The organism is Ruminococcus hominis (assembly GCF_014287355.1).
Classification (GTDB): Bacteria; Bacillota; Clostridia; order Lachnospirales; family Lachnospiraceae; genus Schaedlerella; species Schaedlerella hominis.
The window spans coordinates 749,729-807,399 of the sequence record NZ_JACOPE010000001.1; the positions used below are offsets into that span (position 1 = coordinate 749,729).

Consider the following 57,671-nt stretch of genomic DNA (forward strand, 5'->3'; position numbering starts at 1 on the left):
AGTTTAATCCCAAGATTTTACGATGTGACAGAAGGCCGGGTGTTTGTCAATGAGAAAGATGTCCGGGAATATAAAGTAGAGAATCTGAGAAGTAAAGTCGGCACGGTTCCGCAGAAAGCAGTTTTGTTCCATGGAACAATTCGAGATAATATGAAGATGGGACGAGAAGATGCCAGCGATGAAGAAATTTTTGAGGCACTTAAGACAGCACAGGCATTAGAAATTGTAGAAAATAAACCTGGTAAATTAGACACAGTGTTAAGTGAGGGCGGAAAGAATCTGTCAGGAGGACAGAGACAGAGACTCACAATCGCAAGAGCATTGGTCCGCAATCCGGAAGTATTGATTTTGGATGATAGTGCATCTGCGTTGGATTTTGCAACAGATGCTAATTTAAGAAAAGCAATCGCGGAAGATACAAATAATATGACTGTATTTATTGTGTCTCAAAGAGCTGCATCGATTATGCATGCAGATAAGATCATTGTATTAGATGACGGACAGATGGTTGGCTATGGAACACATCAGGAATTGTTGAAACAATGTGAGGTATATCAGGAAATCTGCTATTCTCAATTTTCAAAAGAGGAGGTGCAGGACCATGAGTAATCAGTTAGAAAAAAAGAATCAGGATACAATAAAAAAAGTTTTTAAGCTGATACGTCCATATATGCATTATCTGATTTTATCGTTGATTTTTGCAGCAATTTCTGTAGCACTGACTTTGTATGCACCAATCTTATCAGGAAATGCAATTGACTTGATATTGTCAAAAGGACATGTAGATTTTGCCGGTGTATTTCAGATTTTAAAAAAATATGCGGTTGTGATCATTCTGACAGGTGTGGCACAATGGCTTATGAATTTATGTAATAATAAAATTACTTACCGGGTAGTAAAAGATGTTCGAATCCGGGCATTTGCAAAATTACAGGAACTTCCACTAAAATATATTGACTCACATCAGTATGGTGAGACAATCAGCAGAATCATAACAGATGTAGAGCAATTTTCAGATGGACTGCTGATAGGATTTTCACAGTTATTCACAGGAATTGTTACAATTGTGGGGACATTACTCTTTATGTTGACAATTAATGTGAAAATCTCTCTGGTTGTTATCTTAATCACGCCAGTGTCATTGTTTGTTGCGAGCTTTATTGCAAAGAGAACATATACGATGTTCAAAGCACAATCAGAGAAGCGCGCAGAGATGACATCGCTTATTAATGAGATGGTGGGGAACCAAAAAGTAGTACAGGCATTTGGATATGGTTCAAGGGCTTTGGAAAGATTTGATGAGATAAATGCAGATTTGCAAAAAGTTAGTCTGCGTGCGATTTTCTTTTCATCAATTACGAATCCAAGCACTCGTTTTGTAAATGGACTTGTATATGCAGGTGTTGGAATTACAGGTGCGTTAAGTGCAATCCGGGGATATATTTCCGTAGGACAATTATCTTGCTTTTTAAGCTATGCAAATCAGTATACAAAACCGTTTAATGAGATTTCCAGTGTCATTACGGAACTTCAGAATGCTGCGGCATGTGCGAGAAGAGTGTTTGATTTTATAGAAGAAACACCAGAAATCCCTGATTATGAGCAGGCGGTTGATTTACAACAGGCAGACGGAAGTCTGGAATTAAAAGAAGTATCATTTTCTTATAGAAAAGATGTTCCGTTACTTCAACATTTGAATCTGCAGGTAAAGCCGGGACAGAAGATTGCTATCGTAGGCCCGACAGGATGTGGAAAGACAACACTGATTAATTTATTGATGCGTTTTTATGATATTGATGCAGGGCAGATTATTGTCAGTGGTCATGACATTCAGGAAATTAAAAGAGACAGTCTGAGAGAAAATTTTGGTATGGTTTTGCAGGAAACCTGGCTTAAATCAGGGACTGTTGCTGAGAATATTGCATATGGAAGAGAGGGGACTTCAAGAGAAGAGATCATAGCGGCAGCAAAAGCAGCCCATGCCCACAGCTTTATTAAGAGAATGCCGGAAGGGTATGATACGATGATCCAGGAAGAAGGAGGAAATCTTTCGCAAGGACAGAAACAATTGCTTTGTATTGCAAGGGTAATGTTAAATTTACCACCAATGTTGATTTTGGATGAAGCAACATCATCTATTGATACACGTACAGAAATCCGAATTCAGAAAGCTTTTCATCAGATGATGGAAGGAAGAACGAGTTTTATTGTAGCCCATAGATTGTCTACAATCAGGGAAGCAGATGTGATTCTTGTGATGAAGGATGGAAATATTATCGAGCAGGGAACGCATGACGAATTATTGCAGGTCGGTGGATTTTATAAGCATTTGTATGAAAGTCAGTTTGCGAAGTAACATTTGTGAGATGAATAAAAATAAGAGTCACATTTTTACATTAGTGACAATTACATGTATTGCAGGGGGTGTAGGGCTTTGCCCAATTTCGGCAATAGCAAAGTCTGAGAATAAAATAGTTGCAATAAAAAAAGAAAATACGAGTAATTTGAAGCGCGTGGATCTAACAGCGATACTAGAAAGTATAAAACCAATCAGTATGGTTAATTCCAACGAAGATTCAAAAAGTAAAAGCACACAAGAAAAAAGTGAAAAAAAAGAGTTACCAAAGTCGTATATAATTGAGGAATTCCCGATTATAAACCAGATGCCGGAGTTACCGACAGGATGCGAGATTACAGCAATGACAATGGTATTGAATTATTACGGATATCAGGCAGATAAAATAGAGATGGCAACACAATATCTACCTGTATTATATGAAGCAGAAATGTATGTGGGTGAAGACGGGAAGATTTATGGGAGTGATATAAATAAATATTTTATAGGGGATCCTACTACTGTAAATGGAATCATTTGCGGAACAGAGGCAATTGTTACAGCGGTAAATCAATATTTGGATGAGAATGGAAGCACTATGCGCTCAATCGCCAAAAAAGGAGTATCACTGGAAAAATTATATCAATGGGTAAGTGAAGATACACCTGTGGTGGTGTGGTGTACCATAGATATGGCAGATCGTTATGAAACAAGTGGGTGGTATACAGAAAATGGTGATTATGTTGAGTGGAGCCAGAATGACCACGGAGCGGTGCTGATTGGATACGATGAGAATCATGTCACAATTGCAGACCCGATAACCGGTGTGGTTGAATATGAAAAAGAACAATTCGAGTCTGTTTTTGAATCAAGGGGCAACCAGTGTGTAATATTGGTGCAATAGAGTTATTTGGCACTGTGAACAATAACGTAATAGAAGGTGGCATTTATCGATGGTTGTTCCGTGAAATCAATTGTGCTATACTATTCAAGTATTAAATTTCTTGTTTGGTCTGCCATCTCACGGAAGGCTTATTGAGGAATCAAAGGAGATTAAAAAATATGCTTACAGTAATGAAATTTGGCGGAAGTTCAGTCGCTGATCTGGAACACATCCGCAATGTAGCAAAACGCTGTATCGAAAAACAGCAGGCCGGCAGTCAGGTTGTTGTTGTTCTTTCCGCAATGGGAAAAACAACAGATAATTTAATTGCAACAGCTAAGCAGATTACTGAACAGCCGTCCAGAAGGGAACTGGACATGCTGCTTTCAACAGGAGAGCAAGTATCTGTATCGTTGATGGCCATGACGCTGATCCAGATGGGAGTCAGCGCAGTATCGTTAAATGCATGGCAGGTACCGATGCAGACAACGTCAACTTATCAGAATGCACGATTTAAACGAATCGACTCAGAGCGTATCCGAAAAGAGCTGGATGCCAATAAGATTGTAGTTGTAACAGGATTTCAGGGGATTAACAAATATGAAGATATTACAACTCTTGGCCGTGGCGGATCGGATACAACAGCAGTTGCTTTAGCAGCAGAACTCCATGCAGATGTCTGTGAGATTTATACAGATGTAGATGGTGTTTATACTGCAGACCCACGTATCGTACCGGATGCACAAAAGATGGAAGAGATTACTTACGACGAGATGCTGGAAATGGCTTCTCTTGGGGCAAAAGTCCTCCATAGCAGATGTGTGGAAATCGCAAAAAAATATGGTGTGGAACTCTTAGTATGCTCCAGCCTGAACCGAAATTCCGGAACAATTGTAAGGGAGAATACAAAAATGGAAAAAATGTTAATCAGCGGTGTAGCAGCCGATAAAAATGTAGCTAAAATTCGTGTTGCCGGACTCGGAAATGACCCAGACAGCACATTCCGTTTATTGAATTTATTAGACAAGAATAACCTCAATATCGATGTTATGATCCAGTCACTTGGCAAAGACGGAACAAAATCTGTTTCATTTACAGTAGCTAAACCAGACCTTCTTCGTGCGTTAGATTTATTGAACGACAACAAAGATTATCTTGGAATTAAAAAATTAGATTCCGATGAAAAAGTTGCTAAGGTATCTGTCATTGGTGCGGGTATTCGTTCACATTCCGGTGTCGCTGCTAAAATGTTCGGGGCACTGGCTAGTATCGGTGTAAATACAGAGATGGTCACTACTTCAGAAATCCGTATTACAGTTCTGATCGATGAAGAATACACAGATCTTGCAATGCGTAAATTGCATGAAACATTTATTAACTAATTAGGTATAAGAAACATGGGAATTGAATTTCAAATTCTGGATGCTTTACAGAAAATCCATACACCAATATTGGACAAGTGCATGGCAGCAATTACAAGCTTGGGAAATGCAGGCATTATCTGGATTATACTGGCAGCGGTGTTATTGATTTATCCGAAGACTAGAAAGACAGGAATTATTGTAGCGGCTGCTTTAATCGTAGATTTAATATTGTGCAATGTAATCTTAAAGAATCTGATTGCAAGGACAAGACCATATGATATAAATACTGCGGTGCAGATTATTATAGCAAAACCACATGATTATTCATTTCCATCAGGGCATACGGCAGCATCCTTTGCTTCCGTAGCGGCTCTGTATTTGGCAGGTGCAAAAAAAGGATGGAAAATTGCAGGAGTTTTGGCAGTATTGATTGCATTTTCAAGATTATATTTTTATGTACATTTTCCAACAGATGTGTTGGGTGGAATTGTGTTTGGAATCCTGTCAGGTGTGATTGGGTATAAGATAGTGAAGAAGAAAATAGGGTGAGCCAACGGGGACGAGAGCCAACGGGGACGGGAGTGCCAATCGGGGACGGAGTTTAGTGGCTTTTTGCAAGCAAAAAAGCCACTAAACTCTGGTATGATCTGATTCCTGTTAAGTAGACAAGTTAAATAACTAAAATAAAGTGCTGATGAACGATCGTACGAAATGCGCGGTCGTTTTTCTATGCACACCATTTTTCTTTATATTTCTCAATTCGTTTGTTACGTGGAATTAAATATTCAACTGGTTGTCCGGTGGAAAGGGCTTCCGTTCTTATTTCTAGTGGGGGTTTACAATGATACCTATCCTGAGGTCGTTTCTCACTATAAAATTTAATGTAATCTGATATTGCAAATCTTAATGATGTCTCATCTGTTATCTCGTACATTTGATACATTTCCGTTTTTATAATCCCCCAAAACCCTTCCGTTGGACCATTATCTATACAATGCCCAACACGTGACATAGAATGTTCTATTTCATGTTCGTTGAGCTTTTTTTGAAACATTTTACTAGTGTATTGGAATCCTCTATCGCTATGAAAGAGTGGTCTTGCTTCAGGATTGGCAGCCAGTGCTTTATCAAAGGTTTTAAACACAAGCCTACTGTCATTTCGTATGCCAATTACATATGCAACCGGATATCTGTCATATAAATCAAGTATTGCGCTCAAATACAATTTTTTGTTTGTACCTGGAACTTTAAATTCAGTCACATCCGTAGTCCACTTTTTATTAGGAGCATCCGCATAAAAATCTCTGCCTAACTTATTTTCTGAAACAGATTCTGGTGTCGAGGGAGTATAGTTCTTCTTTTTCCTTCTAATTGCAGAATGAATTCCTAACTTTTTCATGATTCTATGTACTCGTTTAGGATTATAGCTTGTATGGTTGAAATGGTTAATCCATGAAGTCATTCTTCTATATCCTAAGATATGATTAAAGCGTTCGTCATACTCCTTTATAAGTTCTGCCAATTTCATATTTTCTGCTTCTTGTTCAGGAATCTCGCGATGCAACCATTTATAGTAGGCAGATCTTGATATTTCAAGTTGCTTACACATCCAATTAATACTCCAGTTCTTTGTTTCATAAAAAAACTTTATTGCCATAAATTTTGAATCATAGCGGAGTTTTCCAAGCCTCACATCCTTTCGAAATCCTGTACTTTTTTTAATAATTCAGCCAACATATCCTTTTCTTGTAATTGTCTTTTTAGGCGAGCATTTTCTCTACGAAGGCGTTCTAATTCATCTACTTCTTCATCTGTTTTATGTTGTCCTCGCCTATCAGTTAATCCTTCTTCACCTTGTGTAATATACTTTCTTACCCAAGAATAGACCTGATTATAAGAAACACCATAAATACTTGCTGTTCCTTTATAATCGTGGTTGTGATTAATACAGTAATCCACGATTTTCTTACGTTCTTCAATGGTTGTTTTTTTTCTTGATTCTGCCATATAAACCTCCCGTTTAGGATTATAATCCCGAAGTTTTCTATTAGCATTATACAATAAAACCCATCGTCTAAGTGTTTCTTTTGAAGGAATTCCGTATCGAGCAGCAATCGTTCTTAAACTACCTTTTCCAGCAATATAATCTTCAACCGCCGAAATCTTATCAGATGATAAATAATTTCTGTTACCACTAGAAGGAAGAAATGCATCAACTCCATCCTGAAGATATCTTGGAATCCAATCAGTGATAATAGAATTGCCATTTTTGAAATGAATGCCATATTTATCACATAATTCCATTTCTGAAAGGTTTCCATATAAGTATTCTTCACATACTTTTATAATTATTTCTTTTGAATATTTAGACATAAAAAACCCCCTTAAGTAGATTTTGGTTATTTACCTTGTCTACTTAAGGGGAATCATACCACTCCGTCCCCGATTGGCACTCCCGTCACCCGTTGGTACTCTTCCTATATTCAGAAGGTGTCATTCCGAATTGTTTTTTGAATGCGGTATGAAAATGGCTCTGACTTGAGAAGCAGAGGAATTCACTGATCGTACTGATGGACTTATCTGTGTATTGCAGAAGTTCTCTTCCTTCTTCCAGTTTACAGCGCAGGATGAATGCGCTGACTGAGAAACCAAGTGTTTTCTTGAAATAAGCAGAGAAGTAAGATTTGCTGAATCCAACATAATCAGCGACATCTCCGACGGTGAGATGCTGGTTTGTATTCTGCTGAATATATCGAATGGCTTTTTGCATGCGCTCGTCTGTTGAGACGGGCGTTTTTGCTTGCGCTACTTTTTCGGCAAAAGTATAACTGATTTTCCCAAGAAGATCAGTTAAACGATCTGCACTTGTCAGACGCTCTGAAGATTGAATGAAATAGTCGGAGAGCTGATAAGCAGTATCGTAATCAAGCCCTCCATCAATCGCGGCACGGGTGCAGAGTGTCGTGGTAATGATAATATTATTCTTTAACTGGCGCAGGGCAGTGGAGCCTGTAACGCCAATGTGAAAATTGCTCTCGCTATAGGCGAATTTTTTAAACCCTTCGCAGTCACCGGTGCGGACAAGCTTTAGAATCTCTTCTTCAAGAATATAAGTCCGGTTGTGCTGCTCATTTTCCTTCTTTTGATAGGTTTCTTCTAAAAGAAGAGAGGTATCTGACATGACATCATTTTCAGACGATACATGTCCGATAGATGTGAGCTGTTCAAGTGAAAGAAGCTCTTCGTGCAGGCAGTAGTTGAGGAAGATGCATTTCTTTAACAGAGAGCTCAGGGACAGACATGGAATCTGACGAAGAAAGGAATTGAAGTCAGAGCGGCTGTCGTTTGATACCATGTAGTCTTTGTATAAACGTTGCAGATCAGAATCAGAATAAGGCACAGTTGTGACCGGACCAAAAATAATGTAACCATTTTTACAGTGATTTAATCTGAGAGAACAAAACATGATCCCATATTCAGTTGTACAGTAAGTGATACGCTCGGAACCTGAAAAAAGTTCTTGAAGATATTGGAATGGAGGATAAGTTAGTTCGTCCTGTTCCGGCATGCAGAAAATACATTTTTCATCCGAAAAAAGATACATGGGGATATTCGAATCTGGGTAATAAGCTTTTATAAAATTAATCAGAGAATAATTCTTTTTCATAAGTTTTCACTTTCTTTTCTTTATATAAAATAGACGTTCGATTTGTATTCTTTCTGTCATCAGCGTAATCGAAAATATTTCCCAAGTCAATAGAAAAAAGCATAATAAAAGTATAAATATATAAATAAAAGTTTAAAAATGAAATAAAATGGCGCGTAATCCAGTTATGATATAGCCATGATGAAAACCCGATAACAATGTAACTAGCATTACATCATAATAAGGAGGAAACGACAGTATGGAAAGAGAGAAGATTCAGAATTTAATCTCTCAGATGACACTGGAAGAGAAAGCAGGAATGTGTTCCGGTGCTGATTTCTGGAATCTCAAGGGTATAGAACGATTAGGAATCCCGAAAGTCATGGTGACAGACGGACCGCATGGGATCAGAAAGCAGGCAGAGGCAGCAGATCATCTCGGAATCAATGAGAGTGAAAAAGCAATTTGCTTTCCGGCCGGATGTGCAACAGCATCTAGTTTCGACCGTGACTTGATCCGCAGACAGGGAGAGTTGCTCGGACAGGAATGTCAGGCAATGAATGTAAGCACAATTCTTGGACCGGCTATGAACATTAAGCGTTCACCTCTTTGTGGAAGAAACTTTGAATACTATTCAGAAGATCCGTATGTATCTACAGAGATAGCAGCGGCACTGATTGAAGGTGTTCAGAGTAAGAATGTAGGAACCAGTGCAAAGCATTTTGTAGCAAACAATCAGGAAAAGCGTCGTATGACAAACTCTTCTGATGCAGATGAAAGAACATTAAGAGAAATTTATCTGGCATCTTTTGAGGGTGCAATTAAGAAAGCAAAACCATGGACAGTAATGAGTTCGTACAATCGTATCAACGGAGAATTTGTCGGAGACAATAAAGAATATCTGACAGATATTTTAAGAAAAGAATGGGGATTTGACGGATATGTTGTTTCTGACTGGGGTGCAGTCAATGACAGGATTTCATCTCTTGCAGCGGGGCTTGACCTGGAGATGCCGCCTGGAGATTATGAAAATGACCGACTGATCGTAAAGGCAGTTCAGGAAGGAAAACTTGATGAGAGCGTAGTCGATCAGGCTTGTGAAAGAATTCTTAATATTATTTTCCGTTACACAGAAAATCGTGATGAGAAAGCTGTATTCGATTATGAAAAAGATCATAAAGCAGCGGCTGAAATCGAAGCGGAGTGTATGGTATTATTAAAGAATGAAAATGAAATTCTTCCATTGACTTCTGATAAGAAGATTGCATTTATCGGAAAATATGCAAAGACACCTAGATATCAGGGCGGTGGAAGTTCTCACATCAACAGCTGGAAAGTGGAATCCGCACTGGAAGCGGCAAAGGAGATTCAGGAGCTTGCAAATGTGACTTTTGCAGAAGGATATCAGGACGAGAAAGACGAAGTTGTAGAAGCACTTCAGAGCGAAGCAGTAAAGGCAGCGGCAGAAGCTGATGTGGCAGTTCTTTTCCTTGGACTTCCGGATAACTTTGAATCTGAAGGATATGACAGAAAGCATATGAATCTTCCGAATTGCCAGAATGAGCTTGTGAGAAAAGTGCTTGAAGTACAGAAACATGTAGTAGTAGTTCTTCATAATGGTTCTGCAGTACTTATGCCTTGGAAGGATCAGGTGGAAGGAATTCTGGAAGCTTATCTTGGAGGAGAGGCTGTAGGAAAAGCGGTTGCGGAAGTGCTTGCAGGAATCAAGAATCCTTGTGGACGTCTGGCAGAGACATTTCCACTTCGTCTGGAAGATACACCATGTTATCTGACTTATGGAAAAGGATTTGACAATGCAGTTTATCAGGAAGGTGTGTTTGTCGGATATCGCTATTACACATCCAGAAAGATGGAAACAGCATTCCCGTTTGGCTACGGATTATCTTATACAACATTTGCATACAGTGATCTTCAGTTGGATAAGAAAGAAATGTCCGACAAAGAACATGTAGAAGTAAGTGTAAAGGTTAAAAATACAGGAAAACGTGCCGGAAAGACGGTTGTTCAGCTTTATGTTGCAGCTCCGGAGGCAGAAGTGGTACGTCCGGTCAGAGAACTGAGAGGATTTGAAAAGATTTTCTTAGAAGCCGGAGAAGAAAAGACCGTTACATTTATACTGGGCGAGAGAGCATTGGCTTACTGGAATACATTGATCCATGACTGGTATGCAGAGGAAGGCACTTATAAAGTCATGATCGGCGAAAATGCAGATCAGATGTGTGTAGGGGAAGAAATCACAGTACATCCTACAAAAGAACTTCCAAAAACATATTCCTTAAATACTTGCCTTGGTGAACTGATGCGTGATCCAAAAGCACAGACTGTAATGGCACCATTTATGCAAGGAATGGCACAGAATGATGCGGCAATGGATATGGCAGAAGCAAATGAAAATGATCAGTCAGGAGTTGTGAATCAGGAAATGATGGCAGCGATGATGGAAGGTATGCCGCTTCGTCAGCTTCTAAGCTTTGTTCCGGGAATTAAGAGAGAGATGCTTGAGCAGATGGTAAATGCGTTGAATCAATTATAGGATGAGATTGTAACAAAGAGTTGTTATTCACAGTAAGACAAGAATATTAGGATAAGGAAAAATTAGAGAGGGATAAAGATGGCTAAAACAAAAAAAGAACTTGGCCTGGACTCAATGGGAGTTCAGAAATCAATGAGAACTACAGACTATCTTGGTGATGGTCTCGGACAGTTACCGCTGAATATTATGGCTGGTCTGGTTGGACAGCTGACTTACTTTTACACAGAGAAAGTTGGACTGGCAGCAGGAATGGTTGCTACAATGCTTCTGATTGCAAAGATTTTTGATGCATTTTCAGATCTTATCATGGGTAAGATTATGGATGAAGGAAAGTCACCAAAGGGAAAATGTCGTCCATGGTTTCTTAGAATGGCAATACCAGCGGCTGTAATGATCGTTCTTCTGTTTACAGTACCGAAGAATGCAGTCAGCGGTCTTCAGTCAGCATATGTATTGATCACTAATATTTTGATCACAGCAGTAGTTTATACAGCAGTTGCAATTCCTTACGGAGCATTGATGGCTATGCGTACAGAGAGCTCTGAAGAGCGTGGTAAGATGGGTGTCTTCCGTGCAGCATTTGGATATATTGCCGGAATGGTAATCGCAATCCTTTTGATTCCAATCACAAATATGCTTGGTGGTACTCAGAGCGCATGGATCAAAGTATCAGTAATTTTCGCATTGATTTCACTTCTTTCATTACTTGTACTTTATAAAGTAACAAAAGAAAATGCACATATTGTTGAGAAGAGTGAAGATGAAGATGTAACTTTTGGAGAAGGAATTAAAATGCTCTTCAAGAATAAATACTGGGTCATCATGCTTGTACTCCAGTTTATGATGAATATTTCATATGGACTGAGTTCTTCAGGTGGTACATATTATGCAAAATATATTCTTGGAAACGATAATATCGTTGCGCTTCTTGGTGCAGTCGGACTGATTCCTACATTCCTTGGATTTATTTTGACAGGACCACTGGCATCTAAATTAGGTATGACAAAAACTTGTATGGTTTCCTGTGCAATGGGAGCAGCAGCCTGCCTGGTGAGAGTATTTACACCGTACAGTCTTATGACATGTATTGTAGGTGGAGCAGTAACAACATTTGCTAACATTCCTCTGATGTGTCTGTTCGGAGCAATGGTAAATAACTGTGTTGAGTACAATGATTACAAGTTCGGAAAACGTATCGTAGGTATGACAAACAGTGCAAACTCTTTTGGAAGTAAGATTGGATCCGGTATTGGAGCATCTTTGATTGGATGGCTTCTGGCAGCGGCTGGATACAATGCAGCGCTTGAAGTGCAACCTGCATCAGTAGATACAGCAATCTTCGCATTTGGTATCTACATTCCACTTGCACTTTTCGTAATCATGTTTATCCTTCTTTTGAAGAATGACCTTGAGAAGAGATATCCTGAGATTGTAGCTGAACTGCAGAAGAGAAAAGAAGCAAAATAGTAATGATAGAATAAAATGAAGGGACGGAACTGCTAATGAGGTTCTGTCCTTTTGTGGATTTATTGAAAATGGAGGAAATAGAATGAGATTATATGATTTTAGAACCGAATACAGAGAAAATCCAATCGGACTTACAGAGAAGGCACCACGATTTTCCTGGAAAATAGAGTCTGATGAGAAAGATACAGTACAGACATCCTATGAGATTAAAGTGACAGATGAGAGTGGAAAACTTGTATGGGATAGTGGAAAAAAGGTGTCTGACCAGTCTGTCTTGATTTCATATGAAGGCGAAGTACTGGCAGATGAGACTTTTTATACAGTAGAAGTAACTGTAGCTGATAATCATGGAAATGTAGAGTCAGTGGAAGGTTCCTTTGAAACAGGAATTTTTGATCAGACAGAATTCAAAGCACAGATGATCACAAGTGATTTTCCGGAAGAAGAGACAGCATGCCCGGTATTTGGAAAAACATTTACAATTGATAAAAAGGTAAAGAAAGCCCGTCTGTATGCAACTGCACATGGTGTATATGAGGTGACATTGAATGGACAGACAGTAGGTGATTACCGTATGGCACCTGGCTGGACAAGCTATCACAACAGACTGCAGTATCAGATCTATGATGTGACAGAGCAGCTTACAGCAGAAAATGAAATTGCAATCACAGTTGGAAACGGCTGGTACAAAGGAATCTTAGGTTTCTATTGTCTGCCAAATCAGTACGGTACACAGGCAGGAGCATTTGCAGAGCTTCATGTTGAATATGAAGATGGGAGCAAAGATGTAATTGCTACAGATGAAACATGGTCTGTAAAAACAGGAGAGATCCGTTACAGTGAAATTTACATGGGTGAGACAATCGATACAGATGCACCGGAAATCACAGAAGGAAATGTTGTTGTTAAAGATTTTGACAAAGCAGTATTAACAGCACAGGAGAATGAACCTGTTCGTATTACAGAGAAAATTGTGGGTAAAGAGTTGATTGTGACACCAAAGGGTGAAAAACTTATTGACTTCGGACAGATTGTTACAGGTGTTGTAGAGGTTCATGTGAAAGGTGAGAAAGGGCAGAAGATTGTGCTCCATCATGCAGAGGTACTGGACAAGGATGGTAACTTCTATCCGGAGACACTTCGCCAGGCAAAATCAATTGATACATTTATCTGTAACGGAGAAGAGCAGATCTTCCGTCCACATTTCACATTCCATGGATTCCGTTATATCAGCGTAGAAGGAATGGAAGAATTTACAGCAGATCAGTTTTTTGCCTGTGTGACACATTCTGATATGGAAAAGACAGGTGATTTCCACTGTTCTAACAAAAAAGTAAATCAGCTGCAAAGTAATATTACATGGAGCCAGAGAGATAACTTCCTTGATATCCCGACAGATTGTCCGCAGAGAGACGAGCGTCTTGGATGGACCGGAGATGCACAGGTATTCTCATGGACAGCCGCATTTAACAGAAATACAGCACTGTTCTACACGAAATGGATGCGTGATGTGGCAGCAGAATCTTCTCTGGAAAAAGGTGTTCCGCATGTTGTGCCGGATATCCTGGGACAGTACAGCTCTTCTGCATGGAGTGATGCAGCAGTTATTGTTCCTTGGGTTGTTTATCAGATGTATGGTGATAAAGGTATCCTGGAAGAAAACTGGAAATGTATGCATGAGTGGGTAGACTACATTAAGAACAACTGTGGAGAGAATGGTCTCTGGCAGAGTGGATTCCAGTACGGAGACTGGCTTGCACTGGACAAAGAAGAGAGTGCGGACAGAACCGGAGCGACAGACAAATATATGATTGCAAATGCTTACTATCTGTATGTAACAGATTTTGTGAAGCAAACAGCAGAGGTGCTGGGAAAAGACGAAGAAGCGAAAAAGTATGCGGATCTTTATGAAACAACTTTGGATGCATTCCGGAGAGAATATTATACAGAGACAGGACGTATTGTAAGTGAAACACAGACAGGTGCTATCATTTCTCTGTATTTCAATCTTGCAAGAGAAAAAGACAGAAAACGTATCTTGAATACGCTGCTTACAAATATTGGAAACCACAAAAATCACCTGACTACAGGATTCGTTGGAACACCTTATATCTGTCATACACTTTCAGAAAATGGCGCTCATGAGATGGCAGCGACACTCTTTATGAAAGAAGATTATCCATCTTGGCTGTATGCAGTAAACATGGGAGCAACAACAATCTGGGAGCGTTGGAATTCAATCAAACCGGACGGAACATTTGACGAGTCAGGAATGAACTCTCTGAACCATTATGCGTATGGTTCTGTAGGTGACTGGATGTACCGCAAAGTTGCCGGATTATCCCAGTTAGAGCCGGGATATAAGAAATTCCAGGTAAAACCGATGTTTGTAAAAGGTATTGAAGATTGGGGCACAGAATTTGAATCTGTTTACGGAAAAATCGTGGCTAATACATCTTGTAAGGATGGAAAAATTCATGTCCATGTAGAAGTTCCGGCCAATACAACAGCTGTGATTGTTCTTCCGGAAAAAGAGAAAGTACACGAAGTTGGTTCCGGTGTATATGATTATGAATATGATACGGAGATAAGTCTTGCGGTAGAGAGATTCAGTATGGACAGCACACTTAGCGAAATCATTGCAGAACCACTTGCTGTAGAAATGTTTAATCAGATGGTACCGGGAATGCTGGAAGGACCTATGATTCAGTTCGCATATGGAATGACACTGGCTGAGCTTCTTGGAGCTGCACCGGAGGCGAAACCGATGTATGAGGCAGTTGTTAATGCATTGAATCAGAAGGAACGAGAAAAAGGGAATGATTAAGAATGTAATCTGACAGTAGTAAGGGAGGCAGCTAGTTATGAATAAAGTGCAATTATGGAATGAATCAGAATACAATTACGCAGCAGCATGTGGATTTATTCCGAATATGAGATTATATTTTCATAAAGACGAAGAAATACGACCATGTATGCTGATCGTTCCAGGTGGGGGATATACTGTGGTTTCTCCATCAGAGGGCGAGATTGTAGCAAAGAAATTTTATGAGATGGGATATCAGACAGCAGTTGTAACTTATACAACCAATCTGTTGCAGATGATTCCATTAAAAATGCAGCCAATGCAGGATCTGATGCGCGCAATCCGTTATATTAGAAAACATGCCGAAGAATTACATGTAGAGAAAGATAAAATCATGCTTTGTGGATTTTCGGCAGGCGCACATGCATGTGGAAGTGTTGCCGTACACTGGCAGGAATTTGAAAACACAGAAACCGGTGAATATGCATCTGTCTCAGCAAAACCAAATGCAGTCATTCTTTCCTATCCGGTAATTACTTCCGGTGAATACGCACATAGAGGTTCTTTTACAGCACTTTTAGGAGCGGATGCTTCTGAGGAAGAACTTGAATATATGTCGTTGGAAAAACAGGTGACAGAAGATATGCCGCCATGCTTCTTATGGCAGACTGTAACGGATGAGCTGGTTCCGGTTCAGAATTCCTTTTTATTTGCACAGGCTCTGCAGGAAAAGAAGATTCCGTATGCAATCCATGCATTTTCAAAAGGAAAGCATGGATTGTCGCTTGCTGATGAAGCATGGGCAAATGAAGAGTTTGGAGAACCGTATACTTTGGAGCAGACTTTCGTATTAGGTCAGGCTGTGAACGATGGGACATTTCCAGTGCCGGATGAAGTGAAACAGGCTTTGGATGAGATGGCGAAAATGTTCACTGGTCAGACTAAGCGTGAGAAAGAACAGGTGAATGAAGAAGTAAAACAGTGGCCGGAGTTGGCGGATGAGTGGATAAGGACTACTCTTTAAAATGAACCAAACAGGGATGTGAGATTCAGAAGGTATTTATCGAAATGTTATTTTCCGGGGGCTTGAGAGTATCATATTGAAGTGGAGGAATAAAGAAAAACTTTAAAAAATTTATATTTTCAAGTTGACTTTTTAGCTTGTATGGCATATTCTGATAATAGCTAATAAAAGAAATTAGATTTCTACAGATCAAACTTCTGCAGGAAAAAGAAAAAGCTCAGAGTCGTGACCTCTGAGCTTTTTCTATTCCGTTATGTAAGGTGGCTTATACCTTTAGGCTGGTGTCGCTAATCGTCTCTTTCCAACCATTTACAAATAAAGTAGTTAAAAAGAATAAAATTACAATACAATATATAAAATTACAATAATTATACATCCTCAAATGTTATAGTCGCTTTAGAAAAACAAGAAACAAACGAATAGCAAGGAGGCGGTGTATAAACTATGAAACCATTTCTAAATATCAAATCCAACATCCCGGATGGTGAAGCTCATGTGATGCCGGATGGAAAAGTCTATATCTATGGAAGTCTTGACACAAAAGAGGATTCCTGGTGTTCCAATCAGTACAAAGTAATTTCGTCCGCAGATCTAGAACAATGGGTAGAGAGTGAAATCAGCTTTTCCATCAAGGATGTCCCATGGGCAGATGAGATTCAGGAACCTGCTTATCTGGATAATGTTAAGTCTTATAATGAACTTCCGGAAGCAATTCTGACTTTTCTCCCAGAAGAGACCAGAGAGATGCCGATAGATCAGTTTTTGCCGATTTTGAGGAATATACTGATAGAACAGCAAAAGAACAAGAGTCTGTTTGCACCGGATTGTATCTATAAAGATGGAAAATACTATCTGTATTTTTGTCTTTCTGACGATACGGAAGGAGTTGCAGTATCAGATTCTCCTACAGGGCCATTTAAAAATGCAGTGAAACTTCCTGTAAAAGGAATTGCCCCGGCAGTTTTTGTTGATGATGATGGACAGGCGTACTATTATTGGGGACAGTTTTCTTCTTGTGGGGCAAAACTGAATCCGGATATGATGAGCATTGATGAAAGTACGAGTGTAGAAGGGCTTGTAACGGAGAAAGAGCATCATTTTCATGAAGGAAGTTCTATGAGAAAGCGTGGAGATACCTATTATTATGTTTTTGCAGATATCTCCAGTGGAAGACCGAGCAGTCTTGGATATGCGACATCAAAGTCTCCGCTCGGACCATTTACATATCAGGGTGTGATTGTTGACAACATATCGCTGAATGAGGAAAGTTGGAACAATCATGGCAGTATTGAGGAAGTGAATGGACAGTGGTATGTGTTTTTCCATGTGAGTACAAATGGACAGTATCTAAGGAGGGCATGTATGGCGCCAATTGAATTCGATGAGAACGGATTGATCAAGAAGGTGGATTTAGAAAATGAATAAAAAAATATTCAAATGGGAAGATCTGTCAGTTTTAGGTGAGAATAAAGAAAAAGGACATGCAATTGCATTTACTTATGATAATAAAGAGGATGCCTGCAAAAAGAAAGAAGCAAAAACAAAATATTCTTTGAACGGAGAATGGAAGTTCTATTACCAGATGGGGACAGAACTTCCGGAAAACTTCGCAGAGAAACAACTCGATGATACAAAATGGAATACAATCACTGTTCCGAGTGTCTGGCAGTTAGAAGGATATGGGAAACCGTATTACTACAGTTCTTCCTATCCACAGGCAATCAATACGAAGAAAAAGCACATTCCGCAGATCAGTCATGAATTACAGGAATATGGAATTTACCGGCGTACATTTACAGTGCCGGAACACTTTAAAGAACAGGAAATCTTTCTTCATTTTGGAGCGGTAAAGGCGGCTCTTGAAGTGTATGTCAATGGAAAATATGTTGGGTACTCACAAGGATCCATGACTCCGCATGAATTTGATATCACAGATTATATAGAAAATGGTGAAAATCAGGTAACAGCAGTTGTCTGGAGATATTCAGATGGGACTTATCTGGAAGATCAGGATATGTGGTTCTTCGGTGGAATTTACAGAGAAGTATATCTGTATGCAGAACCGAAAGTGACGATCCGCGATTTTTATATGCGGGCAGATCTGGATGAAAAATACAGTGATGCACAAACAGTACTTTTCCTGCAGTTAAAATGCTGGGATGAGCCAGAGGATAGAACAGGAATAACAAACCAGGAATCTTATCAGGAAAAAATCCATGTGAAAGCAAGTATTCCTGAAAGAAACGAAGTGCTTGGAGAGAAGGAACTCTCATTTGATACATTAAATCAGAAAGAGGGAAAGACGACAGAAATCCAGTTTCACCATCTCGTAAAAAATCCCTTGAAATGGAACCATGAGCAGCCCAATCTTTATACCATTCTGCTTGAATGGAAGATAAATGGGAAAACGTATTATAAATCTTTCCGTTTTGGATTCCGTAAGGTTGAAGTTGTTGGAAATATATTAAAATTAAATGGAAAAAGGCTTATCATACATGGAGTAAACCGGCATGATTTTGACCCGGATCATGGTTGGGCCGTTCCAAAAGAACGACATTTGCAGGATATAAAGATTTTAAAACAATTAAATATCAATGCAGTTCGCACCAGTCATTATCCGAATGATCCATATTTTTACGAACTGTGTGATGAATATGGAATCCTTCTGATGGATGAGACAGATCTGGAATCTCATGGAGTAAGGAGGATTCTCCCGACAAGTGATGAGCGGTGGACGAAGGCGTGTATTGACCGTGTGGAGCGAATGATCCTGCGTGACCGGAATCATCCGTCGATTCTCTTCTGGAGCCTTGGAAATGAAGCCGGCAAGGGCGAGAATTTTGTGAGAATGCGTCAAAGTGCTGAAAAGCTGGATGATACAAGGATTTTCCATTATGAAGGAATGTACGATAAAAGGTGTACAGATCTTTTGAGCCGAATGTATCCGGATGAGGTAGAATTTGAAAAACTTTGCAAAAAGCAGAAGATTAAAAACTGGACTGCATTTATAGCAAACAGTTTGGCAGCAGATGATAAAGATATCGATTGTCAGATGTATGAAAAGATGCCGGTTATTTTGTGTGAATATGCCCATTGCATGGGAAACAGTCTCGGAAATTTCAAAGAATATACAGATGCATTTGAGCAATATCCGCATATGTGCGGAGGATTTATCTGGGATTTTGTCGATCAGGCAATCCACAAGAGAAAAGATGATACAGATCAGTGGCTGTATGGAAGTGATTTTGATGAAGCGTATAGCCCGTATGGATTCCGAAAGAAAAATGCAAAAGGAAATGATGGAGCATTCTGTGCAAATGGAATTGTGGCGGCAGACCGGACACTCCATCCGGCAGCATATGAAGTGAGAAAATGTTATCAGATGCTTTCAATAGCTGTTGAAAGTATGCAGGAAAAGTCTTTTCGAATCTACAATAAGCAGATGTTTAACGGCTTACAAAATTATGAATTACACTGGGAGGCAAAAGAAGACGGAACACTTCTGTCACAGGGAGAAATCTCCCATGAATTGCTGGATCTGATCAGTCCGAAGACATCAAAAGTGGTGACTATACAAGATAAAATGGAAGGTGCGGATACAATTACATTTTGGTGGAAATTGAAAAACGATACAAAATGGGCCAGAAAAGGAGATGTCGTTGCATATGATCAGATAATTTTGAAAAATGTAATAAAAGAGAAGGTAAGAAAAAAGAGTGAAAATACAGAAAATATTACTCAAAGAAGGAATTTATCTGTAGTAGAAACTGAACAGGAGATTAAAATCAGCGGGAACCATTTCTTGTATAAAATAAAGGATGGACTGATCTGTTCTGCGCAAATCAACGGAGAAGAACTGTTTCTTGCACCGATGCGTCCCAATTTTTCAAGAGCTATGACAGATAATGATATTGATACGGCACATTTTGTTCCGGCGATGTTGAATTCTATGCCTGTAAAGAAGTGGCAGATGGCAGAAGAAAAGCTTCGATATGTAAAACATACAATTGAACAGACAGAAGAAAAGACAAAGATCAGAACCTATTGGAGACATCCACTCTGTAAAGCCCTTGTCATAGAGTATCTGTTTGGTTTGGATGGAGAAGTAGAAATCAGGATGGCAGGCATTTCAAAAAAGATTGATTTTGTCCGGATCGGAATGACAATTACGATGCCAGATAGTTTTGATGAGATCAGTTGGTATGGAAGAGGTCCATGGGAATGTTATCCGGACAGAAAAACAGCTGCATTGTTCGATCATTATTCCATGAGTGTGAAAGAATTAGAGCACAAGTATATGCGTCCGCAGGAAAATGGAACGAGATGTGATGTGAAAAAATTAGAATTAATTTCTAAGGATAGAAAAAGACTTTCAATCATTAATCTTAATCCTGGTGGAATGCTTTTTAGTGCATGGCATTACTCTCAGAGAGCACTGGAAGATGCCACACATAGTCATTTGTTGAAAAAAGAATGGGTGACAACATTAAATGTTGACGGCGCAATGTGTGGTGTAGGAGGGGATCTTCCGGGAATGCTCTCATTACATGAAAAATACCGGCTGCGGACTGGTGAAAAGCAGACAGCACATTTTAAACTCAAATTTGATGAATGAATGTATGATATTACAATAAATGGAATGATTTTACAATAAAAAGAATGTGGAACGTGATATTTTATAAGCACAATAAAAGTAGAAAGAAGGAAGAGAAAATGGCAAAGAAACCGTTGGGGACAGATAAGTTCGGTGTCCAGAAAGTTATGAGGACAAAGGATTATCTTGGAGATTCATTAGGACAATTTTCACTGAATGCAATCTCAACAATTATTGGACAGCTGACTTATTTTTATACAGACAAAGTTGGTCTGGCAGCAGGGGCGATTGCAACTGTATTGTTGATCAGTAAGATTATTGATGCATTTACAGATCTGATCATGGGAAATATTGTAGATCATACGAAACCAGGTAAGGAAAAATACAGACCATGGCTTTTAAAGGCTGGTATACCGGCCGGTATTATGCTTGTATTGATGTTTACTGTACCAAAGACATCCGGAACACTTCAGATTGCTTATGCACTCGTAACCAATATTTTACTATCAGCAGTGCTTTATACAGCAGTAGCTATTCCATATGGCTCTTTGATGGCTGTCCGTACAAACAGTCAGGAAGAACGTGGAATTATGGGTACATGGAGAGCAGGAGCCGGCTATGTGGCAGGATTTATTATGGCAATTCTGATCATTCCAATTACAAATGCATTGGGAGGAACACAGAGTGCATGGATTAAATTTGGCGTGATTATTGGATTATTCATTATTTTAGCTTTTGGTATTGCTTATCTGACAAGTAGAGAAACGGCTACAGAATCAGGTACAGTGGCTGAAAAAGTTGAAGAAGAGGAAGAAGCGATTCCTTTCAGAGAGGCGATTACAAAATTATTTCATAATAAATATTGGGTGATCGTTCTTATTGTAAATCTTCTGGCTTGTATCCTCTACGGAACAACAGCAGCTGCGGGAACTTATTATTGCAAATGGATTTTTGGAAATGATAATCTGGTAGGATTACTTGGAGGAGTTGGATTGATTCCTACATTCCTTGGATTTGCCCTTGTAGGTGTGATGATCAAGAAACTTGGAGTTGTTGGAACATTGAAGTTTAGTTTCGGAATCGGTATTATTTCCAATGTGCTGATGATTTTCTTACATAATAATTTCACTGCATATATGGTTCTTGGATGCTTTACAACGTTTGCAACCATTCCTATGATGTGTCTGGTTGGAGTTATGACGACAATGGCAATTGATTTCAATGAATATAAATATGGTGTGAAAATGGTTGCGTGCTCCAACAGTGCTTCCAGTTTTGGAGGAAAGGTAGGAAGCGGAGTTGGAGGATCGCTGATTGGATGGATGCTTGCAGCAGTAGGATATGATGCTACCCTTTCTGTTGCGCCGGAAGCAACGAAGATGGCAATCTATGGATTTTGCTTCATTATCCCGTTAATTGCATTTGTGGTTATGTTTGTTCTTGTGAGTCAGTTTGATCTTGAGAAAAAGCTGCCTCAGATGAGAGAAGAGGTCGCGAAAAGAAAGCAGGAAACAGTAACGGACTAAGTGATCTGCTGTGTCTGTTTTCTGTATTGGGTAGGAGTAATTCCGTACTTCTTTTTAAATACATTCTGAAAATAAGCCTGAGAGGAGAAGCAGAGGTAACTGCTGATTTCACTCAGGCTTTTTTCTGTAAAGGTAAGCAGACTTTTGGACTCTTCTAACTTGCAGCGCATGATAAAACTGCTGATATCAAAGCCGAGTTCCTTTTTAAATTTTTTCGTAAGATAGGAGCGGCTTTTCCCGATATGTTCCGTGACATCACCAACCTGGATCGGTTCATTTACATGACGGGAGATGAACTGGACACAATCAAAAATTTCTTTGGACATTCCACCTGGAATTTTCCCTTTTGCAACACGCTCTGCAAAATCAATCAGCATGGAATAATTGAGATTTTCAATATAAGTGAGATTCTGTGAATGCTCACAATCCTGGATATAGACATCGGCCAGCTGATAGGCTTCTTCCAGATTCATTCCACCCTGAATGGCTGCACGTGTAGTGAGTGTTGCAATTGTAATGAAAATGTTTTTCTTTTGTCTGAGCGCATTGCCCGCGACAATCCCCTCCACAAGATTCTGCGAGCTGTTGAGAAGTTCTTTCAATCGTTTGATATCTCCGTTCTGGACATATTTCATCATTTCTTTTTCGTAAAAATATGTATTATGATATTTTTGATTTTCTTTGAGCTCCATGATTTTTTCTGTGTAAACACTGGATATCTTATCTGTCTGGCTCAATCTTTCCAATTGGAAATGCTCACTGACAGAGATTACTTCATCATTGATGCAGAAGTGTAAATAAGCAAGAACATTCAAAAAAGAATAGAGTGATTGCGGTGGAATGCTTTGTAAAAAATGTGAGACGCGGGAATGAAAGGAAGCATCAATGGTCCATTCCTTCATAAAATTGTGCGTATCAGATTCTGTTACCGGTGTACTGAAGACAGGTCCGACAATAAGACAATAATCGCGTCCGGATGATTCGACGTAACCATAATAAGTAAAAGAATCAGAAACAAAGTAGTCCGGATTCTTTTTGAAATTTAAAAAATCTGGAGAAGGATTATTTACAATAATATCAAACCCGGCATCTTCAGGATAAGTATAACTTTGATCCGACGCATAATCATAGCAATTGATTGGGAGAAAGGTGGATTCATAAAATAATCTGCAAAATGACTTAATATCCTTAATCATAAATAACCTCCGAAAAATGAATTTGATGTAAAAGAAATTTAAATACTGAAATATCCAACATATATGATTTTACAATAATTGAACTGATATTACAATAATCAATAGCTGGACGTATGATATTTTATACTCATGGTAAGCTGATATTTATAGTAACCAGAGTAATTTATATGATTTTAGAGAATAAGTGGGAGGAAATTTATGTTTATTCAGAATATAACTTGTGAATTTGTAAAAAATTCGATTTCGATTGATTGTCAACACCCAAGATTTTCATGGGAGATTGTTGCAGAAAAAAACAATGTTTTTCAGAAAGCCTGGCAAATGATTGTCAGAAATGAAGAGAATGTAATTGTATGGGATAGTGGTGTTCAGGAGACCCCTGATACTACAGATATTTCTTATCAGGGAGAAAAGTTAAAATCAACATCCGTATATCATTATCAGATTACTGTGTGGACAAATACAGGGGAAATGCTTCAAAGTGGAGAGAATTATTTTGAAACTGCATTTTTTGATCATTCTGACTGGAAAGCAAAGTGGATGGAGCCGGAGCCATTGCCGCAATTACCACAGAATCCTCTGCTTGAAGCGAAAAAAGAGTGGCAAAAGATTACAGAAGCAATGATGCACGGAGATATGAGTGCAATGAAAACAGAAGAGGATATCTGGGAGGCTTTGCCGATGGAACCTTATGATCCGGCAGTACAGATGCGCCGTGTTTTTCGGGCAGACAAACCAGTGAAACGAGCCCGTCTGTATGTGACCTCACATGGTATTTATGAAGTGAAGATCAATGGAAAGTCAGTGACGGACAGCCGATTAAATCCAGGATTTACAGCATATGACAGAAGGTTGAAGTATCAGGTCTACAATGTGGACGAATTGGTACAAAACGGAGAAAATGCAATTTCTGTGACTGTTGCGGACGGATGGTATAAAGGAAAGATTGCGCTTGGACACGGATGTGAATATGGAGAAGTTCCGGGAGCATTGCTACAGTTGGAGATGATAGATGAAAATGGTAAAAAACAAGTCATCTGTTCCGATGAAAACTGGAAATATTCCTTCGATGGACCGGTACGAAGTGCGGATTTATTCTTAGGTGAAACCTATGATGCAAGAAGATATGACGGGGAGCCATCCGAGATAGAGTATGATGATAAAAAGTGGCTTCAGGTGAGAACACATACAATGGAAAATCCAATACCGGAAGCGCAGATCAGTCCACTGGCAAAGGTATTTGAAGAAGTTCCTGCACAGAGCGTATTTGTTACACCAAATGGCGAAACAGTGGTTGATTTTGGACAGAACCTTGCAGGAACCATCCGGGTAAAGATTCAGGAAGAAATCGGCACAGAAGTGAAATTCGAACATGGAGAAATGCTTGACGGTCAGGGGAACTTCTTCTATGTTTTTGCCGGAACAAGCAGGGCACAAGAGGATATTTATATTTGCGGAGAGAAGCGGGAAGAAATTTTTGAGCCACATTTTACATATCATGGATTCCGCTATGTGCGCGTGACTGGTGGAGCAGATTGGAAGAAAGAAGATTTCACAGCTCTTGCAATCAGTACAGAAAATGAAGTAACAGGAAATTTCCAATGCTCGGATGAGCAGATCAATCAGCTGCAGAGTAATATTTACTGGAGCCAGCGTTCGAATAACATTACGATTCCGACAGATTGTCCGACAAGAGAAAAAGCAGGATGGACAGGAGATGTAGTGGTCTATGGGGCAACAGCATTGTATAATCAGAATATGACAGCCTTTTACGAAGACTGGCTCCGCAGTATTCGCCTGGATCAGCTGGAAAATGGATATGTGCTGGGAACAGTACCACAGATCAGAAATTATGTACAGCAGGGGGATACAGGTTCTCTTGGCTGGGGGGATGTCATACTGACACTGCCACTTCAGTTGTACCAGTTCTACGGAGACAAAGAAGTTCTTCAGGCAAATTACGAGGCGATGGAGGAATGGATGCAGTCCATGGAGCGTGCTGCACATGAACTGCCAAGTGAAGCAGTTCCTTATGGGGGATCACAGACAGAACAGAATTGTGATGAAAGAAGTCTTGAAAACCAGCGTTATCTGATCAATACAGGATTTCATTTTGGAGACTGGATTATTCCAAGTGTTGTGAATGAAGAGGGATTTACCGATGGACCGGCTTCAGCATTTCTTACAATGAATTATGTTGGAAGCAGTCTGCTGGCAGCAGATGCAGATATGTTTTCGGAAATTTCTGAATTAGTTGGAAATATGGAGAATGCAGAGAAATACTGTGCTTATGCAAACAGAGTCCGTCAGGCGTTCGAAGAAGAATATGTATCAGAGGATGGAAAGCTTGGGCAGGAGATGCAGGGAAATTATATTCTGGCATTGAGACATCATATGGTGTCACCGGAGAAAGAACCACTTCTTGCGGAAAGACTGAATGAACTTGTAGTAAAGAACGGATTCAGATTGGATACCGGTTTTATGGCTACCCCACATATTCTTGATATCTTATGTCAGTATGGCTATGCAGATACTGCATGGAAAGTATTGCTTCAGAAGCAGTGCCCGTCCTGGCTCTATGAAGTAGAACAGGGGGCAACAACAGTCTGGGAAAACTGGGATGCAGTAAGAACGGACGGGAAACTGGCAGGTTGTTCCTTCAATCATTATGCGTTTGGCTGTGTCGGAGATTTCCTATACCGGAAAGTTCTTGGTATTCAGAATACAGGAATTGGGTATGATAAGATCCTGATCGCACCGGAGTATGACTGTCCGTTTAAGTGGGCAGAAGGAACCTATCACAGTGTAAATGGAAACATTGAGTTAAGATGGGAAAAGAATAAAAATCAAGTAAAGATTTCCGGACGGATTCCGGCAAATACATCCGCATGCTTAAAGCTGCCAGATGGAACAGAAAAAGAACTTGGAAATGGATGGTTTGAAGTAAAAGCAGGATTAGATTCAGGCATAAAAGAATAAGATGGAGAAAGATCATTTTCATCCGTTTGATACGTCAGTGGGAGACTTTGATTTGTGGCAGGATGAGAATGGAAATGGATACTTGTATTTTGAACACGATCATGCAGGCGTGATTTCAACAGGGCTGACAGAAGATTTTCTGGATGTACAGGGAGAGCATCTGGATATGTTTACAGGTCTGAAACCACCATATACAAGAGAAGGATGTACACACTTTGTGTATAAAGAGAAACATTATCTCTTTACCAGTGGAATGATCGGATATATACCAAATCCAAGCGAGATCGCGGTAAGTGATACTCCGCTTGGTCCCTATGAGGTATTGGGAAATCCGCATAGGGATGATTCGAGTAGTGCGTCGTTCAATAGCCAGATCTCTTATGTGTTCCATGATCCTGAACGAGAAGATCTGTATCTTGTGATGGCAGACCGCTGGGTACCGGAATACGTGGTAACGAAAGCAAAATATGAAAGTCTGGAACGTGTGATTACTTTCCAGTATAATTCAGAAATCCACCCAACAGAAGCAGACTATAAAGTTGCAATGGATGCCCCATTTCTTGGAAATGCGAATACTTCTATTGCAGACTATGTCTGGCTGCCACTGAATCTGGATGGAGAGTATCCGACGATTGAGTGGAAAGAGGAGTGGAGACCATAAAGAAGAAAGGGGAGAGAGAAAAGAAAATGCAAAAGAATAAGAAGAAAATTAACAAGAAGATTATTTTAATTATAATAGCGGTTTTACTGATTTTACAAATTGGCTGGATTGCATTTTCCGGTATGCAGTGGGGATGGGGACCATTTGCAAAACTGCATGATATAAAAATGTCAAAGCTGCCTGGAAATGATGAAAAATATGCACTGAATCAGACAGAAGAAAATGTTCACGATGAACTTCAGGGAAAGAAAATTATTTTTCTTGGTTCATCAGTTACTTATGGAGCATCTGCAAAGGGAGTATCATTTGCAGATTATATAGGAAAACGCAATCAGGCTGAAGTAGTGAAGGAAGCTGTATCAGGAACTACATTAGTAGATAACGGAGCTAATTCTTATATCAGCAGATTGAAGAAAATAAAAGAAGCGCAGGCAGATTTATTTATCTGTCAGCTTTCGACCAATGATGCGAGCCAGAAGAAAGAATTGGGAATGATTGGGGAGTCAAAAGAGTTAGATTCATTTGATACAGAAACAGTATCCGGTGCGATAGAATATATTATATGCTATGCAAAGGAAACATGGGATTGCCCGGTTATGTTCTATACGAATCCCCGATATGACAGTGCAGAATATGAAGAAATGGTCCAATTGTTATTGCAGATTCAGAAAAAATGGGGGATTGGAGTGATTGATCTGTGGAATGATGCAGAGTTTAATGAGCTGACAGATGAAGAATGCTCCCTTTACATGGCAGATAAGATACATCCGACACAGGCGGGATATCTGGAATGGTGGACTCCATATATGGAGGAGAAGATGGAAGAGTATTTGGCTGATCAGAAGAGTAAATAAAAGTGAGAAGGATAACATATAAGCTTGTGTGTAGAGCGGAAGAGCTTGAAGATTCTCCGCTCTTTTCTTATGCCAGGATATGAAGGCGCTCCAGGGAAGCAATTGCAGCAAGGTGGGAGATGAATTGCAGGAGGAACACCACAATATTTACTTCAGATGAGTGATAAGTTAAGTGTGGAAGAAAATATAAAAAATACTTATTTGAATCCAACCTCTTTTTGTATGAGGAGCCGGTAAGTCTTTTAAAGCAAGAAGTAAGAGAACCAGTAATTTATAATGCAATTATTACGGCAATCGCAACAGGAACTTCGAGAATGTCAGAGATAGCTACAAAAGTAGGAGAGAGTACCACTACTTGTACAGCATATATTAAGAATCTGATTAATCTTGGAATTATTAAAAGAGAAACTCCATATGGTGAAAAAATTTGATTCGGACAATCGCAAGATTTGCATAACCAAACAGGGACGGAGTGGTTTAACATGGCATTTATCAGGCACCGGAGAAAGACATACTCTGTGGTATATAAAATCCTGGATGAGAATGGAAAAGAACATATAACATCTGAAACATTTGCTACGCAGAAAGAAGCAGATAAACGGAAAAAAGAAATTGAGTACAAGCAGTCTATCGGAAAATTTGAGGTTCAAAAGTGTGCAACATTGAAAGAACTGATTGAAGAATATGTGCAGATATATGGACATGACAAGTGGGGTGTTTCCACTTACTCTGGTAATGTGGCTCTGATAAATAATTACATTCTTCCAACAATCGGAGATACCAAGCTTGCAGGCATCAATACACATTTTATAGAGAAGTATTATAAGGATCTTCTTAAAATGCCGGCGGTAAAGAGTACAAAGAATCCGGATGGTACAGGAACAATCACGGAAAGTACAGTAAATGAGATACATAAGGTATTAAGGAGCTGTTTCCGTCAGACGGTTAAGTGGGATATGATGAAAAAGAACCCGGCTGTGGATGCAACCGTTCCGAAAGCAAAGAAGCAGGAGCGTGAGATCTGGACAGCAGAGATGCTTATGCAGGCATTGGAAGCCTGTGATAACAAAATGCTCAAAATAGCATTTCAGCTTGCATTTACGGCAACACTTCGTATCGGAGAACTTCTTGGACTGACCTGGGATGATATGGATATTTCGGAAGAGGCAATTGCAGATAACAAAGCCTATGTTATCATCAATAAACAGGTAGAGAGAGTATCAAAGGATGCAATAGAAGCACTCAATTCAAAAGAAATTATCATGACATTTCCAAGCCAGAAGAAAAATAACAGGACGGTCAGAGTGCTGAAAATACCAAAGACAGACAGCAGTGTCAGGAAGGTGTTTATTCCAAAATCAGTAGCACAATGTCTGATTGATCTGAAAGCAGATCAGGATGAGATAAAGGAAGTGCTTGGGAATGAATATCAGGATTATAATCTGGTAATGGCAACAACATTTGGTATTCCTATAGGAGACAGCTATTTAAGGACAAAAATGCAGGAAATCATAGATGAACTGGGGCTGCCAGATGTAGTGTTTCACAGCCTGCGTCATACCAGTGTTACCTACAAGCTGAAATTAAGTGGTGGAGATATTAAAGCAGTCCAGGGAGACTCCGGCCATGCTCAGGCGGATATGGTAACGGAAGTGTATGGCCATATCCTGGACGAAGACCGAAGGAAGAATGCGGAGCTTATGGAGAATGCCTTTTATAATAAGGAAAATCTCAATCCTCAGATGAAAAATCAGGATGAAGGCAGCAGTACGATTACTGTACCGGATGGAGTGGATGCAGAGCTGCTGATGAAAGTGCTGGGGAATCCGGAGATGGCAGCACTGCTTACATCATTGGCAAAGACAATGAAAGTATAAATATAGAAGAACGATATTGTGTGGAGTAAGAAATCTGTGCAGTATCGTTTGTTCGTTTTTTGTGAAACTCTTGTGAAAACTTGTGAAAAAGATAGTTTTGATATGAATGGGGGTTTGTGCTAAAATATCTTTGTTAATTACATGAAGAGATTGAAACCCCGACTGAGACAATATTGTTCCCCCTACATATAGAGAAAGGGACATCTCAGACGGAAATATAAATATTTTAAGATTATAGTATAGTACGGATGAATTATGAAGAAGAACAGATATTTACTTAGCGTGATAGTACTTGCAATATGGATAGCTGTAATTGCATTTTTTTTAATGATATTAAAGCAGAATCACTTTGAGATGCTTGACTTTAGTGACAGGCATTTAGTTGGTGCAAGTTACATGACCATGAACAATGAATTTTATAAAATAGTAAGTGAAGAGATCAGCCAGAAAGTTGAGGCAGAGGGAGATCAGCTTATATTGCGTGACCCTGCACTTAGCGTTGACAGGCAGATAGAGCAGATTAAGGAAATGCTCGATATGGGAATTGACGTGCTTGTGCTTACGCCAGTAGATTGGGAAAGCCTGACAGACGTCCTGACGGAGGCAAAGGAAAAGGGCGTCTATATAGTGGTCGTTGATTCCAATGTCAAAGAGAGTGCATTGGTTGATTGTACGATTACTTCTGATAATTATGCGGCTGGCAAGATGATAGGCGAGTATCTTGTATCACAGAAGCAGGAAGCTAAAGTGGTTCTGATGGAACACTCGACAGCCAAATCAGGAAAGGATAGAATCAAAGGCTTTCTTGATGCGATAAAGGGTTACGATGGAATTGAGATAGTTGACAGGGTAGAATGTGAGGGACAGCTTGAAATCGCAATGCCTAAGATGAAAGAAATAATAGAATCAGGAACCAGGTTTGATCAGGTATTTTGTCTGAATGACCTTGCAAGTGTTGGTGTTGTTGCTGCGCTTGATGAGAAGAATATGCTTGATAAAGTCGATGTGTATGGTGTAGATGCATCACCTGATGCAAAGGCTCTGATTAAAGAAGGAATGATGAAAGCGACAGCAGCACAGTTTCCGTCGAGAATAGGAAAAGCAGCTGCGGAGAAAATATATGATTTACTTCAGGGCAAATCTGTGGAGGATTACATATATATTCCAGTAGAACTTGTGGAACAGTCCAATGTTGATACATATAGTGTTGAACGCTGGCAATAGGAGAATGCGATAATGGATAGAAACAGCACATTACAAATCCAGTTTTCCTTTATGAAAAATCTAAATTTTCTGATACTGATTTTTATAAGTGTCGTGACAATGTTTGGTGTAAGGGGCTGCATCAACGATAAAAGTGCTTTAGATTTTTTAAATACTGCGGGGAAATTACCTGTAGCGCAATGGAAAATATTTATTTTAAGTATAGGATATTTTATATGTCTGCTATTTTTACTCTCACTGCAATGCAAGAATAATTTTGAATTGTTCATAAAGATTACAGTCGAGATTCTTGTTGGACTTATGATATGCAATACAGTTTATTTCGGGTATGCAGGTGTGATTTTGTTAATACTTGCAGATGCAATACAGTATGCTCCGAATATGAAATACCGACTGTGGGTCATACTTATAGCGTGTATTATCTATATGATAGTTGATGCAAACGTGATATCTACGGTATATACATGTGTGCCGCTTGAGACGATGTGGATGTATTATGATGTGAATTCAAGGGTACTTTTGTTTGCTGTTTTAAAATTCCTTAATGCACTTAATCTTTTTTCATTTATCTACTATATGGTGGTTCTTATTGTAGACCAGATGAGTGAGAAAAAGAGGATACTTTGTCTGAACGAGGAACTTGAACAGAAGAATGCACAGCTTCTTGAATATGCAAAGCAGATGGAGACTGTTGTGCAGACGAAGGAGCGTAACAGACTTGCCAGAGAGATTCATGATACATTAGGACATGCACTTACAGGAATCATAACAGGGCTGGATGCATGCATAATGCTTATAGATGTCGCACCAGATGCGGTAAAGACACAGCTTACAGCCATTGCAGATGTTGCGCGTCAGGGAATGACGGATGTACGAAGATCAATCAAGGCACTCAGACCAGATGCACTTGATAAGATTAAATTAAAGGAAGCTCTTAAGCAGATGATATCTGAGATATCACAATCCACAGGTGTAAAGATCCAGTTTGATTGTGATATAGAGTTTGACTACTTTAATCAGGATGAAGAAGATGTAGTGTATCGAATTGTGCAGGAGAGTATTACAAATGGCATCAGGCATGGAAAAGCATCAGAGATAAATGTGAATATCCAAAGAGAATACAATCTGCTGACAATTACTATAAAGGATAATGGTATTGGATGTCCTGATGTAAAGCAGGGATTTGGACTGCATCATATGCATGAACGTTTACAGATGCTAAATGGCAGACTTAAATATGATGGAAGTGATGGATTTACAGTGTGTGCTGAAATACCAATCAGATGGGGAGAAGAGAAAAATGATTAAGATACTTATAGCTGATGACCAGGAACTGATTCGTCAGAGTTTGCAGATTATACTGAATAATGAGCAGGATTTTGAAGTGACAGATGCTGTTGAAAATGGGGTAAAGGTTATCCGTTCTATCCGTAAGAATAAGCCTGATGTGATACTTATGGATATCAGAATGCCTGAGATGGATGGTGTGGTATGTACACAGATTGTCAAAGAAAATTATGATGATATAAAGATAATCATTCTTACTACATTCGATGATGATGAGTATGTATTTAACGCTCTCAAATATGGTGCAAGCGGATATTTGTTAAAAGGTATTTCGATGAAAGAATTGTCAGATTCAATTCGCAAGGTCTACAAGGGCAATGCGATGATAAATGGTGACATAGCATCGAAGGTAGTAAAATTATTTTCTAAAATGGCACGTAGCAATCTGGTTATACAGGTTGACGAGAAGCAGTCGGAGAGTCTGAAGGACAATGAATGGCAGATTATTTCACAGGTCGGATGTGGACTGTCGAACAAAGAAATTGCGACAAAGCTTAATCTGTCAGAGGGAACAGTCAGAAATTCTCTTAGTACAATCCTTAGTAAACTGTGTCTTAGAGATAGAACACAGCTTGCAATATGGGCTGTACAGACGGGCGCAATTTATCATAATTTGGAAGATGGTGTGGAATAGATGAAAGATTTGCAGAAGAATACAATTCTTAAGTCTGTCGGAGTATTGCTGATGCTGCTGATAATGTGGATAGTAGTTGATGGCCGTGTCAAGACTTTGCTGGATGGCAATAAGCAGACTATTACAATAGGTGTTTTTTCCGATAGCTATTGGGGTGTTCAGAATGGATATTCATATCAGATAATAGATGACGCAATCAAAATTTTCGAGGATGAACATCCAGGGGTGAAAGTGGAGTATGTAAACGGAATTATAAAAAATGATTATTCAGAATGGCTTGCAGAGCAGCTGCTTAATGGAACAGCACCAGATGTATTTTTTATAATGAAAAGTGATTTCAATGATTTCGCCCAGCTTGGTGGTTTAAAAGATTTGAGTGGATTCATAAAAAGTGATACCGATTTTTCAGAAGATGATTTCTATAAGTCGGCTTTTGAAAGCGGGAAATATATGGACACGCAGTATGCATTGCCATATGAATGTGCGCCAAGACTTATGTTTATCAATAAGACTATATTAGACCAGGAAAATATTCCCATGCCGGATAAGGACTGGACATGGGAGGATTTCTACAATCTGTGTAAGAATGTGACAAAGGATACAAATGGGGACGGTGTCATAGACCAGTTTGGTGTAGTTGGATATTCATGGAAGGATGCATTTTACGAGAATAATGTCAACTTATTTAACGAAGATGGCACACAGTGTAATCTTGTAGGTGATAATGTAGAGGAAGCAATCCGTTTTGTTGAGAAGTTAAATAGTCTCACTGAGGGATATGAGGTTACAAGTAAGGATTTTAATTATGGAAAGGTTGCATGCATGCCGATGCTGTTTTCAGAGTATCGTGCATACAAATCATATCCGCTTAGCATTAAGAAGTATTCAGGATTTGAGTGGGAGTTCGTTGAGATGCCAGCTGGAGCACAGGGAGATAATGTATCAGAGCTTGACACACTTCAGGTTGGTATGAATGCCCGAATGAACAATGAGGGGCTTGCATGGGAATTTATGAAGCTGCTCACGTCAGACAGCCGTATTCAATCGGAGATATTTGATTATTCAGAGGGCGTATCTGTTATAAAGGCTGTTACAGAGTCAGATGATACGAGAATGGTATTGGAGAGGGCTTCCAACGACAGAGTCAATATGAGTACAGAAGTACTTGAGGATGTACTGAATAATGCCGTAGTTGATCCTACTTTCCGTAATTATGATTCGGCTATGGAACAGATAGATCAGTCCATGCAGGAAATTATGGGCGGCAACAAGAATATAAGCATGGAACTTATAGTAAGCAACAGGAAAATAAACCAGTATTTAGAAGACATAAAATAGAAATGTGACAAATGTCATGTGGGTGCATGACATATTTCTTAAAAAAAAGTGACGCATGTAAGGTGAATATGCGTCACTTTTTTTTTATACTTTTTTTAGAAACAAGGTAACTATTCAATAACCTTTCTAAAAAATAAAAAACGCGCCTCATATATGAGCAACAGCTACGAAGTAGCGAAACTGCACAATACAACGTGCGGTTTTGCGAATATATGAGTATAGGAACTGGATGGTTACGTTAGGAATGAAGAAGGAGGTAATAGTAATGAAGTACATTGTATTGGTCAGTCATGGCATGTTTGCACCTGGACTGCATGATGCATTGGGGATGCTTGTAGGTGAGAACAGGGAAGATATTCTTTCTACCAGCCTAAAAAATGGCATGGGTGCAGATGAGTTCGCAGAGAATGTGAGAAAACTCATATCTGTTGTAAAAGAAGATGATGAAATCCTTTTGTTTGCAGATTTGCTCGGTGGTTCACCACTTACTGTGAGTGCCAATGTGATAGCAGAAGAAGGATTGCTTGACAGAACAACAATGATTAGCGGGATGAACCTTCCACTTGTCTTAAGCGCAGCAGTGATGAAGGATGATATGGATATCGACGAGCTTAAAGCAGAATTGATTCCAGAGGGACAGGACGCTATTACAGAATTTACAATTCAGGCAACTGAAGATGAAGATGATATTTAATGTAGAGGAGGAAATTACAAATGGCAGTTTCATTTATTCGTGTTGATGATCGTATGATTCACGGACAGACATGTACAAGATGGTCTCTTGAGTATCCATGTGATGGATTAATCGCTGTAAATGATGCAGCAGCAAAGAATCCTGTATTAAAAGCAGCATACAAGAGCGCAAGCGGTAAGAAGACTTTCGTATGGACATTGGAAGAGTTTCAGGCAAAATGCGGCAAGGTACTTGCAAGCAAGGACAATTATTTCCTGATTACCAAAAATCCAATAGACATGAAGAAGATTCTTGTAGATCAGGCTTTCAAGCCAGGACTTAACAAGGTAATAATCGGACCTTGCAATGACAGACCAGGAGCTACAAAGCTTGGTAACAACCAGTCAATCACACAGGAAGAAGCTCAGGCTCTTGAGGACATCACAAATGCAGGTTACAATGTAGAATTTGCATTATTAAAGGAAGAGGCAATTGGACCATGGTCTAAATTCAGAGGCCAGTTTGGATTTAATTAGGGAGGAATGAAAAATGACAATTAGTTGGTTTCAAGCCGTAATATTGGCAATATTTGCATGTTTATCAAGTATGCCAGGTCTTGGCGGTTCTTCAATAGGTAACTATACATTAGGTCGTCCGCTTGTAGGTGGACTTGTATGTGGTATCGTTCTTGGCGATATACCTACTGGTATCATGGTAGGATGTGCAATGCAGATTATCTACATCGCACTTGTAACTCCAGGTGGAACTGTTTCAGCAGACGTTCGTGCTGTCAGCTACATCGGTATCCCTCTTGCAATGGTTGCACTTAAGAGCTATGGTCTTGAGGCATCAAGTTCAGAAGGAACAGCACTTGCTACATCATTCGGTGCCATGGTTGGTACTGTAGGAACAGTATTATTTTATGGAACAGCAACAATCAACCTTGTATGGCAGCATATCGGCTGGAAAGCAGTTGAGAAGAGAGAGTACAAGAAATTATATCTCGTAGATATGGGATTACCTTGGATTTCTCATTTGATTTGTTCATTCATCCCAACACTTATTATGTGTAAATTAGGCGCTAACGTAGTTGAACTTATCAAGACTACACTTCCTATGGATGGTATCGCAATGAAGACATTATTTACAGTAGGTTCATTACTTCCTTGTGTAGGTATTGCAATTCTCTTAAAGCAGATTGTTAAAAAAGCAACAGATTTCATTCCATTCTTCTTTGGTTTTGTACTTGCATCATCAATGGGTGTAAATCTCGTTGGAGCAACAATTATTGCAGCAATGTTCGCTGTTATGAACTACAAGATTAAGATGCTTGCAATCAGAAAACCTGCAGTAGCATCAGGTACTTACGATGATGATGACGAGGAGGATATATAAGATGGAGAAGAAATTATCTAAAAAAGCTTTATTGAAATCTTTCCATAACTGGTATTATGGACATCTGACATGTTTTTCTCAGGAACACATGCAGACATTTGGTTACCTCTGTGCAATGCTTCCATTAGTAGAAGAATTGTATGATGATGAAGAGAAAAAAGCAGAGGCAATGAATACATACACAGCTTTCTTCAATACAGAGCCACAGCTTGGAACAGTAGTAATCGGTATTACAGCCGGTCTTGAAGAGGCAAGAGCAAACGGAGAAGATGGTGTTGATGATGAAACAATCAACGGTTTAAGAGCTGGTCTTATGGGACCAATAGCTGGTATCGGTGATTCACTGGTAGTTGGAACAGTTATTCCTATTTTACTTGGAATCGCACTTGGTATGTCAACAGGTGGTTCACCATTAGGTGCAATCTTCTATATTATAGTTTGGAACTTATTTGCTTATTTTGGAATGAAATTCCTGTATTTCAAGGGCTATCAGCTCGGTGGAAAAGCAGTTGAATTCCTGGTAGGACCTCAGGGTGAAGCAATCAGAGATTCAATTTCTGTACTTGGTGGAATGGTAATCGGTGCAGTTGCTGCAACATGGGTAAGCGTAACGACCTCATTTAAACTCTTTAATGATGAAGGTGAAGCATATCTTGTTTTACAGGATAAATTCAACGAGGTTTTACCTGGTTCTCTTACAGCAGCATTTGTTATGTTATGCTGGTACTTAATGGCAAAAAAGAAATTATCACCTGTAAAAGTAATGTTACTCTTAGTAGTAGTAGCGTTCGTAGGTGTATTGGTTGGATTCTTTGATCCTAATCTTTCATACTAATTTCTTTTATATATTTCTTTTACTTTTTCTCGGGCAGATACAGTATTGCATCTGTCCGGGACTTTATAATTACATCTTGGTCGAAGATGCCCCTTCTTCTACAGGGGGAGCAAATATTGAATATACATTCGGGTAATCTCTTAATGAGGTATTGCGAAAATTATAGATTGATGTGGGAGGGTAATATGATCGAATCCAGAAAGAATTTTTTAACGGTTGAAGCAGACAGACAGATTAAGGCACTCAAGCTTATAGGACGTTGGAGAACAATGTGTATAGGGCTTTCTGCAATCGGTGTGCCATTTATTTATGCGGGCTTTTGTGGCATGAATCAGGCTATATGGATGAGAGTGGTTGGAATAATACTCCTGGTAATTGGCTTTATATTAGCAGCCATATTAAATCTTGGAATCAAAAATGGAAAGAGAAACGTAAATAAAATTCTGGCAGTGATAGAGGGTAAGTAGTATGGGCAATAAATATGCTCTTATTTGTATGGATTTAGATGGGACTCTTTTAGATGAGAAAAAGCAGATTTCAGAGCGTGCAAAAAAGGCGCTGTATGAGGCAAAAGAAAGAGGAATCTATATTGCGTTTATATCAGGCAGAATGTTGCATGCTGTCGAACTTATAGAGAAACAGCTGGGATTTAAGTGTATCGAGGGAAGTTCGGCTGGTACATATATAACAATGGATGGAAAATGCATAGAAAGTCATACGATGGATTGTGATGATATGCTTTTTGTGTATGACAATTATGCGAAGAAATATAATATTCCGCTGTGGATATATCAGGCAAATAACTGGTATGTTACAGAGGTGGATGAGATGGTTGAGAATGAAAGTAAGATTATAAATTATTCGCCAGAAGTAGTTAATCCGCATGAACTTGCCAGGCGTTGGAAAGAAGAAGGAATAAGACCGAACAAGGTTTTGATCGGTGCGGATGAGAAGATTGTTGATGAAATAAAGAACAATCTGGAAAGTGCAGATTTACAAAATCTTAGTTTCGCACGTTCGGCACCTATTTATCTGGAGATAGCACCAAAGGGTGTGAATAAGGGAACTGCAATCGCTGAGATATGCAATAAATTAAATCTTGACGTAGAAAAGACTATTGCGTTTGGAGATCAGGAGCTTGATGTCTCAATGATTCAGGCAGCAAAGACAGGTGTGGCAATGGGCAATGCACCAGACCATGTCAAGGAAGTGGCAGACATAATCACTCTTAGCAATGAAGAGGACGGTGTCGCTGTTGCAATGGAAAAATATGTATTAAATTAATTTGGAACACAGGATTCTTTGTATAGGATTGAGCTATAAATTTGCAAAGGAGGACTATGTGTGCGTATATGGAAAGCAATATTCAGCGTATTAACTATTATTTTTGGCTCACTGGGACTGATAAACATAGTTTCTACTGATATAACACTGCCGATTATGTTTGTCTTTATGGGATTAACTATGTTGACAAATGCAAAGGAGTGTTATGATAAAGGTGCGAAGAAAGATGCTATGATATTTGCAGGCATAGCGATTTTTGTCTATGTAGTCACAGCATATAATCTGATAAGCAGATTTATGTAACTTCCAGTTTGTAAAACTGATGGAATAAAAAAATGTAAAGCTGGGAGCATTAGCTTCTGGCTTTTTAAGTTAAAGCAAATAGAAGTAAATAATGGTCAAAAAACAATCGACATCCGACCTCGCACACGTTATGATATAGGTAATCTAATAAGAAAACAGTGTTATCATTACCGCATATTGAGTGAGAATGGTAGCCATAAATATGAATTCGTAGGAACGGAATGGTTGAACCCTCAGGGTGACAGTGTCACTCATTTGTCAGCGAGAGGTGCTTAACTTAGATGATTTTCAGTTTTCTTATTTTGACATGGATTTACAGGAAGGGTAGAAAAATCAATGATTTCATTGACTTATCTTAACTCAAAATAATATAGGTTTCCAACGAGGACTTGAACTCCTAAGTGACAAGTTTTTATTATTTCACTTGTCTACCTAGAAGGGAGCATATCAATTCTATGTACTCGTTTAGGATTATAGCTTGTATGGTTGAAATGGTTAATCCATGAAGTCATTCTTCTATATCCTAAGATATGATTAAAGCGTTCGTCATACTCCTTTATAAGTTCTGCCAATTTCATATTTTCTGCTTCTTGTTCAGGAATCTCGCGATGCAACCATTTATAGTAGGCAGATCTTGATATTTCAAGTTGCTTACACATCCAATTAATACTCCAGTTCTTTGTTTCATAAAAAAACTTTATTGCCATAAATTTTGAATCATAGCGGAGTTTTCCAAGCCTCACATCCTTTCGAAATCCTGTACTTTTTTTAATAATTCAGCCAACATATCCTTTTCTTGTAATTGTCTTTTTAGGCGAGCATTTTCTCTACGAAGGCGTTCTAATTCATCTACTTCTTCATCTGTTTTATGTTGTCCTCGCCTATCAGTTAATCCTTCTTCACCTTGTGTAATATACTTTCTTACCCAAGAATAGACCTGATTATAAGAAACACCATAAATACTTGCTGTTCCTTTATAATCGTGGTTGTGATTAATACAGTAATCCACGATTTTCTTACGTTCTTCAATGGTTGTTTTTTTTCTTGATTCTGCCATATAAACCTCCCGTTTAGGATTATAATCCCGAAGTTTTCTATTAGCATTATACAATAAAACCCATCGTCTAAGTGTTTCTTTTGAAGGAATTCCGTATCGAGCAGCAATCGTTCTTAAACTACCTTTTCCAGCAATATAATCTTCAACCGCCGAAATCTTATCAGATGATAAATAATTTCTGTTACCACTAGAAGGAAGAAATGCATCAACTCCATCCTGAAGATATCTTGGAATCCAATCAGTGATAATAGAATTGCCATTTTTGAAATGAATGCCATATTTATCACATAATTCCATTTCTGAAAGGTTTCCATATAAGTATTCTTCACATACTTTTATAATTATTTCTTTTGAATATTTAGACATAAAAAACCCCCTTAAGTAGATTTTGGTTATTTACCTTGTCTACTTAAGGGGAATCATACCACCCTGCTTCTGTTTTACGATATCGTTATTCCGGTGAAGACGACAGCAAAGAGCGTGCTGAAAGGATTGGAAGTGCAGAATGTTGGGGCTGGAGAATATCATATTGAAGTGGAGGAATAAAGAAAAATTTAAAAAAATTTATATTTTTAAGTTGACTTTTTAGCCTGTATGGCATATTCTGATAATAGCTAATAAAAGAAATTAGATTTCTACAGATCAAACTTCTGCAGGAAAAAGAAAAAGCTCAGAGTCGTGACCTCTGAGCTTTTTCTATTCCGTTATGTAAGGTGGCTTATACCTTTAGGCTGGTGCCGCTAATCGTCTCTTTCCAACCATTTGCAAATAAAGTAGCTAACAATACCTGCCATTACGGAGACAATAAAAGAAATTAGAATATCCACAGATTTCACCTCCCTTCTACCGGAAGGAGTCGCGGCTATTTAAGCATATCATATTACAAGTGATTTGGCAAAATGTTCACTGAAAGAGAAAATAGGGCTTTAAGTTATATTGAAATGTAGAATATATATAAAGAGATTGAAAAACAGAAAGAAAAATTGTATAATTTTACCTATAACAACAAAGGAGGATCTTTAAAATGGATCGTTTGAAAGGTAAAGTAGCTATTATTACAGGAGGTAACTCAGGAGTTGGAGAAGCAACAGCAAAAATGTTCGCTAAAGAAGGCGCAACTGTTGTTATCACAGCAAGAAGAGAGGCTGCTCTGGAGAAAGTAGCAGAAGAGATAAAAGCAGCAGGCGGAGAAGTTTATGCTGTTTCAACAGATATCTCGAAGAAAGGAGATCCGGAGCGATTGATGGATCTCGTGATTGAAAAGTATGGCAAGGTAGATATTCTTGTGAATAATGCAGGAATCCTTGAGGAAGGGCTGAAACCAATCGATCGATTCTCAGACGAAGATCTTGATCGTATCGTAGAGACGAATGAAAAAGGAACTATGCGCTGCATGCGTGCAGCAGCACAGAAGATGCAGGCAGGAGCATCCATCGTAAATGTTGCTTCTATTGCCGGAGTAAAGGGATGTGGCGGAGCTGCTTATGTAGCATCAAAAGCAGCAATTGTAGGTGTGACAAAGCATACAGCACTTCGTTTCCAGGCAACAGGTATTCGTTGTAATGCAATCTGCCCGGGAAATATTATTACACCAATGACATCAGGAACAAATCCGGCAGCACTTGATCCGGATATGATTGGTGCGATGTCAACACATAGTAATCTTAGAACACCATCTTGTACAGCCGAAGACGTAGCAAATGTAATTTTGTTCTTTGCAAGTGATGAATCAAAGGCGATTACAGGACAGGCAATTGTAACAGATTTTGGAGCTATGCTGTAAGAATATAATATGGTTAACAAAAACAGGAGCAGAGATTGTTCCTGTTTTTGTTACTGTTCACAGTACCTGTGACCAGCAACGCATCTCACCATTTTAAATCGCCTTTGGCGATGGGCGAGATGCCGTTCAAGATAAAACGTGCATCCTCCGTGCCAATCAGCGTAGTGATTGACACGGGAGTGAACAGTAACCCTGTTTTTTTACTATATTAGGAAAGTTTGCTCTAAGGGGTGTTCATTTTGGGAAATATACTTTATGCTTAGAGTAAACAAAAAAAGAGTGGTGAGATAAGATGAAAACAAGAGAGGAAGCAGTTACCTATGGTCTGACTTTTCAGGACAGCTATGAAGACAGACCCTTCAAAGACCAACGATGGCAAGTAATCCGTGTAAAGCCAAGTAAAAAGATATTTTTGTGGATTTATGAAAAAGACGAAAAGATTTGCTTGAATGTAAAGACTGATTTTAGATGGAGAGATTTCTGGCGTGCTGCGTATCCGTCAGTAATTCCAGGATATCATCAGAACAAAGAGCATTGGAATACAATTATTCTGGATGGATCTGTTCCGGACAAGGATATTAAGCAGATGATCGGCGAGAGCTATGACCTTGTGACAGACAGCCCTACGAAAAGAATCTATGAGGCTGTGAAAAAGATTCCGAAAGGGCATGTGGCAACTTACAGTCAGGTTGCGAAGATGGCAGGAAATGAAAAGATGTCTAGGGCTGTTGGGAATGCACTTCACAAGAATCCAGATCCGGAGCATATTCCATGTTTCCGTGTCGTGAATGCAAAAGGAGAGCTTGCCGGAGCATTTGCGTTTGGCGGAGCGAATGTGCAGGCAGAGCTTTTGAGAGAAGATGGTGTGGAGGTTATAGATGGAAAGGTGGATCTGAAAAAGTATCGGATGTAACGATGGAATGAGATTTTATCTTAGACCACTGAAAAAAGAAGAAATTGAGGGAGCGAGTTTGTTGAGCGATGAATGTGTGGGAAAGAATCTTTATCCAACAGAGGAAATTGCTGCAACGCTTAATGATCAAGAAGGAATATCGGGGAAATGAACTTGCGGTAGAAATGATGCGGAGATTTACTACAAATTACTTTAGGAGGGATGAAGGATGAAAATTAAACTTTTACCCAAATTTATCATTTCACTGGGGATTGTTGGGTTGATACTTACAATTGCGACATCACTCTTTAGTTATGCGACGTCTAAATCCTACCTTGGGAAAATGTATGCAAAGCGAGTGATGACAAATTGTAATGTTATAGCTGCGATGATTGATGTGGAAGATGTAAAAACAATTATTTCGGATGGAGGAAATCAGACACCGGAGTATCAAAAAATGTGCAAACTTTTTAACCAGCTGAAAAAAGATGGTGACGTTACATCTCTTTCACTCGTAGTTCCGGACGAAGATAGTGTTTGTTTTTATATTGACGCTCTGGTCGAAGAAATGGGAGATGATCCTGCAAATCAGATTCCTTACGGAAGCGATATCCTTTATGTCGATGCGGCGAATCCGGACGACCCGGCAGATATGGAGAAGTATATTACCATTTGGCAAAGATATGCAAAGAATAAGGGACTTGATAAACCAATTGTCACGGATAATGATTATGGATACAACTACACGTGGGTATCGGTTATCCTTGATGAATCAGGAAATGCAATCGCAGAAATCCAGTATATACTTGATATGAGTGAAGCAAGGGCATACTTAATTTCTTTGCTGACCAATATGCTGTTGATTTCTTTTGCGATTATTGGTTTGACCATCGTCGCGTACATTTTCTTCGTCAGAAAGATGGTGACAAAACCGATTGGAAAGCTTACCGATTTTACACAGGAAATCACAGAGACAAATAACTTTGAAAATCAGCGTATAGAAATCAAGACCGGAGATGAGATAGAGTCTTTGAGCGATTCCTTTAATTTTATGTTGGAGGAAATTCAAAATTATATATCAAACCTCTCTAAAATAACTGCTGAGAAGGAACGTATCGGAGCGGAATTAGATGTTGCAAAACATATCCAGGAGTCCATGCTTCCATGTATTTTCCCGCCATTTCCTGAGCGGCATGAATTTGATATTTTTGCATCTATGACCCCTGCAAAAGAAGTCGGCGGTGATTTTTATGATTTCTTCCTGGTGGATGAAGATCATTTAGCAATGGTAATGGCAGATGTATCTGGTAAAGGTGTCCCGGCGGCAATGTTTATGATGATTTCAAAAACGTTGATCAAATCAGCGACACAGAGCGGATTGTCTCCGGCGGCAGTGTTAGAAAAAGTGAATAATCAGCTTTGTGAAAATAACGATGCTGAAATGTTTGTAACTGTCTGGCTTGGTATTCTGGAAATATCTACCGGAAAAATGATATGTGCAAATGCAGGACACGAATATCCGGTAATTATGCGTAAAGACGGAGAATTTGAGCTTTATAAAGATAAACATGGATTTGTACTGGCTGCTATGGAGGATATTCGATATAAGGAATACGAGCTGGAAATGAATGCAGGTGACAGGCTCTTTGTTTATACGGACGGTGTGCCTGAAACAATTAATTTGTCTAACACACTATATGGAACGGACAGAATGGTAGCTGCCCTTAATAGAGCTAAAACAGGTTCATGCAGTCAGCTGTTAGAAGCAGTACATCAAGATGTGAAATTCTTTGCCGGCGAAGCGGAGCAGTTTGATGATATTACCATGCTGTGTCTCGAAATAAAAAACACGCTGCCGGATTTGAAAGAAATTAAAATTGAACCATCTTTGGACAAAATGCCAGAGGTGACAGAGTTTTTTGACAGAATTCTTTCCGAGGCAGAAGTTCCGGCAAAAACAGTTTTGCAGATTAATGTAGTTGTGGATGAAATTTTATCTAATATTATTTATTATAGTGGTGCCACCAGCGTTAAGGCCGGATGTGCTTCGATAAATGATCAGGTGATTTTGCAGTTTACGGATAATGGACGCCCATATGATCCTAGAGAAAAAGCAGATCCGGATATTAGTTTACCGTTGGAAGAACGTGAGAACGGCGGGCTTGGAATCTTTATGGTGAAAAAGATAATGGATGAAATTTCTTATGAGTACAAAGATGGTCAAAACATTTTGACGCTCTTTAAGAGGTAAGGGGGGCCAAAAGGGGACGGAGTTTAGTGGCTTTTTTGCGAGTAAAAAAGCCACTAAACTCCGTCCCTATCTGGCTCTAATTTATTTTCATTTCTCCAGTTTTTTGGTGATACCCCATAAACATTTTTAAATGCACGTGAAAAATGTAGCTGATTCGGATATCCTACTGCATTTCCAATATCTGCGATTGAGAGTGAAGTGAGTTTTAAAAGCTCGGCAGCTTTGGTCATGCGATATCTAATCAGAAATTCCTGAGGGGAACGTCCAATTGTATCATGAAAGATCTTTCCGAAATAGCTTCGATTCAATCCGCAGGAAGCGGAAATATCTTCTACAGAAATATCATTTTGAAAATTCTGCTCGATATAAGAAAGAGCTTCTTTGACATAAAAGTCCCGAATACTTCCGTTTTGCTTTACGTGAACTGTTGCAGCAGAACGCATAAAATAATCTAAAAACAGATATAGGTGTCCGATCAAATGAAATGGGGATTCTTCAGGATGCCGACTTAGATAAAGCATTTCTTCCATCATCTGATTGCGAAGTTCTTTTGAACTGGCATGATAAACCGGATGATTCAGGCTCAGACCTGCGGTTGTAACAATCGCACGGGCACGAAGACCATCGAATTCTACCCAGGTGTATTCCCACGGAAGCGTGGAATCAGCAATATAAGTCGTAACCTGTCCGGGGAAAAGCATGAAGCCTTGTCCGCTTTTTACCTGCCAAGTGAGGGTGTTTCCGTTTTCGTCATCTGCGTGTAATGTTCCTGTTCCGGAAATTACATAATGGAAAATGTAATGATTTCTTGCGGCAGGACCAAAAGAATGTGCCGGTGCACATTGTTCCCATCCATATTGATATAATCCAAGATCAACAAAATTTTCATTTGGGAATACGGAAAAAAGTAAATCGCTCATTTAAATCACCTCTGGTATCATTATATATCAAAATGCTAGATAACTTCAATATATGATAGAAAAAATAGCATTTTACCATAAAACATAAAAAATACGGATATTTATAGTCGCATAAAGATATGTTAGAATTTATTTATCAAATAGAAAACCCGAACAAAGAGACCAAAAAATATTCCGGAATGTGTCAAAATGAAAGGTGTATGGTAAAAGGAAGGAGTAAGGAAATGTATAAGAAGAGCAATCGAATCATCTGCATAGGACTGATGTTTTGCATGACTTCGGCAATGATACTTGGAGGCTGTGGACAGAAGAGCGATAGCAGTGGAAAAATAGAAATCGAGCTTGTGCAGTATAAACCGGAAGCGGTGAAAACATATGAAAAAATTGAAGAAGAATTCAATGCAACTCATGATGATATTCATTTAACAATTGAATCTCCGAATGATGCGATGACAGTACTTAAGACACGTTTTATCCGAGAGGACGCACCGGATATTATTGGAATCGGAGGAGACGTCAATTTTTCTAACTTTATTGATTCTGATATGCTGATGGACATTTCAGATTATGAAGGGCTGGATTCTATCAAACAGGCATATTTGGACATCGACAAGGCACTTGAATTTGTGCCGGAGGATGGTGTATATGCTGTGCCATATGTGGCAAATGCAGCAGGAGTTTTGTATAACCGAGAAATGTTTAAGGAACATGGATGGGAAATTCCGGAAACGTGGGATGAATTTGTTGCTCTCTGTGATCAGATTCAGAGTGAAGGAATCCAGCCATTGTATTTTGGATTCAAAGATACGTGGACATGTCTTGCACCTTGGAATGCGATTGCGGTGGATCTTGCACCGGCAGATGTCTGCAGCCAGGTGAATAAAGGGGAGACAACATTTTCAGAAGAATACGTAGAAGTGGCGGAAAAGATAAAAGCACTGCTTGAATATGGACCAAAAGATCCTTTCGCTTATGATTACAATGGAGCTTGTACAGCATTTGCAAATGGAGAATCTGCAATGTATACAATCGGAAGTTATGCAATCCCACAGATTCAGACAGTAAATCCGGACATGGATATCGATTCCTTTGTAATGCCTGCCAATGATGATGCGTCGGAGAATAAATTGAATTCCGGTGTCGATCTTCAGTTCAGTGTTATGAAAGACTGTAAGAATAAAGAAGCAGCATATGAAGTACTTGATTTTCTTTTGAAAGACGAAAATGTACAGAGTTATCTGGATGAACAGAAAGCAGTTCCTTGTAAAGAAGGAGATTTTGAACTTGCTTCAACACTTGATGGAGTGAAATCTTTTATAGAAGAAGGACGAATGGCAGATTATCAGGATCACTATTATCCTTCAGAGATGTCAGTAGATGCACAGATTCAGACATTCCTTATGAAGGGGGATGTAGATGCATTCTTAACAAAGTTTGATAAAGACTGGAAGAGATATAACCGTGATATCATCCGTAAAGTTGAAGACTATGAGAAAGAACATGCAAACGAAGATTAAGGAAGGGGTATTCAAGCATGGGAAAGAAATCAATGAGTGGAAGAAAAAAGACATTTCTTCTGATTACGATTCCAATCGTGGCACTGTTTTTCTGTTTTAATACATTGCCATTGATCAAAGGTGTGATTTATAGTTTTACAAATTTTAAAGGCTATGGAAGTTTTGACTGGGTAGGTCTTAGAAATTATCAGGATTTGTTTACAGACAGCAGAGTCGGAGGATCTTATCTGTTTACATTTAAATTAGCAATCGTAGCTACAATTGTAACAAATGTAATCAGTCTGATCCTGGCACTTGGACTGAACAGCAAAATTAAATTTAAGAGTGCATTTCGTGGTGCATACTTTATTCCAAATGTTCTAGGAGCGTTGGTTGTAGGATATATTTTCAATTACTTCTTCACATACATTCTTCCGGCTTTCGGGGAAATGATTGGAAGTGAGACACTTTCTTCCAGCATGCTGTCCAGTACAAAACTGGCATGGATCGCAGTCGTAATTGTATGTGCATGGCAGGCGATTGCAATGAATACAATCATTTACATTTCAGGACTTCAGACAGTTCCGGAAGATGTTTACGAAGCAGGAGCAATTGATGGTGCAACAGGATGGAATAAGTTCAAGCATCTGACATTCCCGCTTATTATTCCATTCTTCAGCATTAACATGGTGCTTTGCGTGAAAAACTTTCTGATGGTATTTGATCAGATTATGGCATTGACAAAGGGCGGTCCGGCGCAGAGTACAGAATCCATTTCTTATCTGATTTATAACAATGGTATGAGCGGCGGTCAGTTTGGATTCCAGAGTGCAAACGCAGTGATATTCTTTATTGTTATTGTTGTAATTTCTGTATTACAGATGACGATCACAGGGAAAAAGGAGGAGCAGCTGTAATGGAAAAAATGAAAATAAAAGAACGGGTAAATTGGCCGGTAACAATTTTACTTTTACTTGGGTTGCTCACAGTTGCATTTCCATTGTATATGACAATTGTAATTGCATTGAAGAAACCTTCTGAGATGACAAATAGCATCAGCGGAATCCTTTCGTTGCCAAGTCATTTTAGTCTGGAAAATTTTGCAGAGGCAATGCGGGTGACAGATTTCTGGCATTCGCTTGGAAACAGTGTGCTTATCACGCTTGTAACAGTTGTACTTTCCATTCTGATTCATTCTCTTCTCGGATATGCAATCGGAAGAAATAAAAAGAGTAAATTTTATAAATTGATCTATTTCTATGTTGTCAGCGGAATGTTTGTTCCATTTGCAATTTTGATGATGCCTGTTGTAAAGCAGACAGCACAGATGGGGCTGGCGAATAGAGCAGGAGTTATTATTCTGTATGTTGTATTCTATATGCCGATGAATGTGTTGCTTTATTCCGGATATCTGACGAATATCCCGTTGGCATTGGAAGAGGCAGCCTGCGTGGATGGTGCAAGCACATGGAAAACTTATTGGAAAATTGTATTTCCAATTATGAAACCAATGCATGCGACAGTTGCAGTTCTGACAGCACTCGGTACATGGAACGATGTAATGACACCACTTGTAATTATGTCAGGCTCAGGAAGCGGAAATACACTGCCATTGGCACAGTTGACCTTCCAGACACAGTTTGGAACAAACTATAATCTGGCATTTGCATCTTATCTGTTGGCATTGCTTCCGATTCTGGTATTCTATCTGATTTGTCAGAAGCATATCCTCAATGGAGTTGTAAACGGAGCGGTGAAATAATAAAAATTAGAAATAAGTTTTTGGTCGCACATAGTGTGAACAGTAAAAATAGCGAAGCAGGAGCAAAAAAGTAATGAAACCCTTGCTTCGCTATAATAGAAAAAAGGAGTATTTTAGGTATGGGAATTATATATTGCGAGAAAGATAGGACATTTACATTACAGACAAAAAATACGACATATCAGATGCAGGTGGACCAATATGGATTTTTGCTTCATCTGTATTATGGAAAAAAGACAGAAGGATGTATGGATTATCTTCTGACACATTATGACAGAGGATTTTCGGGAAATCCGTATGATGCAGGAGAAGATCGTACTTATTCTATGGACGTACTTCCGCAGGAGTTTCCTTGCTATGGAAATGGCGATTTCAGAAGCACCGCATTTGTAGTTGAAAATGCAGACGGAAGCATGAGCTGTGATCTTCGATACAAGAGTCATACAATCCTTAAGGGAAAATATAATCTGAAAGGACTTCCGGCAGTTTATGCAAGTGATGAAGAAGCACAGACACTGGAAATTTTGATGGAAGATCCGGTGACAGGAGTTATGGTGATTCTGCTTTATGGTGTTCTTTCAGAGTTGGATATTATTACAAGAAGTGTGTGCATAAAAAATGAAAGTAATGGGAAAATCTATCTGAACAAAATAGAGTCTGCAAGTTTAGATTTCCTTTATGGAGATTATGAACTTCTAACATTTTATGGTAGACATGCGATGGAGCGAAATGTCCAGAGAGTTCCGGTAGTGCATGGAACACAGAAAATCGGAAGTGTCAGGGGGACTTCCAGCCATCAGTATAATCCGATGATGATCCTTGCTGAGAGAGAAACGACAGAAGATAAAGGAAACTGTTATGCGATGTCCTTTGTATACAGTGGATGCTTCCAAGGGGAAGTGTTAAAGGATCAATTAAATCAGACGAGAATGATGCTTGGACTTCAGGAGGAAGCTTTTCGTTATCCGCTAGAGAAAAATGAGATGTTCAAGGCACCGGAAGTAATCTTATCCTATTCTTCACGAGGAATGAACCAATTATCTCAGAATCTGCATCAGTGTATCAGAAAGCACATTTGCAGAGGAAAATATAAAGAGCAGGTTCGTCCTGTATTGATCAATAGCTGGGAAGCGTCTTACTTTGATTTTACGGGAGATACAATCTATGAGCTTGCAAAAGCAGCAAAAGAAGTAAACATTGATATGCTTGTTATGGATGATGGTTGGTTTGGAAAACGTGATGATGACAACAGCGGACTGGGTGACTGGTTTGTGAATGAAAAGAAACTTGGCGGTACACTTGGAAATCTGATTGAGAGAATCAATGATCTTGGTGTGAAGTTTGGTATCTGGATCGAGCCGGAGATGGTTTCAGAAGACAGTGAGCTCTATCGAAAACATCCGGATTGGGCATTGACGATTCCGGGAAGAAGGCCGGTCAGAAGCAGAAATCAGCTCGTACTTGATTTTTCAAGAAAAGAAGTTGTAGATGAAATTTATAGTCAGATTTGCAAGGTATTAGATCAGGGAAATATTGAATATGTAAAATGGGATATGAACCGAAGCTTGATGGACATCTATTCAGCGACTACGAAAGACCAGGGAAGAGTGTTACATGATTATGTGCTGGGACTTTATGATTTTCTGGAGCGTCTTGTACAGAGATATCCGAATCTTTTGATTGAAGGCTGCAGCGGCGGAGGGGGAAGATTTGATGCAGGGATGATGTATTATACTCCGCAAATCTGGTGCAGCGATAATACAGATGCAATTGACAGACTACAAATCCAGTATGGAACATCCTTTGGTTATCCGGTGTCAGTAGTTGGCTCTCATGTATCAGCTGTTCCGAATCATCAGACAGGAAGAAAAACTCCGCTTCATACAAGAGGAGTTGTGGCAATGTCCGGAACCTTTGGATATGAGCTGAATCTTATGAATCTTTCGGAAGAAGAGAAACAGGAGATCAGAGAACAGATTGCAGAATATAAAAGCTATGCGCCAATCATTCAGAACGGATTATATTATCGTTTATCTAATCCGACAGAGGAAGAAATCTGTGCATGGGAGTATGTTTATACTGATGAAAAAGAGCAGAGCAAAGTACTTTTAAATATAGTAATGCAGGCAATCCACGGAAATATGACAGTAAATTATGTTAAGCTTCAAGGACTTGAAGAAGCAGCCGTGTATCGGGAAGAGAAGAGTGGAAAAAGGTATACCGGCTCAGCACTTATGTATGGAGGTATGCCATTGCCTGTGGAATTGGGAGAATATCAGGCATATCAGTATTGTTTTGTGAGGGAATAAATATATCAAATTGTTGATAATGAAATAGAAAGTGATGAGAAATGTGAATAATATAGAAAAAATATTTACGCAGCGTATGGAAAAGCATCAGGATGAACTGCGCTGGCTTTACATGGAGTTGTATGGAAATGATGCAATGTATGCAGAACTTTGTAAGCAGATGTATGATTATTATTCAAAGCGTGGCACAGAATTAAAAAAGAGAGATGCTAAGAAAGAGAAGAATCCTGACTGGTTTAAAGAAAAAGAAATGCTTGGCATGATGTTATACATTGACAACTTTGCCGGCAATCTGAAAGGTGTAGAGAAAAAGTTACCATATTTAAAAGAGTGTAATGTAAATTGTATTCATCTTATGCCATTTTTAGATACTCCGAAAGGAAAATCAGATGGCGGATATGCAGTGGCAGATTTCAGGAAGGTGAGGCCGGATCTGGGAACGATGAAAGATCTGGCAAGATTGACAGAAAAATGTCATGAAAATGATATGAATGTGTGCATGGATTTTGTGATGAATCATACTTCAGAGGAACATGAGTGGGCAAAGCGTGCAAGAGCCGGTGAAGGGGAATATATGAGCCGGTATTTCTTCTATGATAACGGAGAGATTCCAGCAAGATATGAAGAAACGGTTCCACAGGTGTTCCCGACAACAGCACCTGGAAACTTTACATGGCTTCCGGAAATCGGTCATTATGTGCTTACGACATTTTATCCGTATCAATGGGATTTAAATTACCGCAATCCAAGAGTATTTAACGAGATGATGTATAATTTCCTTTTCCTTGCAAACCAAGGAATGGATATCATCCGAATTGATGCAGTTCCATATATCTGGAAAGAACTTGGAACAAGCTGTCGAAATCTGAAAGAAGTACATACAATTGTAAGAATGATGCGCATGATTGCGGAAATCGTCTGCCCGAGTGTGATACTGCTCGGTGAAGTTGTTATGGAGCCGGAAAAAGTGGTACCGTATTTTGGTACAGTCGAAAAACCGGAATGTCATATGTTATATAATGTTACAACAATGGCAACAACGTGGAACAGTATTGCAACAAGAGATATCCGGCTTTTGAAGAAGCAGATGGACATTGTAAGTCGTTTGCCGAAGCAATATACATTTTTAAATTATCTTCGTTGCCATGATGATATTGGCTGGGGACTTGATTTTGATACCATGAAGCAATGGGGAATGGAAGAGCCTTCTCATAAACGTTATCTGAATGATTATTTCACAGGAAAGATAGAAGGAAGTGTCAGCCGCGGAGAATTATATAATGACGATCCTGTAACACAAGATGCAAGATTTTGCGGAACGACAGCGTCTATGTGTGGAATTGAAGCAGCGGGATTTGAAGGCAACAAAGAGAAAATGCAGATAGCGATACAGGAAGATTTGATGTTGCATGCTTATATGTTGACACAGTCGGGAATTCCGATGCTTTATAGTGGAGATGAGTTAGGACAGGTAAATGATTATAGTTATAAAGAAAATCCTGAAAAAATATCTGATTCACGGTATCTCCACAGAGGTGCTTTTCAGTGGAAACTTGCGGACAAGAGGAAAGATCTTTCTACCGTACAGGGACAATTATTCCAGATGTTGAACCTCCTGGAACAGATTAGAAGACAAGAAAAAATCTTTTCTCAGGAAGCGGAAGTGTATACTTATGATGTTCACAATGACAGCATTTTAGGAATACTTAGAGAATATAAGGGCGAGCGTTTCATAGCACTGTTTAATTTCAGTGAGAGAGAGCAGACAGCGTGGATGCAGGAAGAAGGAATTTTCAGAAATCTGGTGAATGGTGAGATTATAGAAGTGAAAGATCCGGTTTTAAAGGGGTATGATTTTGTCTGGATGAAATAGACCAATGGGGACGGGGTTTAGTGGCTTTTTTGCTCGCAAAAAAGCCACTAAACCCCGTCCTGATCTGATTCCTGTCAAGTAGACAAGTTAAATAACTAAAATAAAGTGCTGATGAACGATCGTACGAAATGCGCGGTCGTTTTTCTATGCACACCATTTTTCTTTATATTTCTCAATTCGTTTGTTACGTGGAATTAAATATTCAACTGGTTGTCCGGTGGAAAGGGCTTCCGTTCTTATTTCTAGTGGGGTTTTACAATGATACCTATCCTGAGGTCGTTTCTCACTATAAAATTTAATGTAATCTGATATTGCAAATCTTAATGATGTCTCATCTGTTATCTCGTACATTTGATACATTTCCGTTTTTATAATCCCCCAAAACCCTTCCGTTGGACCATTATCTATACAATGCCCAACACGTGACATAGAATGTTCTATTTCATGTTCGTTGAGCTTTTTTTGAAACATTTTACTAGTGTATTGGAATCCTCTATCGCTATGAAAGAGTGGTCTTGCTTCAGGATTGGCAGCCAGTGCTTTATCAAAGGTTTTAAACACAAGCCTACTGTCATTTCGTATGCCAATTACATATGCAACCGGATATCTGTCATATAAATCAAGTATTGCGCTCAAATACAATTTTTTGTTTGTACCTGGAACTTTAAATTCAGTCACATCCGTAGTCCACTTTTTATTAGGAGCATCCGCATAAAAATCTCTGCCTAACTTATTTTCTGAAACAGATTCTGGTGTCGAGGGAGTATAGTTCTTCTTTTTCCTTCTAATTGCAGAATGAATTCCTAACTTTTTCATGATTCTATGTACTCGTTTAGGATTATAGCTTGTATGGTTGAAATGGTTAATCCATGAAGTCATTCTTCTATATCCTAAGATATGATTAAAGCATTCGTCATACTCCTTTATAAGTTCTGCCAATTTCATATTTTCTGCTTCTTGTTCAGGAATCTCGCGATGCAACCATTTATAGTAGGCAGATCTTGATATTTCAAGTTGCTTACACATCCAATTAATACTCCAGTTCTTTGTTTCATAAAAAAACTTTATTGCCATAAATTTTGAATCATAGCGGAGTTTTCCAAGCCTCACATCCTTTCGAAATCCTGTACTTTTTTTAATAATTCAGCCAACATATCCTTTTCTTGTAATTGTCTTTTTAGGCGAGCATTTTCTCTACGAAGGCGTTCTAATTCATCTACTTCTTCATCTGTTTTATGTTGTCCTCGCCTATCAGTTAATCCTTCTTCACCTTGTGTAATATACTTTCTTACCCAAGAATAGACCTGATTATAAGAAACACCATAAATACTTGCTGTTCCTTTATAATCGTGGTTGTGATTAATACAGTAATCCACGATTTTCTTACGTTCTTCAATGGTTGTTTTTTTTCTTGATTCTGCCATATAAACCTCCCGTTTAGGATTATAATCCCGAAGTTTTCTATTAGCATTATACAATAAAACCCATCGTCTAAGTGTTTCTTTTGAAGGAATTCCGTATCGAGCAGCAATCGTTCTTAAACTACCTTTTCCAGCAATATAATCTTCAACCGCCGAAATCTTATCAGATGATAAATAATTTCTGTTACCACTAGAAGGAAGAAATGCATCAACTCCATCCTGAAGATATCTTGGAATCCAATCAGTGATAATAGAATTGCCATTTTTGAAATGAATGCCATATTTATCACATAATTCCATTTCTGAAAGGTTTCCATATAAGTATTCTTCACATACTTTTATAATTATTTCTTTTGAATATTTAGACATAAAAAACCCCCTTAAGTAGATTTTGGTTATTTACCTTGTCTACTTAAGGGGAATCATACCATCCCCATTTGGCTCTCTTATGTAAACATAAAAAAATGTTGCATAATGAAACATGGCAGTGTATACTAAAAGAAAAAGCGGTGATTCTATGAAAACAAAATTTAGTGAGTATTTGACGAAATTACGTAAATCTCGGGGCTACACTCAGGTACAGACGGCAGAAAAACTGGGGGTTTCCAGATCGACTTATACCAATTATGAGAATGGAAACCGGACACCGGATTTTGAAGTACTGGAACGAATAAGTGAGGTGTTAGTCTGTTCCTTAGATGAATTATTTGGAAGAAAACCAATTTATGTTGCAAATTGTGACATGCTAAAGGAAGACAGCATTCTGTACAATGTGGCAGATATACAAGAGGAAAAACCGAAACTTGCAATAGGAGTACAGGACTTTCGTGATTTGCGTGAAAAACAGGCATATTATGTGGATAAAACACAGTTTATTGAACAGTTTTTAGAATCCTGGTATCAGATTACATTAATTACAAGACCGAGAAGATTCGGTAAGACACTTAATATGTCAATGCTGGCAGAATTTCTTGACTGTACAAAAGATTCTTCCGATTTATTTTATGGAACAAAGATTACAAAATCTGACCACTACAAGGAGCTGAATCGATATCCTGTTGTATTTTTGTCGTTCCTTAACGTGAAAGCGGGGGATGCAGAGTCTTTGTGTTATGCATTGCAAGATACTGTGCGCGCGGAGTATGAACGTTTTTATCAGATGGTTAATGATGGAAGGCTGTCAGAATTCCAGGTGAAAACATTTAATATGATTTATAACAGTTTATGTCAGGAAAGCATTGGAAAAGAAATAGAAAATCATCTGATTCGTTCAATTGTTGTTCTTTGTCAGGTACTGAGCACGTATTATGGGGAAAAAGTATTTTTGCTGTTAGATGAATATGATACTCCATTTATGTCTGCAAATTCCGAAGGATATTATGACGAAGTAAGAGCTATGCTGAATCGTTTTCTGGCAACATCCCTGAAAGGAAACGATTATCTTCAAAAGGCAATTCTGACAGGGATTCAGAGAATTGCGAAGGAAAATATATTTTCAGGGCTTAATAATTTAGTTGTCTGCACAGTGCAGGACGAAGATTATGATGACTGTTTTGGTTTTACAGAGCAAGAAGTAAAAGAGTTGCTTACTTATTGTAAAGCAGAATTTTCAGATGAGCTGAAAAAGATGTACGATGGATATCATTTTGGCAGTACGGATGTATATAATCCATGGTCAATATCGTGTTATGCGGCGAGAAGAAGGATGGATTCTTATTGGGTTAATACAAGCGAAAACAGTATTTTACGTAATGCACTTGAAGTACAGGGAAGGTCGTTTGAGAAAGAATATGAGACCTTGATCACAGAAGGCGAAGTAGAAGTGACAGTAGATTTTTCGATGGCTTATTATGAAAAAATGGACGAAGCAAATCTATGGGGACTTCTTGTAAATGCCGGGATTGTAACAATTACAAGAGAAATCGAAGAGGATTATTACAGACTCCGGGTTCCTAATCTGGAAGTGTGGAAAGTGTTCAAAGAATTAACAGCATGTCATCTGCAAATCGATGAGAGACAGATGGAAAAGATGTTAAATGCTCTTAAAAGAAAGGATATGGAACGGTTTGCAGAAGAGTATCAGAGAGTTCTTTTGGAATTGCCATCTTATCATGATCTGAAAGATGAGAATAGTTACCATATGATGACACTTGGGATGTGTGCATTTCTTAGAAAAGATTATGATATCAAAAGCAATCGGGAAACCGGGGAAGGCAGAAGTGATATCTGTCTTTATGCAAAACGTGACAGATATCCAAATCTAATTTTAGAATTTAAGTATACCAAAGATGAAAAAGACGATTTAGAAAAGCTTGCAGAAAAGGCACTGGAACAGATCAAAGAAAAACAATATGATGCAGAGATGACCGGAGAAGTGTGTTATATTGGACTGGCACATTGTGGAAAAAAATCTTGTATCAGATGGAGAGAAAACGGTTGACATCTCCCAGACAAGCTTTTATACTAAGCATGTGAAGAAAACACGGGGAGCTTGTGTACCAGGCTGAGAGGAAGTTGAGAACTTCGACCCATAACCTGATTTGGATAATGCCAACGTAGGAATGTATAAAGCAGTACTTTAGAGAGATACATTTGTTGGTATCTCTCTTTCTTTATAATCAGGCAAAATTGATAATTGAAGATTGAATAAGTTGAGATTGAACAAGAGTTCATGAAGGGGTGCACCACCACGGGTACATTTCTTTCATGAACTCTTTTTTCATTTCATAAGGAAAGGAGCAGTTATGATCACAGTAAATGGAAAACAGATTCAACTGGCATCTGAAATGAGTGTTGCAGATTATCTGGAACAGAATAATTATCAGATAAAAAGGATTGCGGTGGAATTGAATGAAGAGATTCTGCCAAAATATAGTTACTCGGATACAATGCTCAAAGACGGCGATCGTCTGGAGGTTGTGACATTTGTAGGAGGGGGCTGATATCAAATGGCATCTGAAAAAATATTAAGTAAAGAAGAAATTGAAGCGGCACTGAATGAACGACATTCACCGGAAAAGCAGAAATTATTGTCGCAAGGACAGGTGACAATAGCGGGACTGGGCGGATTGGGCTCGAATGTGGCTTATTCGCTTGCAAGAATCGGTG

At 38.9% G+C, this 57,671-nt stretch carries 48 protein-coding genes and 1 riboswitch (2 of these 49 running past the window's edge); of the genes, 39 read left to right on the plus strand and 9 right to left on the minus strand.

The features are described from left to right. The 5 genes from H8S40_RS03305 to H8S40_RS03325 form a co-directional block, all read left to right on the plus strand. Window positions 1–609: the 3' portion of an ABC transporter ATP-binding protein gene (locus H8S40_RS03305; RefSeq protein ID WP_118688788.1), read on the plus strand. 1,140 nt of this gene lie to the left of the window's left edge; 609 of the gene's 1,749 nt are visible here — the last part of the coding sequence; the start codon falls outside the window, past its left edge; it ends in the stop codon at window positions 607–609. After that, entirely contained in the window at window positions 602–2,356 is a 1,755-nt protein-coding gene (locus H8S40_RS03310; protein ID WP_186864540.1) for an ABC transporter ATP-binding protein, read from the plus strand. The genes H8S40_RS03305 and H8S40_RS03310 overlap by 8 nt, the downstream gene beginning before the upstream one ends. Window positions 2,357–2,366: 10 nt before the next feature. Continuing rightward, window positions 2,367–3,239: a C39 family peptidase gene (locus H8S40_RS03315; RefSeq protein WP_243118925.1), complete on the plus strand. Its 873-nt coding sequence runs from the start codon at window positions 2,367–2,369 to the stop codon at window positions 3,237–3,239. A gap of 158 nt (window positions 3,240–3,397) precedes the next feature. Continuing rightward, window positions 3,398–4,600 carry an aspartate kinase gene (locus tag H8S40_RS03320; RefSeq protein ID WP_117992159.1) on the plus strand — a complete coding sequence of 401 codons (1,203 nt, stop codon included), beginning with the start codon at window positions 3,398–3,400 and terminating at the stop codon, window positions 4,598–4,600. Between the two features lie 15 nt (window positions 4,601–4,615). Beyond that, window positions 4,616–5,131, plus strand: coding sequence for a phosphatase PAP2 family protein (locus tag H8S40_RS03325; protein WP_186864541.1), 516 nt, complete (start codon window positions 4,616–4,618; stop codon window positions 5,129–5,131). Window positions 5,132–5,309: 178 nt separating this feature from the next. On the opposite strand, the gene H8S40_RS03330 is transcribed toward H8S40_RS03325, so the two are convergent. From H8S40_RS03330 to H8S40_RS03340, 3 genes are all read right to left on the minus strand, one after another. Then, on the minus strand, window positions 5,310–6,239 hold the full coding sequence (locus tag H8S40_RS03330; RefSeq protein WP_186864542.1) for an IS3 family transposase: 930 nt from the start codon (window positions 6,237–6,239) through the stop codon (window positions 5,310–5,312). Between the two features lie 32 nt (window positions 6,240–6,271). Further along, window positions 6,272–6,955 carry a helix-turn-helix domain-containing protein gene (locus H8S40_RS03335; RefSeq protein WP_117992213.1) on the minus strand — a complete coding sequence of 228 codons (684 nt, stop codon included), beginning with the start codon at window positions 6,953–6,955 and terminating at the stop codon, window positions 6,272–6,274. Between the two features lie 85 nt (window positions 6,956–7,040). Next, entirely contained in the window at window positions 7,041–8,249 is a 1,209-nt protein-coding gene (locus H8S40_RS03340) for a helix-turn-helix domain-containing protein (protein ID WP_117991790.1), read from the minus strand. A gap of 238 nt (window positions 8,250–8,487) precedes the next feature. Between H8S40_RS03340 and H8S40_RS03345 the strand changes: the two genes are divergently transcribed. The 7 genes from H8S40_RS03345 (at window position 8,488) to H8S40_RS03375 (ending at window position 22,199) form a co-directional block, all read left to right on the plus strand. After that, the gene (locus H8S40_RS03345; protein ID WP_117991789.1) at window positions 8,488–10,782 is read left to right on the plus strand and encodes a glycoside hydrolase family 3 C-terminal domain-containing protein; all 2,295 of its coding nucleotides are present in this window, start codon (window positions 8,488–8,490) and stop codon (window positions 10,780–10,782) included. Between the two features lie 78 nt (window positions 10,783–10,860). Continuing rightward, window positions 10,861–12,249 carry an MFS transporter gene (locus H8S40_RS03350; protein ID WP_186864543.1) on the plus strand — a complete coding sequence of 463 codons (1,389 nt, stop codon included), beginning with the start codon at window positions 10,861–10,863 and terminating at the stop codon, window positions 12,247–12,249. Between the two features lie 82 nt (window positions 12,250–12,331). Then, on the plus strand, window positions 12,332–15,076 hold the full coding sequence (locus H8S40_RS03355) for an alpha-L-rhamnosidase (RefSeq protein ID WP_186864544.1): 2,745 nt from the start codon (window positions 12,332–12,334) through the stop codon (window positions 15,074–15,076). A 37-nt stretch (window positions 15,077–15,113) separates the two neighbouring features. Further along, window positions 15,114–16,079, plus strand: a complete 966-nt coding sequence (locus H8S40_RS03360; protein ID WP_186864545.1) for an alpha/beta hydrolase — start codon at window positions 15,114–15,116, stop codon at window positions 16,077–16,079. Between the two features lie 444 nt (window positions 16,080–16,523). Continuing rightward, window positions 16,524–17,504, plus strand: a complete 981-nt coding sequence (locus tag H8S40_RS03365) for a family 43 glycosylhydrolase (RefSeq protein WP_186864546.1) — start codon at window positions 16,524–16,526, stop codon at window positions 17,502–17,504. Further along, window positions 17,497–20,694 carry a glycoside hydrolase family 2 TIM barrel-domain containing protein gene (locus tag H8S40_RS03370; protein WP_118724786.1) on the plus strand — a complete coding sequence of 1,066 codons (3,198 nt, stop codon included), beginning with the start codon at window positions 17,497–17,499 and terminating at the stop codon, window positions 20,692–20,694. Before H8S40_RS03365 ends, H8S40_RS03370 begins: the two co-directional genes overlap by 8 nt. Before the next feature lie 98 nt (window positions 20,695–20,792). Continuing rightward, window positions 20,793–22,199: an MFS transporter gene (locus H8S40_RS03375; RefSeq protein WP_186864547.1), complete on the plus strand. Its 1,407-nt coding sequence runs from the start codon at window positions 20,793–20,795 to the stop codon at window positions 22,197–22,199. Here H8S40_RS03375 and H8S40_RS03380 read toward each other — a convergent pair. Further along, window positions 22,196–23,395 (minus strand): helix-turn-helix domain-containing protein, encoded by a 1,200-nt coding sequence (locus tag H8S40_RS03380; RefSeq protein WP_186864548.1) that lies wholly within the window; start codon window positions 23,393–23,395, stop codon window positions 22,196–22,198. The genes H8S40_RS03375 and H8S40_RS03380 overlap by 4 nt on opposite strands. Window positions 23,396–23,593: 198 nt before the next feature. Between H8S40_RS03380 and H8S40_RS03385 the strand changes: the two genes are divergently transcribed. The 16 genes from H8S40_RS03385 to H8S40_RS03460 all read left to right on the plus strand — a co-directional run bounded on the left by H8S40_RS03385 (window position 23,594) and on the right by H8S40_RS03460 (window position 38,799). Next, complete coding sequence (locus tag H8S40_RS03385) at window positions 23,594–26,374, plus strand: alpha-L-rhamnosidase (protein WP_186864549.1); 2,781 nt, start codon at window positions 23,594–23,596, stop codon at window positions 26,372–26,374. 1 nt (window position 26,375) lies between these two features. Beyond that, window positions 26,376–27,035 carry a glycoside hydrolase family protein gene (locus H8S40_RS03390; RefSeq protein WP_186864550.1) on the plus strand — a complete coding sequence of 220 codons (660 nt, stop codon included), beginning with the start codon at window positions 26,376–26,378 and terminating at the stop codon, window positions 27,033–27,035. A 26-nt stretch (window positions 27,036–27,061) separates the two neighbouring features. Continuing rightward, a complete protein-coding gene (locus tag H8S40_RS03395) occupies window positions 27,062–27,889 on the plus strand; it encodes an SGNH/GDSL hydrolase family protein (RefSeq protein ID WP_118724826.1) in 828 nt (275 codons plus the stop codon). Window positions 27,890–28,107: 218 nt separating this feature from the next. After that, window positions 28,108–28,320 carry a winged helix-turn-helix transcriptional regulator gene (locus H8S40_RS03400; protein ID WP_243238174.1) on the plus strand — a complete coding sequence of 71 codons (213 nt, stop codon included), beginning with the start codon at window positions 28,108–28,110 and terminating at the stop codon, window positions 28,318–28,320. 51 nt (window positions 28,321–28,371) lie between these two features. Beyond that, window positions 28,372–29,766, plus strand: a complete 1,395-nt coding sequence (locus tag H8S40_RS03405) for a site-specific integrase (protein ID WP_186864551.1) — start codon at window positions 28,372–28,374, stop codon at window positions 29,764–29,766. 255 nt (window positions 29,767–30,021) lie between these two features. Beyond that, window positions 30,022–30,990 carry a sugar ABC transporter substrate-binding protein gene (locus H8S40_RS03410; protein WP_118724792.1) on the plus strand — a complete coding sequence of 323 codons (969 nt, stop codon included), beginning with the start codon at window positions 30,022–30,024 and terminating at the stop codon, window positions 30,988–30,990. Between the two features lie 12 nt (window positions 30,991–31,002). Beyond that, complete coding sequence (locus H8S40_RS03415; protein ID WP_186864552.1) at window positions 31,003–32,298, plus strand: sensor histidine kinase; 1,296 nt, start codon at window positions 31,003–31,005, stop codon at window positions 32,296–32,298. Beyond that, the gene (locus tag H8S40_RS03420) at window positions 32,291–32,971 is read left to right on the plus strand and encodes a response regulator transcription factor (RefSeq protein WP_118724794.1); all 681 of its coding nucleotides are present in this window, start codon (window positions 32,291–32,293) and stop codon (window positions 32,969–32,971) included. The genes H8S40_RS03415 and H8S40_RS03420 overlap by 8 nt, the downstream gene beginning before the upstream one ends. Then, window positions 32,972–34,309, plus strand: a complete 1,338-nt coding sequence (locus tag H8S40_RS03425) for an ABC transporter substrate-binding protein (RefSeq protein WP_186864553.1) — start codon at window positions 32,972–32,974, stop codon at window positions 34,307–34,309. A gap of 265 nt (window positions 34,310–34,574) precedes the next feature. After that, a complete protein-coding gene (locus tag H8S40_RS03430; protein WP_118724796.1) occupies window positions 34,575–35,003 on the plus strand; it encodes a PTS sugar transporter subunit IIA in 429 nt (142 codons plus the stop codon). A gap of 20 nt (window positions 35,004–35,023) precedes the next feature. Continuing rightward, entirely contained in the window at window positions 35,024–35,518 is a 495-nt protein-coding gene (locus tag H8S40_RS03435; RefSeq protein WP_118724797.1) for a PTS sugar transporter subunit IIB, read from the plus strand. Between the two features lie 13 nt (window positions 35,519–35,531). Next, window positions 35,532–36,377, plus strand: coding sequence for a PTS mannose/fructose/sorbose/N-acetylgalactosamine transporter subunit IIC (locus tag H8S40_RS03440; RefSeq protein WP_186864554.1), 846 nt, complete (start codon window positions 35,532–35,534; stop codon window positions 36,375–36,377). A gap of 1 nt (window position 36,378) precedes the next feature. Beyond that, the gene (locus tag H8S40_RS03445) at window positions 36,379–37,212 is read left to right on the plus strand and encodes a PTS system mannose/fructose/sorbose family transporter subunit IID (RefSeq protein WP_118724799.1); all 834 of its coding nucleotides are present in this window, start codon (window positions 36,379–36,381) and stop codon (window positions 37,210–37,212) included. 185 nt (window positions 37,213–37,397) lie between these two features. After that, window positions 37,398–37,679: a hypothetical protein gene (locus H8S40_RS03450; RefSeq protein ID WP_118724800.1), complete on the plus strand. Its 282-nt coding sequence runs from the start codon at window positions 37,398–37,400 to the stop codon at window positions 37,677–37,679. Window position 37,680: 1 nt separating this feature from the next. Further along, on the plus strand, window positions 37,681–38,496 hold the full coding sequence (locus tag H8S40_RS03455; protein WP_118724801.1) for a Cof-type HAD-IIB family hydrolase: 816 nt from the start codon (window positions 37,681–37,683) through the stop codon (window positions 38,494–38,496). Between the two features lie 60 nt (window positions 38,497–38,556). Continuing rightward, window positions 38,557–38,799, plus strand: a complete 243-nt coding sequence (locus tag H8S40_RS03460) for a hypothetical protein (protein WP_002596221.1) — start codon at window positions 38,557–38,559, stop codon at window positions 38,797–38,799. 428 nt (window positions 38,800–39,227) lie between these two features. On the opposite strand, the gene H8S40_RS03465 is transcribed toward H8S40_RS03460, so the two are convergent. Next, window positions 39,228–39,458, minus strand: a complete 231-nt coding sequence (locus H8S40_RS03465; protein WP_186864555.1) for an IS3 family transposase — start codon at window positions 39,456–39,458, stop codon at window positions 39,228–39,230. Window positions 39,459–39,538: 80 nt separating this feature from the next. Next, window positions 39,539–40,222 carry a helix-turn-helix domain-containing protein gene (locus H8S40_RS03470; protein ID WP_117992213.1) on the minus strand — a complete coding sequence of 228 codons (684 nt, stop codon included), beginning with the start codon at window positions 40,220–40,222 and terminating at the stop codon, window positions 39,539–39,541. Window positions 40,223–40,880: 658 nt separating this feature from the next. Between H8S40_RS03470 and H8S40_RS03475 the strand changes: the two genes are divergently transcribed. From H8S40_RS03475 to H8S40_RS03485, 3 genes are all read left to right on the plus strand, one after another. Beyond that, window positions 40,881–41,639, plus strand: a complete 759-nt coding sequence (locus tag H8S40_RS03475) for an SDR family NAD(P)-dependent oxidoreductase (RefSeq protein ID WP_117907795.1) — start codon at window positions 40,881–40,883, stop codon at window positions 41,637–41,639. Window positions 41,640–41,931: 292 nt separating this feature from the next. Beyond that, complete coding sequence (locus H8S40_RS03480) at window positions 41,932–42,552, plus strand: methylated-DNA--[protein]-cysteine S-methyltransferase (RefSeq protein WP_186864556.1); 621 nt, start codon at window positions 41,932–41,934, stop codon at window positions 42,550–42,552. A gap of 208 nt (window positions 42,553–42,760) precedes the next feature. Further along, window positions 42,761–44,782: a SpoIIE family protein phosphatase gene (locus tag H8S40_RS03485; protein WP_186864557.1), complete on the plus strand. Its 2,022-nt coding sequence runs from the start codon at window positions 42,761–42,763 to the stop codon at window positions 44,780–44,782. 53 nt (window positions 44,783–44,835) lie between these two features. Here H8S40_RS03485 and H8S40_RS03490 read toward each other — a convergent pair whose 3' ends face one another. After that, window positions 44,836–45,702, minus strand: coding sequence for an AraC family transcriptional regulator (locus H8S40_RS03490; protein WP_118724809.1), 867 nt, complete (start codon window positions 45,700–45,702; stop codon window positions 44,836–44,838). Between the two features lie 224 nt (window positions 45,703–45,926). Between H8S40_RS03490 and H8S40_RS03495 the strand changes: the two genes are divergently transcribed. The 5 genes from H8S40_RS03495 (at window position 45,927) to H8S40_RS03515 (ending at window position 53,142) form a co-directional block, all read left to right on the plus strand. After that, window positions 45,927–47,219: an ABC transporter substrate-binding protein gene (locus tag H8S40_RS03495; protein WP_186864558.1), complete on the plus strand. Its 1,293-nt coding sequence runs from the start codon at window positions 45,927–45,929 to the stop codon at window positions 47,217–47,219. Window positions 47,220–47,251: 32 nt separating this feature from the next. Beyond that, window positions 47,252–48,115, plus strand: coding sequence for a carbohydrate ABC transporter permease (locus H8S40_RS03500; protein ID WP_436286259.1), 864 nt, complete (start codon window positions 47,252–47,254; stop codon window positions 48,113–48,115). Continuing rightward, window positions 48,115–48,960 (plus strand): carbohydrate ABC transporter permease, encoded by an 846-nt coding sequence (locus H8S40_RS03505; RefSeq protein WP_186864559.1) that lies wholly within the window; start codon window positions 48,115–48,117, stop codon window positions 48,958–48,960. Before H8S40_RS03500 ends, H8S40_RS03505 begins: the two co-directional genes overlap by 1 nt. A 119-nt stretch (window positions 48,961–49,079) precedes the next feature. Next, window positions 49,080–51,269, plus strand: coding sequence for an alpha-galactosidase (locus tag H8S40_RS03510; RefSeq protein WP_186864560.1), 2,190 nt, complete (start codon window positions 49,080–49,082; stop codon window positions 51,267–51,269). 34 nt (window positions 51,270–51,303) lie between these two features. Continuing rightward, window positions 51,304–53,142 (plus strand): amylosucrase, encoded by a 1,839-nt coding sequence (locus H8S40_RS03515; RefSeq protein ID WP_186864561.1) that lies wholly within the window; start codon window positions 51,304–51,306, stop codon window positions 53,140–53,142. Between the two features lie 144 nt (window positions 53,143–53,286). Here the strand turns inward: H8S40_RS03515 and H8S40_RS03520 are convergent, their stop codons facing one another. After that, a complete protein-coding gene (locus H8S40_RS03520) occupies window positions 53,287–54,216 on the minus strand; it encodes an IS3 family transposase (protein ID WP_186864265.1) in 930 nt (309 codons plus the stop codon). A gap of 32 nt (window positions 54,217–54,248) precedes the next feature. Further along, window positions 54,249–54,932, minus strand: a complete 684-nt coding sequence (locus tag H8S40_RS03525; RefSeq protein WP_117992213.1) for a helix-turn-helix domain-containing protein — start codon at window positions 54,930–54,932, stop codon at window positions 54,249–54,251. 148 nt (window positions 54,933–55,080) lie between these two features. Here H8S40_RS03525 and H8S40_RS03530 point away from each other — a divergent pair, with 148 nt between their 5' ends. From H8S40_RS03530 to thiF, 3 genes are all read left to right on the plus strand, one after another. Then, window positions 55,081–57,003 (plus strand): AAA family ATPase, encoded by a 1,923-nt coding sequence (locus H8S40_RS03530; RefSeq protein WP_186864562.1) that lies wholly within the window; start codon window positions 55,081–55,083, stop codon window positions 57,001–57,003. Window positions 57,004–57,036: 33 nt separating this feature from the next. Continuing rightward, window positions 57,037–57,142: riboswitch (TPP riboswitch) on the plus strand. Between the two features lie 165 nt (window positions 57,143–57,307). Next, complete coding sequence (thiS, locus tag H8S40_RS03535; RefSeq protein WP_022075867.1) at window positions 57,308–57,505, plus strand: sulfur carrier protein ThiS; 198 nt, start codon at window positions 57,308–57,310, stop codon at window positions 57,503–57,505. A 6-nt stretch (window positions 57,506–57,511) separates the two neighbouring features. Next, window positions 57,512–57,671 carry the 5' portion of a sulfur carrier protein ThiS adenylyltransferase ThiF gene (gene thiF, locus H8S40_RS03540; RefSeq protein ID WP_118738007.1) on the plus strand. Its footprint extends 488 nt past the window's final position, so the window shows 160 of its 648 coding nt (coding positions 1–160); the start codon lies at window positions 57,512–57,514; its stop codon lies beyond the right edge, outside the window.

What these genes read in the sequence shown, in the direction of transcription:
- H8S40_RS03310 (WP_186864540.1), top strand. Translation starts at nt 602, where the DNA reads ATGAGTAATCAGTTAGAAAAAAAGAATCAGGATACAATAAAAAAAGTT.
- H8S40_RS03315 (WP_243118925.1), top strand. Translation starts at nt 2,367, where the DNA reads ATGAATAAAAATAAGAGTCACATTTTTACATTAGTGACAATTACATGT.
- H8S40_RS03320 (WP_117992159.1), top strand. Translation starts at nt 3,398, where the DNA reads ATGCTTACAGTAATGAAATTTGGCGGAAGTTCAGTCGCTGATCTGGAA.
- H8S40_RS03325 (WP_186864541.1), top strand. Translation starts at nt 4,616, where the DNA reads ATGGGAATTGAATTTCAAATTCTGGATGCTTTACAGAAAATCCATACA.
- H8S40_RS03330 (WP_186864542.1), bottom strand. Translation starts at nt 6,239, where the DNA reads ATGGCAATAAAGTTTTTTTATGAAACAAAGAACTGGAGTATTAATTGG.
- H8S40_RS03335 (WP_117992213.1), bottom strand. Translation starts at nt 6,955, where the DNA reads ATGTCTAAATATTCAAAAGAAATAATTATAAAAGTATGTGAAGAATAC.
- H8S40_RS03340 (WP_117991790.1), bottom strand. Translation starts at nt 8,249, where the DNA reads ATGAAAAAGAATTATTCTCTGATTAATTTTATAAAAGCTTATTACCCA.
- H8S40_RS03345 (WP_117991789.1), top strand. Translation starts at nt 8,488, where the DNA reads ATGGAAAGAGAGAAGATTCAGAATTTAATCTCTCAGATGACACTGGAA.
- H8S40_RS03350 (WP_186864543.1), top strand. Translation starts at nt 10,861, where the DNA reads ATGGCTAAAACAAAAAAAGAACTTGGCCTGGACTCAATGGGAGTTCAG.
- H8S40_RS03355 (WP_186864544.1), top strand. Translation starts at nt 12,332, where the DNA reads ATGAGATTATATGATTTTAGAACCGAATACAGAGAAAATCCAATCGGA.
- H8S40_RS03360 (WP_186864545.1), top strand. Translation starts at nt 15,114, where the DNA reads ATGAATAAAGTGCAATTATGGAATGAATCAGAATACAATTACGCAGCA.
- H8S40_RS03365 (WP_186864546.1), top strand. Translation starts at nt 16,524, where the DNA reads ATGAAACCATTTCTAAATATCAAATCCAACATCCCGGATGGTGAAGCT.
- H8S40_RS03370 (WP_118724786.1), top strand. Translation starts at nt 17,497, where the DNA reads ATGAATAAAAAAATATTCAAATGGGAAGATCTGTCAGTTTTAGGTGAG.
- H8S40_RS03375 (WP_186864547.1), top strand. Translation starts at nt 20,793, where the DNA reads ATGGCAAAGAAACCGTTGGGGACAGATAAGTTCGGTGTCCAGAAAGTT.
- H8S40_RS03380 (WP_186864548.1), bottom strand. Translation starts at nt 23,395, where the DNA reads ATGATTAAGGATATTAAGTCATTTTGCAGATTATTTTATGAATCCACC.
- H8S40_RS03385 (WP_186864549.1), top strand. Translation starts at nt 23,594, where the DNA reads ATGTTTATTCAGAATATAACTTGTGAATTTGTAAAAAATTCGATTTCG.
- H8S40_RS03390 (WP_186864550.1), top strand. Translation starts at nt 26,376, where the DNA reads ATGGAGAAAGATCATTTTCATCCGTTTGATACGTCAGTGGGAGACTTT.
- H8S40_RS03395 (WP_118724826.1), top strand. Translation starts at nt 27,062, where the DNA reads ATGCAAAAGAATAAGAAGAAAATTAACAAGAAGATTATTTTAATTATA.
- H8S40_RS03405 (WP_186864551.1), top strand. Translation starts at nt 28,372, where the DNA reads ATGGCATTTATCAGGCACCGGAGAAAGACATACTCTGTGGTATATAAA.
- H8S40_RS03410 (WP_118724792.1), top strand. Translation starts at nt 30,022, where the DNA reads ATGAAGAAGAACAGATATTTACTTAGCGTGATAGTACTTGCAATATGG.
- H8S40_RS03415 (WP_186864552.1), top strand. Translation starts at nt 31,003, where the DNA reads ATGGATAGAAACAGCACATTACAAATCCAGTTTTCCTTTATGAAAAAT.
- H8S40_RS03420 (WP_118724794.1), top strand. Translation starts at nt 32,291, where the DNA reads ATGATTAAGATACTTATAGCTGATGACCAGGAACTGATTCGTCAGAGT.
- H8S40_RS03425 (WP_186864553.1), top strand. Translation starts at nt 32,972, where the DNA reads ATGAAAGATTTGCAGAAGAATACAATTCTTAAGTCTGTCGGAGTATTG.
- H8S40_RS03430 (WP_118724796.1), top strand. Translation starts at nt 34,575, where the DNA reads ATGAAGTACATTGTATTGGTCAGTCATGGCATGTTTGCACCTGGACTG.
- H8S40_RS03435 (WP_118724797.1), top strand. Translation starts at nt 35,024, where the DNA reads ATGGCAGTTTCATTTATTCGTGTTGATGATCGTATGATTCACGGACAG.
- H8S40_RS03440 (WP_186864554.1), top strand. Translation starts at nt 35,532, where the DNA reads ATGACAATTAGTTGGTTTCAAGCCGTAATATTGGCAATATTTGCATGT.
- H8S40_RS03445 (WP_118724799.1), top strand. Translation starts at nt 36,379, where the DNA reads ATGGAGAAGAAATTATCTAAAAAAGCTTTATTGAAATCTTTCCATAAC.
- H8S40_RS03450 (WP_118724800.1), top strand. Translation starts at nt 37,398, where the DNA reads ATGATCGAATCCAGAAAGAATTTTTTAACGGTTGAAGCAGACAGACAG.
- H8S40_RS03455 (WP_118724801.1), top strand. Translation starts at nt 37,681, where the DNA reads ATGGGCAATAAATATGCTCTTATTTGTATGGATTTAGATGGGACTCTT.
- H8S40_RS03465 (WP_186864555.1), bottom strand. Translation starts at nt 39,458, where the DNA reads ATGTGTAAGCAACTTGAAATATCAAGATCTGCCTACTATAAATGGTTG.
- H8S40_RS03470 (WP_117992213.1), bottom strand. Translation starts at nt 40,222, where the DNA reads ATGTCTAAATATTCAAAAGAAATAATTATAAAAGTATGTGAAGAATAC.
- H8S40_RS03475 (WP_117907795.1), top strand. Translation starts at nt 40,881, where the DNA reads ATGGATCGTTTGAAAGGTAAAGTAGCTATTATTACAGGAGGTAACTCA.
- H8S40_RS03480 (WP_186864556.1), top strand. Translation starts at nt 41,932, where the DNA reads ATGAAAACAAGAGAGGAAGCAGTTACCTATGGTCTGACTTTTCAGGAC.
- H8S40_RS03485 (WP_186864557.1), top strand. Translation starts at nt 42,761, where the DNA reads ATGAAAATTAAACTTTTACCCAAATTTATCATTTCACTGGGGATTGTT.
- H8S40_RS03490 (WP_118724809.1), bottom strand. Translation starts at nt 45,702, where the DNA reads ATGAGCGATTTACTTTTTTCCGTATTCCCAAATGAAAATTTTGTTGAT.
- H8S40_RS03495 (WP_186864558.1), top strand. Translation starts at nt 45,927, where the DNA reads ATGTATAAGAAGAGCAATCGAATCATCTGCATAGGACTGATGTTTTGC.
- H8S40_RS03500 (WP_436286259.1), top strand. Translation starts at nt 47,252, where the DNA reads ATGAGTGGAAGAAAAAAGACATTTCTTCTGATTACGATTCCAATCGTG.
- H8S40_RS03505 (WP_186864559.1), top strand. Translation starts at nt 48,115, where the DNA reads ATGGAAAAAATGAAAATAAAAGAACGGGTAAATTGGCCGGTAACAATT.
- H8S40_RS03510 (WP_186864560.1), top strand. Translation starts at nt 49,080, where the DNA reads ATGGGAATTATATATTGCGAGAAAGATAGGACATTTACATTACAGACA.
- H8S40_RS03515 (WP_186864561.1), top strand. Translation starts at nt 51,304, where the DNA reads ATGAGAAATGTGAATAATATAGAAAAAATATTTACGCAGCGTATGGAA.
- H8S40_RS03520 (WP_186864265.1), bottom strand. Translation starts at nt 54,216, where the DNA reads ATGGCAATAAAGTTTTTTTATGAAACAAAGAACTGGAGTATTAATTGG.
- H8S40_RS03525 (WP_117992213.1), bottom strand. Translation starts at nt 54,932, where the DNA reads ATGTCTAAATATTCAAAAGAAATAATTATAAAAGTATGTGAAGAATAC.
- H8S40_RS03530 (WP_186864562.1), top strand. Translation starts at nt 55,081, where the DNA reads ATGAAAACAAAATTTAGTGAGTATTTGACGAAATTACGTAAATCTCGG.
- thiS (WP_022075867.1), top strand. Translation starts at nt 57,308, where the DNA reads ATGATCACAGTAAATGGAAAACAGATTCAACTGGCATCTGAAATGAGT.